This is a genomic window from Betaproteobacteria bacterium (genome assembly GCA_009693245.1).
Classification (GTDB): Bacteria; Pseudomonadota; Gammaproteobacteria; order Burkholderiales; family SHXO01; genus SHXO01.
Genome location: SHXO01000006.1, coordinates 1 through 55,823, shown reverse-complemented (window position 1 = coordinate 55,823; position 55,823 = coordinate 1). Strand labels below are relative to the sequence as shown.

The 55,823-nt window shown below is 60.3% G+C and carries 62 protein-coding genes and 2 pseudogenes (1 of these 64 running past the window's edge); 16 read left to right on the top strand and 48 right to left on the bottom strand.

From position 1 onward, the window contains the following. The 3 genes from EXR36_01950 to EXR36_01940 all read right to left on the bottom strand — a co-directional run. Nucleotides 1-320, bottom strand: the beginning of a protein-coding gene (locus EXR36_01950; protein ID MSQ58434.1) for a DUF4384 domain-containing protein. 1,225 nt of this gene lie to the left of the window's left edge; 320 of the gene's 1,545 nt are visible here — the first part of the coding sequence; its start codon is at nt 318-320; the stop codon falls past the left edge of the window. A gap of 23 nt (nt 321-343) precedes the next feature. Next, nucleotides 344-646, bottom strand: a complete 303-nt coding sequence (locus EXR36_01945; protein ID MSQ58433.1) for a hypothetical protein — start codon at nt 644-646, stop codon at nt 344-346. A 113-nt stretch (nt 647-759) separates the two neighbouring features. Next, nucleotides 760-1,188, bottom strand: coding sequence for a hypothetical protein (locus EXR36_01940; GenBank protein ID MSQ58432.1), 429 nt, complete (start codon nt 1,186-1,188; stop codon nt 760-762). A gap of 716 nt (nt 1,189-1,904) precedes the next feature. On the opposite strand from EXR36_01940, the gene EXR36_01935 reads away from it, so the two are divergent. Further along, nucleotides 1,905-2,279: an OmpA family protein gene (locus EXR36_01935; protein MSQ58431.1), complete on the top strand. Its 375-nt coding sequence runs from the start codon at nt 1,905-1,907 to the stop codon at nt 2,277-2,279. Nucleotides 2,280-2,287: 8 nt separating this feature from the next. Here the strand turns inward: EXR36_01935 and EXR36_01930 are convergent, their stop codons facing one another. Genes EXR36_01930 through EXR36_01920 form a run of 3 tightly spaced genes read right to left on the bottom strand, consistent with a single transcriptional unit; the run spans nt 2,288 to nt 3,417 of the window. Then, nucleotides 2,288-2,644, bottom strand: coding sequence for a hypothetical protein (locus tag EXR36_01930; protein ID MSQ58430.1), 357 nt, complete (start codon nt 2,642-2,644; stop codon nt 2,288-2,290). 3 nt (nt 2,645-2,647) lie between these two features. Next, a complete protein-coding gene (locus tag EXR36_01925; GenBank protein ID MSQ58429.1) occupies nt 2,648-2,983 on the bottom strand; it encodes a hypothetical protein in 336 nt (111 codons plus the stop codon). Beyond that, nucleotides 2,773-3,417, bottom strand: coding sequence for a hypothetical protein (locus EXR36_01920; protein ID MSQ58428.1), 645 nt, complete (start codon nt 3,415-3,417; stop codon nt 2,773-2,775). The genes EXR36_01925 and EXR36_01920 overlap by 211 nt, the downstream gene beginning before the upstream one ends. Nucleotides 3,418-3,521: 104 nt before the next feature. On the opposite strand from EXR36_01920, the gene map reads away from it, so the two are divergent. Together map and EXR36_01910 are read left to right on the top strand one after the other, a co-directional pair. Next, entirely contained in the window at nt 3,522-4,346 is an 825-nt protein-coding gene (map, locus tag EXR36_01915; protein MSQ58427.1) for a type I methionyl aminopeptidase, read from the top strand. Further along, on the top strand, nt 4,232-6,916 hold the full coding sequence (locus EXR36_01910) for a [protein-PII] uridylyltransferase (GenBank protein MSQ58426.1): 2,685 nt from the start codon (nt 4,232-4,234) through the stop codon (nt 6,914-6,916). Before map ends, EXR36_01910 begins: the two co-directional genes overlap by 115 nt. Here the strand turns inward: EXR36_01910 and EXR36_01905 are convergent. The 13 genes from EXR36_01905 to smc all read right to left on the bottom strand — a co-directional run bounded on the left by EXR36_01905 (nt 6,873) and on the right by smc (nt 19,990). Further along, nucleotides 6,873-7,196 (bottom strand): hypothetical protein, encoded by a 324-nt coding sequence (locus EXR36_01905; protein ID MSQ58425.1) that lies wholly within the window; start codon nt 7,194-7,196, stop codon nt 6,873-6,875. The two genes, EXR36_01910 and EXR36_01905, sit on opposite strands and share 44 nt — an antisense overlap. Beyond that, nucleotides 7,189-7,527, bottom strand: coding sequence for a flagellar hook-length control protein FliK (locus EXR36_01900; protein MSQ58424.1), 339 nt, complete (start codon nt 7,525-7,527; stop codon nt 7,189-7,191). Before EXR36_01900 ends, EXR36_01905 begins: the two co-directional genes overlap by 8 nt. A gap of 20 nt (nt 7,528-7,547) precedes the next feature. After that, on the bottom strand, nt 7,548-8,204 hold the full coding sequence (locus EXR36_01895) for a hypothetical protein (GenBank protein ID MSQ58423.1): 657 nt from the start codon (nt 8,202-8,204) through the stop codon (nt 7,548-7,550). A 73-nt stretch (nt 8,205-8,277) separates the two neighbouring features. Beyond that, nucleotides 8,278-9,018 carry a hypothetical protein gene (locus tag EXR36_01890; protein MSQ58422.1) on the bottom strand — a complete coding sequence of 247 codons (741 nt, stop codon included), beginning with the start codon at nt 9,016-9,018 and terminating at the stop codon, nt 8,278-8,280. A 75-nt stretch (nt 9,019-9,093) separates the two neighbouring features. Next, complete coding sequence (locus tag EXR36_01885; GenBank protein MSQ58421.1) at nt 9,094-9,411, bottom strand: hypothetical protein; 318 nt, start codon at nt 9,409-9,411, stop codon at nt 9,094-9,096. Next, nucleotides 9,393-10,472 carry a tetratricopeptide repeat protein gene (locus EXR36_01880; protein MSQ58420.1) on the bottom strand — a complete coding sequence of 360 codons (1,080 nt, stop codon included), beginning with the start codon at nt 10,470-10,472 and terminating at the stop codon, nt 9,393-9,395. The genes EXR36_01885 and EXR36_01880 overlap by 19 nt, the downstream gene beginning before the upstream one ends. Nucleotides 10,473-10,532: 60 nt before the next feature. Next, nucleotides 10,533-11,063 (bottom strand): peptide deformylase, encoded by a 531-nt coding sequence (locus EXR36_01875; protein ID MSQ58419.1) that lies wholly within the window; start codon nt 11,061-11,063, stop codon nt 10,533-10,535. After that, complete coding sequence (locus EXR36_01870) at nt 11,060-11,812, bottom strand: S-methyl-5'-thioinosine phosphorylase (GenBank protein MSQ58418.1); 753 nt, start codon at nt 11,810-11,812, stop codon at nt 11,060-11,062. The genes EXR36_01875 and EXR36_01870 overlap by 4 nt, the downstream gene beginning before the upstream one ends. Before the next feature lie 2 nt (nt 11,813-11,814). Continuing rightward, on the bottom strand, nt 11,815-12,408 hold the full coding sequence (locus EXR36_01865; protein ID MSQ58417.1) for a hypoxanthine-guanine phosphoribosyltransferase: 594 nt from the start codon (nt 12,406-12,408) through the stop codon (nt 11,815-11,817). Further along, nucleotides 12,371-13,240: a UTP--glucose-1-phosphate uridylyltransferase GalU gene (gene galU / locus EXR36_01860; protein MSQ58416.1), complete on the bottom strand. Its 870-nt coding sequence runs from the start codon at nt 13,238-13,240 to the stop codon at nt 12,371-12,373. Before galU ends, EXR36_01865 begins: the two co-directional genes overlap by 38 nt. Before the next feature lie 7 nt (nt 13,241-13,247). Beyond that, a complete protein-coding gene (ligA, locus tag EXR36_01855) occupies nt 13,248-15,266 on the bottom strand; it encodes an NAD-dependent DNA ligase LigA (protein MSQ58415.1) in 2,019 nt (672 codons plus the stop codon). 7 nt (nt 15,267-15,273) lie between these two features. Continuing rightward, on the bottom strand, nt 15,274-16,434 hold the full coding sequence (locus EXR36_01850) for a hypothetical protein (GenBank protein MSQ58414.1): 1,161 nt from the start codon (nt 16,432-16,434) through the stop codon (nt 15,274-15,276). Nucleotides 16,435-16,468: 34 nt separating this feature from the next. Then, nucleotides 16,469-19,990, bottom strand: a complete 3,522-nt coding sequence (gene smc / locus EXR36_01845; GenBank protein ID MSQ58413.1) for a chromosome segregation protein SMC — start codon at nt 19,988-19,990, stop codon at nt 16,469-16,471. A gap of 219 nt (nt 19,991-20,209) precedes the next feature. Between smc and queF the strand changes: the two genes are divergently transcribed. Beyond that, complete coding sequence (gene queF / locus EXR36_01840) at nt 20,210-20,635, top strand: NADPH-dependent 7-cyano-7-deazaguanine reductase QueF (GenBank protein MSQ58412.1); 426 nt, start codon at nt 20,210-20,212, stop codon at nt 20,633-20,635. On the opposite strand, the gene EXR36_01835 is transcribed toward queF, so the two are convergent. Further along, complete coding sequence (locus EXR36_01835) at nt 20,569-21,504, bottom strand: DMT family transporter (GenBank protein MSQ58411.1); 936 nt, start codon at nt 21,502-21,504, stop codon at nt 20,569-20,571. The genes queF and EXR36_01835 overlap by 67 nt on opposite strands. Nucleotides 21,505-21,575: 71 nt before the next feature. Here EXR36_01835 and EXR36_01830 point away from each other — a divergent pair, with 71 nt between their 5' ends. The 3 genes and pseudogenes from EXR36_01830 (at nt 21,576) to EXR36_01820 (ending at nt 24,806) form a co-directional block, all read left to right on the top strand. Then, complete coding sequence (locus EXR36_01830) at nt 21,576-22,775, top strand: succinyldiaminopimelate transaminase (protein ID MSQ58410.1); 1,200 nt, start codon at nt 21,576-21,578, stop codon at nt 22,773-22,775. Continuing rightward, nucleotides 22,772-23,593, top strand: coding sequence for a 2,3,4,5-tetrahydropyridine-2,6-dicarboxylate N-succinyltransferase (dapD, locus tag EXR36_01825; GenBank protein MSQ58409.1), 822 nt, complete (start codon nt 22,772-22,774; stop codon nt 23,591-23,593). The genes EXR36_01830 and dapD overlap by 4 nt, the downstream gene beginning before the upstream one ends. Nucleotides 23,594-23,653: 60 nt before the next feature. After that, nucleotides 23,654-24,806, top strand: a pseudogene (locus EXR36_01820) (PilT/PilU family type 4a pilus ATPase). 15 nt (nt 24,807-24,821) lie between these two features. On the opposite strand, the gene EXR36_01815 reads toward EXR36_01820, so the two are convergent. After that, on the bottom strand, nt 24,822-25,208 hold the full coding sequence (locus EXR36_01815) for a hypothetical protein (protein ID MSQ58408.1): 387 nt from the start codon (nt 25,206-25,208) through the stop codon (nt 24,822-24,824). A gap of 528 nt (nt 25,209-25,736) precedes the next feature. Between EXR36_01815 and EXR36_01810 the strand changes: the two genes are divergently transcribed. Together EXR36_01810 and EXR36_01805 are read left to right on the top strand one after the other, a co-directional pair. After that, on the top strand, nt 25,737-27,002 hold the full coding sequence (locus EXR36_01810) for a CinA family nicotinamide mononucleotide deamidase-related protein (protein MSQ58407.1): 1,266 nt from the start codon (nt 25,737-25,739) through the stop codon (nt 27,000-27,002). After that, entirely contained in the window at nt 26,974-27,822 is an 849-nt protein-coding gene (locus EXR36_01805; protein MSQ58406.1) for an enoyl-CoA hydratase, read from the top strand. The genes EXR36_01810 and EXR36_01805 overlap by 29 nt, the downstream gene beginning before the upstream one ends. A gap of 54 nt (nt 27,823-27,876) precedes the next feature. Here EXR36_01805 and EXR36_01800 read toward each other — a convergent pair whose 3' ends face one another. Next, nucleotides 27,877-29,781, bottom strand: coding sequence for a hypothetical protein (locus tag EXR36_01800; GenBank protein ID MSQ58405.1), 1,905 nt, complete (start codon nt 29,779-29,781; stop codon nt 27,877-27,879). Between the two features lie 222 nt (nt 29,782-30,003). On the opposite strand from EXR36_01800, the gene EXR36_01795 reads away from it, so the two are divergent. Then, nucleotides 30,004-30,993, top strand: a complete 990-nt coding sequence (locus EXR36_01795; protein MSQ58404.1) for a hypothetical protein — start codon at nt 30,004-30,006, stop codon at nt 30,991-30,993. A gap of 185 nt (nt 30,994-31,178) precedes the next feature. Then, nucleotides 31,179-31,685, top strand: coding sequence for a hypothetical protein (locus EXR36_01790; protein MSQ58403.1), 507 nt, complete (start codon nt 31,179-31,181; stop codon nt 31,683-31,685). A gap of 16 nt (nt 31,686-31,701) precedes the next feature. Here the strand turns inward: EXR36_01790 and EXR36_01785 are convergent, their stop codons facing one another. From EXR36_01785 to EXR36_01705, 17 genes are all read right to left on the bottom strand, one after another. Beyond that, nucleotides 31,702-32,634: an SDR family oxidoreductase gene (locus EXR36_01785; GenBank protein ID MSQ58402.1), complete on the bottom strand. Its 933-nt coding sequence runs from the start codon at nt 32,632-32,634 to the stop codon at nt 31,702-31,704. Further along, complete coding sequence (locus tag EXR36_01780) at nt 32,549-33,208, bottom strand: 3-hydroxyacyl-CoA dehydrogenase (GenBank protein MSQ58401.1); 660 nt, start codon at nt 33,206-33,208, stop codon at nt 32,549-32,551. The genes EXR36_01785 and EXR36_01780 overlap by 86 nt, the downstream gene beginning before the upstream one ends. Nucleotides 33,209-33,212: 4 nt before the next feature. After that, a complete protein-coding gene (locus EXR36_01775; protein ID MSQ58400.1) occupies nt 33,213-34,088 on the bottom strand; it encodes a 3-hydroxyacyl-CoA dehydrogenase family protein in 876 nt (291 codons plus the stop codon). Further along, complete coding sequence (locus EXR36_01770) at nt 34,085-35,254, bottom strand: acyl-CoA dehydrogenase (protein ID MSQ58399.1); 1,170 nt, start codon at nt 35,252-35,254, stop codon at nt 34,085-34,087. The genes EXR36_01775 and EXR36_01770 overlap by 4 nt, the downstream gene beginning before the upstream one ends. 3 nt (nt 35,255-35,257) lie before the next feature. Beyond that, a complete protein-coding gene (locus EXR36_01765; GenBank protein MSQ58398.1) occupies nt 35,258-36,010 on the bottom strand; it encodes an SDR family oxidoreductase in 753 nt (250 codons plus the stop codon). Further along, nucleotides 36,007-37,680 carry a cyclohexanecarboxylate-CoA ligase gene (locus EXR36_01760; GenBank protein MSQ58397.1) on the bottom strand — a complete coding sequence of 558 codons (1,674 nt, stop codon included), beginning with the start codon at nt 37,678-37,680 and terminating at the stop codon, nt 36,007-36,009. Before EXR36_01760 ends, EXR36_01765 begins: the two co-directional genes overlap by 4 nt. Before the next feature lies 1 nt (nt 37,681). After that, complete coding sequence (locus EXR36_01755; GenBank protein MSQ58396.1) at nt 37,682-38,461, bottom strand: crotonase; 780 nt, start codon at nt 38,459-38,461, stop codon at nt 37,682-37,684. 97 nt (nt 38,462-38,558) lie between these two features. Next, complete coding sequence (locus EXR36_01750) at nt 38,559-38,939, bottom strand: hypothetical protein (GenBank protein ID MSQ58395.1); 381 nt, start codon at nt 38,937-38,939, stop codon at nt 38,559-38,561. Nucleotides 38,940-39,239: 300 nt separating this feature from the next. Beyond that, entirely contained in the window at nt 39,240-40,181 is a 942-nt protein-coding gene (locus EXR36_01745; GenBank protein MSQ58394.1) for an LLM class flavin-dependent oxidoreductase, read from the bottom strand. Between the two features lie 91 nt (nt 40,182-40,272). Next, nucleotides 40,273-40,668, bottom strand: coding sequence for a VapC toxin family PIN domain ribonuclease (locus tag EXR36_01740; protein MSQ58393.1), 396 nt, complete (start codon nt 40,666-40,668; stop codon nt 40,273-40,275). Further along, nucleotides 40,665-40,916 carry an AbrB/MazE/SpoVT family DNA-binding domain-containing protein gene (locus EXR36_01735; protein MSQ58392.1) on the bottom strand — a complete coding sequence of 84 codons (252 nt, stop codon included), beginning with the start codon at nt 40,914-40,916 and terminating at the stop codon, nt 40,665-40,667. Before EXR36_01735 ends, EXR36_01740 begins: the two co-directional genes overlap by 4 nt. Before the next feature lie 148 nt (nt 40,917-41,064). Then, on the bottom strand, nt 41,065-41,460 hold the full coding sequence (locus EXR36_01730) for a hypothetical protein (protein MSQ58391.1): 396 nt from the start codon (nt 41,458-41,460) through the stop codon (nt 41,065-41,067). After that, on the bottom strand, nt 41,445-42,203 hold the full coding sequence (locus EXR36_01725; GenBank protein ID MSQ58390.1) for a nuclease: 759 nt from the start codon (nt 42,201-42,203) through the stop codon (nt 41,445-41,447). The genes EXR36_01730 and EXR36_01725 overlap by 16 nt, the downstream gene beginning before the upstream one ends. A gap of 110 nt (nt 42,204-42,313) precedes the next feature. Further along, nucleotides 42,314-42,679 (bottom strand): hypothetical protein, encoded by a 366-nt coding sequence (locus tag EXR36_01720; protein ID MSQ58389.1) that lies wholly within the window; start codon nt 42,677-42,679, stop codon nt 42,314-42,316. A 28-nt stretch (nt 42,680-42,707) separates the two neighbouring features. Beyond that, nucleotides 42,708-43,376 carry a hypothetical protein gene (locus EXR36_01715; GenBank protein MSQ58388.1) on the bottom strand — a complete coding sequence of 223 codons (669 nt, stop codon included), beginning with the start codon at nt 43,374-43,376 and terminating at the stop codon, nt 42,708-42,710. 2 nt (nt 43,377-43,378) lie between these two features. Then, nucleotides 43,379-43,558, bottom strand: a complete 180-nt coding sequence (locus tag EXR36_01710) for a hypothetical protein (protein MSQ58387.1) — start codon at nt 43,556-43,558, stop codon at nt 43,379-43,381. Next, nucleotides 43,539-44,483: an NAD-dependent epimerase/dehydratase family protein gene (locus EXR36_01705; GenBank protein MSQ58386.1), complete on the bottom strand. Its 945-nt coding sequence runs from the start codon at nt 44,481-44,483 to the stop codon at nt 43,539-43,541. Before EXR36_01705 ends, EXR36_01710 begins: the two co-directional genes overlap by 20 nt. Before the next feature lie 140 nt (nt 44,484-44,623). Here EXR36_01705 and EXR36_01700 point away from each other — a divergent pair, with 140 nt between their 5' ends. From EXR36_01700 to benE, 3 genes are all read left to right on the top strand, one after another. Beyond that, nucleotides 44,624-44,842: an SDR family NAD(P)-dependent oxidoreductase gene (locus EXR36_01700; protein ID MSQ58385.1), complete on the top strand. Its 219-nt coding sequence runs from the start codon at nt 44,624-44,626 to the stop codon at nt 44,840-44,842. 300 nt (nt 44,843-45,142) lie between these two features. Continuing rightward, complete coding sequence (locus tag EXR36_01695) at nt 45,143-45,502, top strand: DUF1499 domain-containing protein (GenBank protein MSQ58384.1); 360 nt, start codon at nt 45,143-45,145, stop codon at nt 45,500-45,502. Beyond that, complete coding sequence (gene benE / locus EXR36_01690; protein ID MSQ58383.1) at nt 45,499-46,659, top strand: benzoate transporter BenE; 1,161 nt, start codon at nt 45,499-45,501, stop codon at nt 46,657-46,659. The genes EXR36_01695 and benE overlap by 4 nt, the downstream gene beginning before the upstream one ends. Before the next feature lie 46 nt (nt 46,660-46,705). Here benE and pmbA read toward each other — a convergent pair whose 3' ends face one another. Beyond that, nucleotides 46,706-48,058, bottom strand: a complete 1,353-nt coding sequence (gene pmbA, locus EXR36_01685; GenBank protein ID MSQ58382.1) for a metalloprotease PmbA — start codon at nt 48,056-48,058, stop codon at nt 46,706-46,708. Between the two features lie 90 nt (nt 48,059-48,148). Between pmbA and EXR36_01680 the strand changes: the two genes are divergently transcribed. Beyond that, nucleotides 48,149-48,718, top strand: coding sequence for a DUF615 domain-containing protein (locus EXR36_01680; protein MSQ58381.1), 570 nt, complete (start codon nt 48,149-48,151; stop codon nt 48,716-48,718). Next, nucleotides 48,715-49,314 (top strand): molybdopterin adenylyltransferase, encoded by a 600-nt coding sequence (locus EXR36_01675; GenBank protein MSQ58380.1) that lies wholly within the window; start codon nt 48,715-48,717, stop codon nt 49,312-49,314. The genes EXR36_01680 and EXR36_01675 overlap by 4 nt, the downstream gene beginning before the upstream one ends. A gap of 179 nt (nt 49,315-49,493) precedes the next feature. On the opposite strand, the gene EXR36_01670 is transcribed toward EXR36_01675, so the two are convergent. The 8 genes and pseudogenes from EXR36_01670 to EXR36_01635 all read right to left on the bottom strand — a co-directional run bounded on the left by EXR36_01670 (nt 49,494) and on the right by EXR36_01635 (nt 55,579). Then, nucleotides 49,494-49,823, bottom strand: coding sequence for a hypothetical protein (locus tag EXR36_01670; protein ID MSQ58379.1), 330 nt, complete (start codon nt 49,821-49,823; stop codon nt 49,494-49,496). Nucleotides 49,824-50,140: 317 nt separating this feature from the next. Next, a complete protein-coding gene (locus EXR36_01665) occupies nt 50,141-50,956 on the bottom strand; it encodes a hypothetical protein (protein ID MSQ58378.1) in 816 nt (271 codons plus the stop codon). Between the two features lie 86 nt (nt 50,957-51,042). Continuing rightward, nucleotides 51,043-52,287 carry an MFS transporter gene (locus tag EXR36_01660; protein ID MSQ58377.1) on the bottom strand — a complete coding sequence of 415 codons (1,245 nt, stop codon included), beginning with the start codon at nt 52,285-52,287 and terminating at the stop codon, nt 51,043-51,045. 80 nt (nt 52,288-52,367) lie between these two features. Continuing rightward, nucleotides 52,368-53,522, bottom strand: coding sequence for a TRAP transporter large permease subunit (locus tag EXR36_01655; GenBank protein ID MSQ58376.1), 1,155 nt, complete (start codon nt 53,520-53,522; stop codon nt 52,368-52,370). Then, complete coding sequence (locus EXR36_01650) at nt 53,344-53,787, bottom strand: TRAP transporter large permease subunit (GenBank protein MSQ58375.1); 444 nt, start codon at nt 53,785-53,787, stop codon at nt 53,344-53,346. The genes EXR36_01655 and EXR36_01650 overlap by 179 nt, the downstream gene beginning before the upstream one ends. Further along, nucleotides 53,787-54,263, bottom strand: a complete 477-nt coding sequence (locus tag EXR36_01645) for a TRAP transporter small permease subunit (GenBank protein ID MSQ58374.1) — start codon at nt 54,261-54,263, stop codon at nt 53,787-53,789. The genes EXR36_01650 and EXR36_01645 overlap by 1 nt, the downstream gene beginning before the upstream one ends. Then, on the bottom strand, nt 54,134-54,841 hold the full coding sequence (locus EXR36_01640) for a hypothetical protein (protein ID MSQ58373.1): 708 nt from the start codon (nt 54,839-54,841) through the stop codon (nt 54,134-54,136). The genes EXR36_01645 and EXR36_01640 overlap by 130 nt, the downstream gene beginning before the upstream one ends. A gap of 348 nt (nt 54,842-55,189) precedes the next feature. Next, nucleotides 55,190-55,579: pseudogene (locus EXR36_01635) on the bottom strand (hypothetical protein). Between the last annotated feature and the right edge of the window lie 244 nt (nt 55,580-55,823).

Below are 55,823 nucleotides of genomic sequence, written 5' to 3'. Positions count from 1 at the left end.
CGCTTGGTCATATCGGACACCGCCGAGATGAGCATGTCCTTGGTGCCCGCATTGACCTTCTTGGTCTGGTCCGTGATGTCCTCCACGAGGACGGACACATCGCGCACGCCGTAGTCCATGAGCATTCTGTCCATGCACCCCAGGGCAGCGGAGAAATTGGTGATCGAACGCTGGGGTGCGGACTCCGGGCCTTTCCTGGCCGCCTCGGTCTTGGCTACCGCGTCCTTCTTCACATCCATGACGGTGCAACCGTCCAACAATCCGCCCAAGGCTAGAGGCAAGAGCGCATTGCGAGGAAACCGATTCCGAATATTTTTCATGACAATTCCTCTGGCACTAGGCGTTACTTGCAGTTCCTATTCGCCTGGATGACATCTCCTTGGACGAACACATTGATCTCGCGGGGTGCTCTACCAGGGCCACCGGTGGATACATTACCGATATCCAGGCTGCACGGATTATCCCCGCCGCCGCCGCCCTTGGATTTGCTGCCAAATGCGACGCTTTGTTTGGCGCGCTCCTTGGCCAGCTTGGCGCGGTCGCCGATACTCATTTCCGCCGCACCTGCACTTGGAGCGCTGTGGAAACAAAGCACCAGGCTCAACGCCGAGAATGCCGCCAAGATCGCTCTTCTGAATGCGTACATGTAAAACTCCTAGATTTGGGCCGCACGAGCTTGGATTCGCCGTGCAATGTGACGAAAAACCTGGATCGCCGCGTGCCAGGCAGGCGCAAGACGATCCAGGCAAGCTGACTGGCTTAGTTGGCGTTACCGATGTTCATGCGTTGGTCGTTATACTTTCCCGATTGGGATTGGGTCACGTTCTTGGCAACGACCTTGCTCTTCCCGGAACGTGCATTGCCGATGGTCATGAGTTGGTGGTTACGGGACCCGCTCTGGGTTTGCGTGATCTTGTCCACCTTCACATCGGTCTTGCCTTCTCCGCTGGCATTGCCGATGGCCATCTGTTGAATGTTATGGTCGCCCTTCTGGGACTGCTTGACATTCTTCGCATCGACTTTGCTCGCGCCCTTTCCAAACGCATTACCCAGGTCCAGATACTGGCGGTTGTAGGTTCCGGATTGAGTTTGGTCGAGCTTCTCGACTTTGACGTCGGTCGAGGCGGCAAACGCACCGGCACAGACAAAACCCAAGGCTACGATTCCAGCTTTCAGAACTGCATTCATGATTTATCTCCAAAGTAAGGTGATTGAGTTTGAGACCAGCGGATGCCGGCCTCTTGTTCGATGAGGGCCCATATGCTTCAAGCCCCATCTGGCCATTGAGTCGCAAGATCTTTCACAGCGGTTCAAGGAAATATTCACTACCGCGCCGCCGCCGGCGAAACCTAATCCCGGAAAGCTGCGACTCATCGTGCGTCATGTGCCCATGCACATTTAATCCAGGAGATCTCGATGAATCGCGCGAAGAAGATGAAGTGGATAGCCGTTTTAGCCTCGGCCCACCTACTAGCAGGCGTAGCGGGTGCGAACGCGAGGGAACCGATCGTGTTCCCAGCAGGACAAATCCCGGATCCGGTTCAGTTAGCCTCGATTTTTTCTCGTTCCCCAATCCACGACCCGGTGGTGAAGACCCGTGGGATACGGCTTTTGTCCGCCGCGGGAACCGTGGTTGCCAGTGGCGTGAAGGCGGCTTCTCAGCTTCAAGCAAATTTACCCGATTGCCAGGAGGCGTTTACTCAAGGAAACGAGGACAAGGCTGGGCCGGAAGACGAGCCATCTGCATCGCTCAAGATTCGTGGCGTCAGTCGTCCTTCTGGATATCCTCTCGATAAGCACCCTGCTGGTTCCCCCGCCGCACAAACAGTACAAGAGGATTGCCCCTCGCTCGGCGTCAGCGCCAGCAAAAGCCCCCCCCCACTGGAGTGCAAGAAGAATCCGAGATGGGTAACACGCCCGCTACCGAGACTGGGATTTCCGAATCTATCGCACTATTGGTACCGTTCCAATTCAACTCCGCGCAGATCATGCCCGATGCGGCACCTCAGCTTGACGCATTAGCCGAAGGAATAAAAATGGCGGGGCCCGGCCTCAAGCTCATTATCGAGGGTCACACGGACGCGCACGGGAGCGATCAATACAACCTGATCTTGTCCTTTCTTAGGGCGAGCGCGGTGAAAAACTACCTCGTGAAGGTGCATCAAATTGCTCCCGAGAATATTACGGTGGTGGGCATGGGCAAGCGCATGCCGTTGAATGCAGCGGAACCTAACGCTCCGGAAAACCGCCGCGTCGAATTCAGAATCAAGGAGACTTAGGTTTCGCCCTATTTCGTTACGGCGTACCGGCGGATCTTGTCCTCATCCAGATCCACACCAAAGCGTGGTTTTCGCGGCAAGGGCATGCAGCCATCGGCGGGATCGAGCTCGATGGGTTCCTTGAGGTACCACTGGAAAAGGTCGCTGGTCAATCCCGGAGGGTCGTGAAACACTTCGACAAAGGGGCAATTGGGAATGGCGGCGCACAAGAGCAGATGCGCCACAAATCCCATTCCGCCTCCGCCATGATGGGGCGCGCACAGCTTGTGATGCATCTCGGCATATGCGCAGGCCTTGCGCAACTGCGTCATGGTCTCCCCCACCATGGCTTCGGGTTGCAGCACGTCGTAACAGTTGCGGTCCACCAGCTAGCGGTACTCGTGCAGCCCCAGATTATTTTCTCCGCCCGCGATGAGAATATCCACGGCATCCGCGAGGCGCGTGAGGTTGTCAAAATCGTAGCGCCCCATGGGCTCCTCCAACCAATACACGCCTAAGCGCTCCAACTCGCGTGCGGTATGCAGAGCGCACTCGTAGCGCCACACAGCGCTTTCATCTGGTTGCTGAGTGCCGGGGAGTTGCGCCTGATTGGCATCGGCCAGAAGGGTGAAGTCGTCTCTCCCACGGCGCGGCGCACCGCTTCCACTTGCGCGACGTCGGCCTTGAGCGTCCAATCGTGGAGGCGCAACTTGGCGGCGCGCCAGCCTTGCGCCTTAACCGCCACGATATCCGCGGCACGCCGCTTCGGGGTGCGCACTTCGATACATGAGGCATAGGCCGGTACCCGGTCGCGATAAGCGCCCCAGAGTTTGTACACGGGTTGCCCGCAGGCCTTGCCGATTATGTCACAGAGCGCAATCTCCACTCCCCAAGCCTCTCCGGCTCCGCGAAATACGCGTGCGTGGCGTTCCACGGCGAAGGGGTCTTGCCCGATGAGTTGAGGTTTGATCCACGACTCGATCTTGGGCGACACCACGTAGCCGGGGGAACCCAGGCCAACGATTCCTTCATCAGTAAACACCTTGACGAGCGTGCCGCCATAACGCTCCCATTGGCTCCCTGCCGCCCAAGCGGGCTTCATGGGGAACGGTACCTTCGGCCCCGCCAGGCTCAGTACCTGAATGTCGGTGATCTTCATGCACCTCCTTCATGCCCGAGCACTCTAATGGCCGCGGCGTCCGCACGCAATGAGCTCGCCCGGTCCAGTAGAATCCCATGCCACGGAATCTCTCCCCTCCCCTTATGGCAGTCATCCTGAAAACTCCCGACGAGATCGCGAAGATGCGCATCGCCGGGCGCCTCGCATCGGAAGTATTGGATTTCATCGGTCCGCAAATCAAGACTGGCATGACCACCGATGAAGTCGATGCGCTATGCCACGAGTACATGGTGCGGGTGCAAGGGACGATCCCCGCGCCACTCAACTATGCTCCGCCTGGCTACCATCCCTTTCCGCGTTCCATCTGCACCTCCGTCAATCACGTGGTTTGCCACGGCGTGCCGGGACAGAAGAAGCTCAGGAACGGCGATATCGTCAACGTGGACATCACCGTCATCAAGGACGGTTTTCATGGCGACACCAGCCGCATGTTTTTCGTGGGCGAACCCTCCATCCAAGCCAGGCGGCTGTGCGAGGTGACGTACGAATGCATGTGGCTAGGCATTCGCGCCGTGCGGGCGGGCGCCCATCTGGGCGACATTGGCCATGCCATTCAGCGTTATGCCGAACAGCGCGGGTACAGTGTGGTGCGGGAATTCTGCGGGCACGGTATCGGCCGCAAGTTCCATGAAGAACCCCAGGTCTTGCACTATGGAAGGCCCAATACCGGAGTCAAGTTGCAACCCGGCATGACCTTCACGGTGGAACCCATGATCAACGCGGGCAAGGCAGGCATCAAGGTATTGGGCGACGGATGGACGGTGGTCACCAAGGACCATTCCTTATCCGCGCAATGGGAGCACACCGTGCTGGTCATCGAAGAGGGATTCGAGATCCTCACGCAGTCGGCCGCGACTCCTCCCCCGCCTGCCTTCCAGCAGGCGGCCGTTTCCAGCCCCGTGGCGTAGCACCAATTGCGTTGAATCAAGTTCCGGTAGCGCATTACCGGGAGGTGGTCTCCCGCGAGAGGGCTGCGCTCAAGATCCATTTTCTGAGCACCGGCCGCCCCGGGCCACTTCTGCGCAAGCACGCCGCCTTGGTGGATCGCGTGCTGCGAAGCGTGTGGCGCGGTGCCGAAGTGCTCGGGCCCCTCGCCTTGGTCGCGGTGGGCGGGTACGCCCGCCGTACACTTTTTCCGCATTCCGATGTGGATGTGTTGATTCTCGTCCCCGAGCAAGACCAATCACTGCGCGAGCAAGCCGGCGCGTTGATAGCGCCCATCTGGGACATAGGTCTGGAGACCGGCCATAGCATCCGCACCATTGGTGAGTGCTTGGACGAAGCCGCGCGCGACATCACCATCCAGACCACCTTGCTCGAAGCCCGCTGGGTGGCGGGAAGCCGCGCATTGTTCCGCGAATTTTCCGAGAGGGTGGCACAAAGCCTAGACCCGAAGCGTTTTCTCGAGGCTAAGCTGCTGGAACAGCAGCAGCGCCATAACCGCTTCAATGATACGGCATCCAACCTGGAACCTAACATCAAGGAAGGCCTCGGAGGTTTGCGGGACCTCAACACCATATTATGGGTAAGCCAAGCGGCCTCGCTGGGTGCGAGCTGGCATGCCCTGGCCCTGCACCAATTGCTCACGGCGAGCGAGGCCAAACGCATCAGCCAACACGAAGCGGTGCTGCAAACTCTGCGGATCCGGTTGCACTACCAGGCGGGAAGACGGGAGGATCGGTTGTTATTCGATCTGCAAGCACCCCTCGCCAAACAATTGTCCCTGGAAGATACGCCCCAGCGCCTAGGTAGCGAGCGCGTGATGCAGCGCTACTTTCGTACCGCGCGCGAGGTGACGGCCTTGAACGAAGTCTTGCTGCATAACCTGCGCACGCGCATCGATGCATCGGCCGGGGTTCCAACCACGCCCATCAACGAGCGCTTCGTGGCGGAACACGAATACTTGAAAGCCACCGACGAAAACGTGTTCGAGCGGCAACCCGGCGCCCTACTGGAGTGTTTTAGCCTCCTGCAACAACACCCCGAATTGAAGGGCTTGGCGGCGGGCACCTTGCGCGCCCTATGGCGGGGCACGCGGTTGATCGGCCATCGCTTTCGGCGCGACCCGGCCAACCAGCGCGTTTTTCTCGGGCTATTTCAGCATGGCAGCGGGCTCACGCACGCTTTGCGGCGCATGAACCGCTACGGCGTGCTCGGGCGCTACCTTCCCGCCTTCGGGCGCATCGTGGGCCAGATGCAGCACGATCTCTATCACGTGTATGCCGTCGACGAACACATTCTCATGGTGGTGCGCAATTTACGCCGTTTCGCCGTGCCGGAGATGGCTCACGAATATCCCCTGTGCAGCCGGCTGATGAGCGAATTCCCCAAGCCTGAACTGCTCTACCTCGCTGGCCTCTTACACGATATCGCCAAAGGCCGCGGGGGCGACCACTCCGCTTTGGGCAGCGCTGATGCCACGCGTTTTTGCCGTAGTCACGGGATGGACAAGACGGATACCGAATTGGTGGTGTGGCTGGTGGAGCAGCATCTGGTGATGTCCTCGACCGCGCAAAAAAAAGATCTCGCCGATCCCAAGGTCATCGCCGATTTCGCCATGCTGGTGCGCGACGAGCGGCGCTTGATCGCGCTCTATCTTCTTACGGTGGCGGATATTCGCGGCACCAGTCCCAAGGTGTGGAACGCCTGGAAGGGCAAATTGCTGGAAGATCTGTTCTGGTCCGCGCGGCGTTTTCTCGGAGGCGACCGCGATCCGAGCGGCGAGCGCCTGCAATCGCGGCAAAAACTCGCGCTCGAAAAATTAAGGCTCTACGCCGTGCCCGACGATGCCCACGAGAAGTTATGGGCGCAGTTCGATACCGCTTACTTTCTGCGCCACGATGCGCGCGAGATAGCGTGGCACACGCGCGTGCTCAACTACCGCGTCAATACGCCCGTACCCGTGGTGAAAGCGCGCGTAAGCCCCGCGGGCGAAGGTATCCAGGTATTGATCTACACACCCGACCGAAAGAATCTTTTCGCCCAGATATGCGCGTTCTTCGAGCGTGTACAGTTCTCCATCATAGAAGCGCGCATCCACACCACTTTGCACGGCTACGCCCTGGACACTTTCCAGGTGATGAGCCCCGAGCCCAATGCGGCCAATTACCGTGATCTCCTAAACTACATCGAACACGAGTTATGCGCGCAACTGGAACGCGACGCGCCCCTGCCTCCTCCGGTAAAGGGCCGCATTAGCCGCCGCCTGAAGAGCTTCCCCGTGTCTCCCGAAGTGTCCCTGCGCCCCGATGAGCGCGGCAACGCCTACTACCTGTCCATCACTGCCGGCGACCGCCCTGGGTTGCTGTCCAGCATCGCGCGAGTCCTGGTGCGCTACGAAGTGGATTTGCATAATGCCAAGATCAACACCATGGGCGAGCGCGCGGAAGATACCTTCGTGGTGGCAGGGGATGTATTGAAAAATACGATGGAGGTTATTCGCCTGGAGAGCGAGCTGCTGCAAGCGCTGCAGAACTAGGGCCTACTGGGGCGGGAACGTTCTCACCTGCCTCGATGCGATACAACCAGGCTAGCAATTCCGCGATGGCGCGGTAGAGTTGGGGCGGGATGTGCTGGTCCAGCTCCACCTGCATGAGCATGGAGACCAGCTCGGCGGATTCGTGGACGAATATATCCGCCTCCTTGGCGCGCGCAATGATCTCTTCCGCGATGAGGCCACGCCCTTTCGCCACCACCTTGGGGGCTTGATCGTCCTTCCGGTATGTCAGGGCAACCGCGTGGCGTCGCTCCTCACCCATCGCGATGGCTCACCGCCAAGGCAGACAGGCTAAGGCCCGCAGCCTTGAGGGCCTCCTGCCGCGCGGCCAATTCAGCCCTGGTTTGTCCAGATTCCGCGGTCAAGGCGAGGGCCAAACTGTCGCCGGCCAGGCGGATGCGCGCGGTCATTTGCCCCAAACGCGGGAAATTCAGTTGCAGTTGGGTAGTCCAAATGTCTTCTTCCCGCTCAGCCTGACCCTTCCGCGGTAACTCCCAATGCGCCTCCCGCGGCTCCCAACCCAGGATGGCCACCATGACCGGGCGGCCCTCGATCAAATCCAGTTGTGCCCGCAGAGGCACTTCCGCTGGCATACGGGGAAAAGAGCCCTCCTTCAGAGTGGCCGCGAGCTTTTCGCCGCTGGTAACACCCCCTCATCGGGGAGTGTCGGGCCGGGCGGGATTTCCGTGTACACCGGACTGGCGGTACCAACCGGCCGGTATGTCTTGGCTTGGGGCTCGCGCGCAAGCTCCGCCAAGGGATATTCCCCCGATATCCAGCGAGCTTGATGCTTCTCGTAGAACAACCCGCTGCGTTCCAGGGCTTGCTTCAGGCTATGTGCGATTTCCTCGGGGCGTGGCGCCGCACCTTGGGGCAGAGGCAATGGCTGCGTGAGCTGCAACGGCTTGGTCTGCCCAGGCTCCGCATTGCGTATGACTTCGGCGATCACCCGCGCCGCCGAACTCATGCTCACCTGGCTGCGTTGCGCCGCCGGGGCGTCTTCCGGCTCCAGCGCAAACACGAGTTTCGGGAATGGTTCCACCACGCGCAACGGCAAGCGCTCCCCTAGCTTCACCGGGACTGGTAGCCTGGCATCCACGACGTGTTGGCCGATTTGGAGCAGGGCCCGGTATGGTTCGATGACGGCGCGCACCTCGGCTTTCACCTGGGTGCCGGGCGTCCATTTCGGGTTTTCCGCCCCTTCGCGGGAATCCCTAAGAAGGGCGCCTTCGAGCAACAAGCGCGTAACGGCGGTGAAGGCATCCGCCATGGGCTAACCCTTAAGACCCTGGGCGCGGGCTATTCGACGCCGTTGGTCTTGGATTTTCGGTACAACGCGACGATCAGCTCGGCTTCGTAAAGGCACGCAGCGCGCTTTCGGCGATATCGTTATAACGCGCGAACCACAGTACGCTTCCAGGCACCTGCCGCAATATGCGCAGCCAGCACTCGAACATCTCCGGCCGCAATTTGTAGGGGTTGCCAAAGCACGCGAACACGATCCCCTCCTTTGGCAATCCCATGGATTCGCGGGCGGGAATCGCGTTCGTATCCAGATCGAAGCGCCGGGCCGGTTGGTAGCAAAGCGGCAAGCGCACGATACGCTCGTCGTAGCCGGCCTCGTGTAATGCGTGGACGAGGTAATCGTCGGCCAACAAATAATCCACCGCGCTCCACCCCATGGCTCCCGGAAATCCGAGATAACTCACTTGCACTGGCGCGGGACGCAAGGCGAGCACTTTGGAGCGGGAGTGTTGCGTGTAACCGGAGAGATCCACCAGCACGTCGATGTCATCTGAGGCGATGGTGTTGGCAAGCGCGTGCATGTCCAGGGTAGCCACGGGACGAGCTTCGCGGAATGAAGCCAGGAGTTCCCTTCGCGTTGCGCTGCCGTCATCGGGACTTGAGTCGTACGCGAAGAGCTCGCAGCGGCGCGGATCGATGCAAGGCAATACCTCCTTCAGTAACTCCACGACGGCATGCGAACGCAAATCTCCCGAGAGAAACCCTACCCAAACCAGCGAGGTCTTCTTAGGGTGCCCTACCTGGATGTTGTCGCGCGCAAGGGGCGCGATCGGAGGCATTTTCAGGCGGGCCCATTTGCGTGCGCACTGTTGTTGGGCTTTGCGTGAAGGCGAAATCGCCACAAACCAGAAGGGCTACAACGCCGGCATGGACTGGTCTTGCGCCATTTCGCTCACTCGCGCGATGCGGCTGGAGAGGCCATTCCAGTAGCAGGCCTTGAGTTGGGTATAAAGGCGGGCAAGTTCGGCCTCCGGATACTCAGGCTTCAACGCAAGGGCACGATTAAAATGATGCATCGCCACCTCGTGGGCACTTTGCGCCACCGCAAAACCATAATGAGCCTCCGCGCTTTGGGGCGCCAACTGCACGGCACGTCCAAAGGCCTCCTGGGCGCCGGCCTCATCGCCGAAGTCGCCGCGCAAGTTTCCCAGATTCAAATGCGTTTCGTACACAGGTTCGAGTCCATGATTAAGGCCCGCTCGTAGCACGCCAGGGCTTGTGTGGCGTCTTGCGAAGCACGGTGCAGCACGCCAAGGTTGCATTCGATACTCGCGGTGGTCGGCGCTAGGCTCTTGGCCCGCTCAAGGGCGCCACGCGCCTGGGCGAGATCGCCAAGATCGAGGTAACAACTGCCCAAACTATTCCATGCCATGGCGAAGTCCGGATCGAGCTGCGTCGCGCGCGCCAAAGCGGACAAGGCTTGCGCGTAATCGTGCACGCGCCTGAAGAGCAACCCGAGGTTATTCCAGGCCGCGGCATTGCGTGGATTATGTGCCACGACGCGTTGGTATTCTTCGATGGCGCCCGCCGCGTCGCCGCGCTCGGCCTTGGCCTCGGCGGACTCCAGCATCAACCTCAATGGTTGGGTAGTCACGGCGGAACTCTGCCTGTCGCATACGGCTTTGGCGATGAAGTGCAACTCGCGAAGCGCGATGCTTTGCACTGGAAGCACCGCCAATTCCCGCGCTATCGCCGGGGCAAGTTCGGGGTCGCAGGCCAAGCGTTTCAAATTCAGGAGTGCCGCGCGATGTTCGGGTGCCAGCTCAAGAACCTTCAGATAGGCACTCACCGCCTCCGGTAATCGATTCGACGCTTCCAACACGCTACCGAGATTGTTGTGGGCTTCCGGATAATTGGGCTGCAACCGGACCGATTGGCGCAATGCCTGCGCGGCCCCGGAAAAATCGCCTAGATGCTGGAGACAGACGCCAAGATTGTTGTTAAGGGTATGGTTATCAGAATCGCTCTTGAGAGCCGCGCGCAGATAACCGGCGGCGTCAGCATGGCGCCCCGCCTGCATGCAGCAAATTCCAGCGAGCTCTAACGCTTTGGCATGCCCCGGGTTATCACCGAGTAGCTGGCGGTAAATATCCAGTGCGGGCGCAAATTGCCCGGCACCATGATGGGCGATGGCGCGAGCTAGCAAATCCTCGGAGCGCTGGGAAACGCCTCTGGGAGTTCCATTCTTAAGGGAGGTAAAACGAACTGCCACGGTGCTGGCTGCATGCTTCATGGGTCTCGACAGCCAGGGTTACGACGAAATTACACAATACTTAACAGCGAATTTACAAAATCAGTCCTCAACCACCTCCCGGCCTGGAAAAAGCACGTCATTGTAGCCAAACATCCGCAAATCCTTGATTCTCATGGGATAGAGGATGCCGTTCAGGTGGTCGCATTCGTGTTGCACGACGCGCGCGTGAAATCCCGAAACCGTCCGGTCGATGGGCTGGCCCTGAAGATCATGGCCCTGATAGCGCAACTGGGTGTAACGCGGGACCACCCCACGCATGCCGGGAACGCTCAGACACCCCTCCCAGCCCTCCTCCATGACCTCGCTCACGGGAGTGATGACGGGATTGATCAGCACCGTGTAGGGCACCTGCTCCGCATCGGGATAGCGGGGATTCTCCTTGACCTCGAAAATCACCATGCGCAAGAGCACGCCGATCTGGGGCGCCGCGATCCCCGCGCCGCTCAGCGCACGCATCGTGTCATCCATATCCTGCAACAGCGCATGCAATTCTGGAGTATCGAAGGCTTCCACCGGCTTGCTCACTTCCAGCAACCGCGGGTCGCCCATGCGCAGCACTGTTCTAATCATTGAGTCACGAGTAACTGCTCGATCACGCCGCGGACTTGCCGGAGCGCATCTTTCAAGATCGCGTGAATGGCATCCAGATGAACGCCGCTTTCGCTGTCGGCGCGTCCGGCGGCATGGTTGGCCACCACCGCCACCGCGGCGTAGGGAAGCCCGATTTCGCGCGCGAGGGCAGCCTCCGGCATTCCTGTCATGCCAACCATGTCCGCACCGTCACGCTCAAGACGGTTGATTTCAGCCGCCGTCTCCAACCGCGGTCCCTGGGTCGTGGCGTAGACACCTCCGTCGATCACCGGTATCGAGATTGCCTTGGCCGCTTGCAATAGTTGGACGCGTAGAGCTTGGTCGTAGGGGTGAGTGAAATCGATGTGCACCACGGCACGTTCATCGCCCGAGCCTTCCCCTTCGAAGAAGGTGCCCTGCCGCCCGTGGGTGTAATCGATGATCTGGCGCGGAATAGCCAAGACGCCTGGTTTCATGTTCGCTCCAATCCCGCCCACGGACGCGACCGATACAACCTGCTTCGCCTTGTACTCCTTGAGCGCCCAGATATTCGCCCGGTAATTGACCCGGTGAGGCGGTATGGTGTGGCCGTAGCCATGGCGCGCCAAAAACATCACTTCCTTGCCTTGCATCAGGCCAAATGTGAGCGGTCCAGAGGGCTCCCCCCAGGGGGTACGCACGATCTGCCGGTGCGTGACTTCCAAATTGGCGAGTTGGGTCAAACCCGAACCGCCGATGATTGCCAGCATTGCTATTCCTTGTTCAAAGCATATACAGCGGGAAGATTACGCCAGGCGCCATGCACGTCCATGCCAAAGCCAAACACATAGCGGTCTGGAACGCGCACCCCCACGAAATCGGCGTGGATAGGCTTGGTCTCGGCGAGAATTTTATCGGCGAAGACGGCACTGTAGAAAGCGCTGGCACCCTGCCCTAGCATGCGCTCGCGAATGGCCAACAACGTGTGACCCTGGTCCAGGATGTCATCGAGTACCAAAACCACGCGCCCCTTGGCCTCAGCGCGGGGAAGCACCTTCCACTCGATCTGACCGCCGCTCGTGCCATCGCGGTATCGCGTCGCGTGCAGGTAATCGAATTCCAAGGGGAAACGTAGCAAAGGGAGCAATTGCCCCGTAAACACCACCCCACCGCCCATGACCGATATCACGAGAGGAGAGCGCTCTCCCAGCGCAGCGGTAATCTCTTGGGCAACACGTTCCACGGCGGCGCGCGCGGCGGCTTCGTCGCAGATCAAGTCCGCGCCTTGCAACACCTTCCAGGCCTCGGCGTGAGCTAACACGATGCCGTTACCTCGGCAATCTTTTGAGGAATGCCGCCAATTCATCCGCCACTTCGGTGTGACGCAACCCGTACATGATATTGGCTTGAAGGTAGCCCAGCTTCGTGCCGCAGTCGTAGCGTGTCCCTTCGAACTGGTAACCCAGGGCGCCCTCGCTGGCAAGGGCCGCGGCAATCCCATCGGTCAACTGAATTTCTCCGCCAGCCCCAGGCTTCACTTGCTCGAGGTGGCGAAACACTGAGGGCGACAGCACGTAACGCCCCACCACGCCCAAGGTGGAAGGCGCGTCGGCGGGCTTCGGTTTTTCCACGATCTTGGACATGCGGATGAGCCGGTCTCCCTCGGGATCCCCGGCGATGATGCCGTAACTGGAAGTCTCCTCGCGGGAGACGCTCTGCACGGCAATCACCGAGCAGCGCTTGCGCTCGTACACCTCCACCATTTGCCGGATTACTGGTATGGTGGAGTCGATCAAGTCATCGGCCAAGATCACCGCGAAGGGCTCGTCGCCCACCACGTGCTTGGCACACAGCACGGCATGGCCCAGGCCCAAGGCTTCGGTCTGCCGCACGTAGGTGCAATTGACGTGGCGCGGAACGATATTACGTACTTGGGCGAGCAGCTTGTCGCGCCCGCGCATCTCTAACTCCGTTTCCAGTTCGTAGGCCTTGTCAAAGTGATCCTCGATGGCGCGCTTGTTCCGGCCCGTGATAAAAATCATATGGGTAATGCCCGCCGCGACGGCCTCCTCGACGGCATGTTGAATGAGAGGCTTGTCCACGATGGGAAGCATCTCCTTGGGACTCGACTTGGTCACCGGGAGAAAGCGCGTACCCAATCCCGCCACTGGAAAGACTGCCTTGGTTACCGTTGTCATGAATGGCTCATTGGGTTGAAAGATTATCGAGCAGATGCAGGAATCGATCCTCGTCCAATATAGCCAGGCCCAACTCCTTGGCCTTGGCGTACTTGCTTCCAGGATCCATTCCAGCAACGACGTAGTCCGTCTTCTTCGATACGCTGGAAGCCACCTTTCCTCCCAGCGCCTGGATACGCATACTAGCCTCCTCCCGTGACAGATTGGGCAAGGTCCCGGTAAGCACAAAGGACTTGCCCGCAAGCCCAGCGTGCCGCTGGGCTTCTGGTTCAAACCTAATGTAGCCTGCAAGGGTGCTTACGACTTCCCTGTTGGAGGGGACGGCGAAGAACTCCAGGATGCTGCGCGCTACAACCGGCCCGACATCGGGCACGCGTAGCATGTCTTCTTCGTTTGCGTTCATGAGCGCATTGATATCGCCGAAATGGGTAGCCAAATCCCGCGCCGTGCTCTCGCCCACGTTGCGAATGCCCAAGGCATGGGCGAAGCGCGCCAAGGTCGTATGCGTGCTCTTTTCCAAGGCGGCCATCACATTGTTGGCGGACTTTGCCCCCATGCGGTCTAGGCCGGCAAGCTGCTCCGCGCTTAGTTGGTAAAGATCAGCCGGCGTGCGGATCCAATTTTTGTCCACCAACTGATCCACCAATTTTTCCCCCAAGCCTTCGACATCCATGGCCCGGCGCGAGGCAAAGTGCAAGATGGCTTGCTTGCGCTGCGCGGGACAAGTCAGTCCCGCGGTGCAGCGCGAAACCGCCTCGCCTTCGGCGCGCTCCACGCTTCCCCCGCACACGGGGCAGCGCGCGGGCATGACAAATTCGCGGGCATCGCCGGGCCGTTGTTCCAACAACACTCGCGCCACTTCGGGGATCACATCGCCGGCCCTCCTCACGACGACTCGGTCTCCAATCCGCACGTCCTTGCGCCGCACCTCATCTTCGTTGTGTAGCGTGGCATTGGTCAGCGTCACTCCGCCCACGAATACCGGTTCAAGGCGGGCCACTGGAGTCAGCGCGCCCGTGCGGCCAACTTGCACCGTGATGTCCAACACGCGCGTCACGGCCTCTTCCGCCGGATATTTATGCGCCACGGCGAACCGGGGGGCGCGCGACACGAAACCGAGCTGCTTCTGGCAGGCGAGGTCGTTCACCTTGTACACCACGCCGTCGATATCGTAAGGCAGCGCTGCGCGCTTGGCGCCAATTTCTCGGTAGTAATCCATCAACCCGCGCAGTCCGCGCACCACGGCGCGGCCCGGCGCCACGGGAATGGCGAATCGAGCCAAGTAGTCCATCTGACGGCTATGCAGATCCCGCGGCAGATCGTTCGCCTTCGCCACACCGATGGCGTAGGCAATAAAGCGTAAGGGCCGTTTGGCGGTAACGCTGGGGTCCAATTGGCGCAGGGCACCCGCGGCCGCGTTGCGCGGGTTGATGAACTCCTTTTCTCCATGCTCTTGCTGCTGCCGGTTCATGCGCAAGAAATCTTCCTTGAACATCAACACCTCGCCACGTACTTCGACGAGATCTGGTACTTCCCGCGCGGCTAATCGCAACGGAATGGTGCGCACGGTGCGCAAATTGGCCGTCACGTTCTCGCCCACAGTACCGTCTCCCCGGGTCGCCCCTTGCACGAACACGCCTTCTTTGTAGCGCAGGCTGATGGCGAGCCCGTCGAATTTGGGCTCCACGGCGTACTCCACATCCGCAAGCCCCAAGGCGTCACGCACGCGCCGGTCGAACCCTTCCACATCCGCTTCCTCGAAAGCATTGTTCAGGGACAACATGGGGATTTCGTGGCGCACCGCCTCGAAGGTATCCAACGGCGCCGCGCCTACCCGCTGAGTGGGGGAATCCGCGGTCCTTAGCTCCGGAAATTCCGATTCGATGGCCGCCAGTTCGCGAAATAGCTGGTCGTATTCGTGATCTCTGATGACGGGCTGGTCTTGCACGTAATACAAATAATTGTGGCGTTCAATGAGCGCACGCAACTCCTTCGCGCGCGCTCGCACCTCCCCTGTAGCCACCATTTGAGACTTAGCTGAACAACCTCAGAGCCACGCCACTTCCGGCCGGTATACCGCGCGCATCCATCTCTTGGTAGATTTGCTTGAGTTGTCCGCGAATTTGGTCCAGGCCGGACTCGTTAACCGCCATCTTGTTGTCGTCCACCAGCGCGCCGCCCATGGCATTGGCCAGTTGCCGGGCCAAGCTCACCAATTTATCGAAAGCCTGCACCCCGTTGGCCACCTTCGGAACATCGAGCATGAGCGTGACGCCGTTGGTCGTCAAGGTGCGGATGCGCTCGGGTACGAAGCCCGGGTTCTCATGACTTTCCATCGTGATGGATGCGTGGCCATGCTCGTCGTTGATTTGAAAGATGCCATCAGGGCGTAATTGAAAGCCCGAGACCTCCGCCCAGGCTCGTATCTTGGTGCCTGGGAAGGGTCCGCTCTTTTGCGCGATGACGCTCAAACCCACAATGACGTCCGATTCCTGGAAGAAGCGGTCCAAGTTGCGAGCCACCTCCACGAAAGGCTCGGTTTCCGCGGATTCAACCGTCGCCTCGGACTCCGCCGCGCAGCGCTCGAAAGCGCGCTTGAAAGTGAGCAAATCCTCCGCCGGCACGACGCCCGAGCGATTAACCAATTGCAGGGTGGCTCGCACCCGCGTGTACTTAGGCGCCGCGTGAAGATCGACAGAAGTCCAACTGTTATTGGCCGCACCCCAGAGTTGGATCCGGTTGGCAAGATCGCTCACTTGCTTGAGCGCCTTGTCCAGATTGCTAGGGGGAATGGGGCTGTGAGACACCAAGTCCACCTGGTAATCCAATTTGTCCGAACCGGTAGGCGCAACCGAAGGAGCCTGGTTGTCGCCTTGGCGCGGATCGATTCTTCGCGGTTCGTCCTGGTGCGCAGGCCCGGCCTCGCTCGTCCGCGAGATCTGCGTGCCGGGCGGCGCTCGCTCTTCATCGATGCTGGGCGCGCGCTCTTGAAACTGCGGCTCGATGCGCTCGCGCGTGCGTACCGCCGGGAGCACTGGCGGCTGGGCATTCTTCACCAGCACGTCCTCGTGCCGTTGCTGAAACGCCGATTCCGCGCGCTTCTTGTAGCGGTGTTCTTGCCACCGGTTAAAGATATAGATGGCCGCCACGATGAGGATGCCGAATGCGACCAACGCGATTTGTAATTTGCTCATCTATCTTCCTAATAAATTCTCGGCACCAAGGAACCTAAGCCGCCACTTCGGAACGCATCCGCACGGCCTCACCGACATCCACGGCGACGATCCTGGACACGCCTTGCTCGGGCATGGTGACGCCCACCAAATGGTGAGCCATCTCCATGGTGATTTTGTTGTGGCTGATATAGAGAAATTGCGTTTGTTCGGAAATACGCTGCACCAATTTGCAGAAGCGCTCCGTATTGGTGTCATCCAAGGGTGCATCCACCTCGTCCAACAAACAGAAGGGCGCGGGATTCAGTTGAAATAAAGAGAATACCAAGGCGATGGCTGTAAGCGCCTTCTCCCCTCCGGATAGCAGATGAATGGAAGCGTTGCGCTTGCCCGGCGGACGGGCGATCACTTGCAATCCGCAATCCAATATCTCCTCGCCGGTCATCAGGAGCTGGGCTTCGCCGCCGCCAAACAACTGGGGAAACATCTCGCCGAAATGCCGGTTCACCGCCTCGAAGGTGTTGCGCAGTCGTTCGCGGGTCTCGCGATCGATCTTGCGGATGGCATCCTCCAGCGTATCGATGGCCTCGGTCAAATCGCGGCTTTGCTCGTCCAAGTAATTCTTGCGCGTGCGTGAAGATTCCAGTTCTTCCAGGGCAGCCAAGTTGACGGCACCCAAGGCGGCGATCTCGCTGGTCAATTGCGCTATGCTCCCTTGTAGGGCGGAGGCTCTCACGCCCTTGACGAGACGCGGCGCCAGTTCCTCTTCGTTGGCGCCAGACTCCTCCAATTGGCTGGAGAAGTTCTCTTGCGCCAGACGAGCCTCCTGCTCCTTGAGTTTCAATTCTCCCGCGCGCTCTTGCAAGGGAGCTAGGCGTTGCTGGGTGCTCATGCGTTCGCGATCGAGCTCGCGCCGCACGCTCTCTTTTTCCTCGGCCTCCCGCCTCAGCCCGGAGAGTGCCGCCTCGCGCCGCGCCTTGAGTGCCAGCGCGCTTTGCAACTCCCGCATCAGCGCACTTTCATCCAGGGTTTGCATTTCCCCTTGAACACTCGCCAGCAAGGCAGTCAAGTTCTCCAATCCCGACGACACTTGTTCACGTGCCGCGCGCAAGTCCTGCAATTTTTGCTCGATCACCCGTTTGGAAAATTGGCGCTCCTGCAAAGCGCGCAAGGCGCTTGAATGCGCTTCCCTCGTTCGGCGCAGTTGTTCCGCGGCCTCGTCATATTCCTCGCGCGATTCCGCGAGCCTGGATTGGGCGGCGTCCTCTTGATTTTCCAGGCGTGCCACCGCGCCCAGCGCGTCCGCGCGCAAGCCTTGCTCTCGTGTCTGTTCGTCTTCCAACCGAGAGAGTTCCGCCTCGATCTGCCGGAAGCGCTGGTGAATTCGGTCCGCTTGTTCAGAGGCACGGACCCACTCCAATTCGGCCGCGTGCTGGGAACGCTGGGTCTCGTCGCGCCGGTCGCGCGCGGCTTGCTGGTTCCGCCGGGAAGTTTCCAGGGCCAGCAGTGCTTCTTCCTTACGATGCTTGCCCGCCTCAACGCTCCTGGCAATGGTTTCGCGGCGCGTCTGTAGCGCCTCGATCTCGTGCTGGCGCGCGAGTATGCCGTGTACTTCGGAATCCTCGGCGTGAAAACTCACGCTGCTGGATGTGAAAACATGCCCCTCGGGACACACCAGGCGCGCGCCCGCGGGTAAGTCCGCGCGGCGGCGAAATCCCTCCGAGGCGCTGTCCACCATGTACACCTGGCCGAGCCAGTCCGCCAACACGGCACCCAGCGCTTGATCGCGAATTTCCAAGCGGCTCAACAACGTGGCATGGCCTTGCCAGGGTTCATCCGGAGCAATGCGTTGCTGCCGCTCGAAGAAAGACACCTTCCCCGGCGGCGGGTGCTGCAACCAGTCTTGCGCCCGGCCGAGTTGTTCCAGGGCGATGCCATTCAGGCGCTCGCGCAGCACGGCCTCCAAGGCATCCTCCCAGCCTGGACGAATACTCAGTCCTTCCCATAAGCGGGACATACCGTCCAATTGCTGTTGGTCCAGCCAAGCGTGCATCTCCCCCGAGCGGCTGACTTGCCGTTGCAACAACTCCAAGGCTTGCCGGCGCGCATCTTGCGCACCGATTTCGCGTTCCTCGGTTTCCAGAGACTGGGCGGCGCTTTTCACCGCCTGGTCCAACATTGGCAATTGAGCGTCAATGGCGGCCAGCGCCTCGCGGTCGCGCCGCAACGCCTCGCCGCGGCTTTCGAGCTTGGCTTTCAATTCTTCCAAGACTCTCGGGTCGGGTTGCTGCAATCCCGCCCGTTCCTCGGATAGGCGCGTTCGTCGCTGCCGCACTTGCTCCATCACGCGTTCGGCATGAGTGAGGCGCGTGCGCTCTACCCCGAGTTCGCGCTGCGCCAAGGCCAGCTGTTCTTGCGCTTCGTCCAAGGCCTCTCGCTTGGAGGCGTGCTGTTGCTCGGCGGCGGGGAGTGCATTGCCTGCATGCTCCGCGCGTTCTTGCGCCTCGGCGGCTTCGCGCCCCGCGGACTCCAAAGCCAGTGACTGCTCGCCAAGGCCGGATTCGATGGTGGCCTTGCGTTCCTCCGCTTGCGCGCGTTCGGCTTGGGCACGGTCCAATTGCCCCTGTAAGCGGCGCCGGCTCTCGCGCAGATGTTCGAGGCCTTGCTCTAGCCTGGCAACCGCGGCATTGGCCTCGTAGAGCCCCCCTTGGGCTTGCTGCAAACGGTCGCTTCCGGCGATATATTCCTGGTGCGCGCTCTCCAGCATGCGTTCGAGTTCGCGAATGCGAGCCATCTCCGCTTCCAACTCGGTGGAAGTTTGATCCAGGTCGCGCAGATAACGCGCGCGCTGTTGCACGGCCTCCTGCTTGCGCGAATACCAGAGCAGGTGCTGGGTGGATTTAAGCTCCGCCTCCAAGGCGCGAAACTTCGCCGCCACTTCGGCCTGGGCCTCCAGATGTTCGAGATTGCGCGCGAGTTCTTGCACGATGTCGCTGACGCGCGCCAGGTTCTCGCGCGTGTCCGCGAGGCGGCTTTCGGTTTCCTTGCGCCGCTCCCGGTATTTGGAAACACCCGCCGCCTCCTCGAGAAAACTCCTCAGTTCCTCTGGCCTCGCCTCGATGATGCGAGAGATCATGCCCTGCTCGATGATGGCGTAGGCGCGCCCGCCCAGGCCGGTGCCCAGAAACATATCGGCAACGTCGCGCCGTCGCACGTGCTGGTTGTTAATGTAGTAATCGGACTCGCCGTTTCGCTCCAGCACGCGCTTGACCGAGATTTCCGCGTAGCGCGACCAAGGGCCGGAAGCCTTGCCCAGACTATTGTCGAAAATCAATTCCACGCTGGCGCGGCCCACCGCCTTGCGTCCGCTAGACCCATTGAAGATCACGTCCTGCATGGTCTCCCCGCGCAGATTCTTGGCGGAGGATTCGCCCAACACCCAGCGCACGGCGTCAATGACGTTGGATTTACCGCAGCCGTTGGGGCCCACCACGCCCACCAAGGAGCTGAGCACGGGGATATGCGTCGGATCGACGAAGGATTTGAATCCTGCGAGTTTGATGTGCGCGAGGCGCAATTGCTGGTCTCTTGTGGGCTCTTGGAGAATCACGTACCGGCTAAGCCGGCTTAGGATCCTGGTTCTTCTAATTGCCGGAAAGCAAGATAAATCAATCGCCTGGACTTTTCCTGGTCACCAGGCTCGGTTTGCCGCCACTGCTTGCCGCCACTATTACTCGATCGCGTATGCTATCGCCATGTATTCTTCGGACCGTATTCTAGCGAAAGACCTCTACCCATGCCCGCTGCCCAAGAGTTGCGTACCTTTTCCAATCCGTCGCCGGATAAGGACTACCACATTCACATGGAAATCCCCGAATTTACTTGCCTGTGTCCCATGACCTGGCAACCGGATTTCGCCACCTTGATTCTGGATTACATACCGGACCAAACTTGCGTTGAGCTGAAAAGCCTGAAGCTCTACATCTGGTCCTTCCGCAACGAGGGGGCGTTCCATGAAGCCGTGACCAACCGCATCTTGGAGGATTTGGCGAGCGCGACGAAGCCAAGATTCATACGGCTCACAGCGAAATTTTGGGTGAGAGGCGGCATTTTCACGACCGTGGTGGCCGAGCAGCGTAAGGCCGGCTGGAACCCTCAGCCTCGCGTGCAACTGGGCGAACTTGCGTCCGGCTCCAGCACTGGGGGCATGGGGACGGCCTGAGCGCCAAGCCGTCCCGACAGCAAACTGGCGGCGACGATCAAAGCCCCGCCCGCCCATTCCTGGAGCGTCATGGCTTCGCCGGCAAGGAAGTAGGAACCCAATGCGGCCACCACCAGCTCGAACAGTAAGATGACGATGGCCTGGGTGGCGGGAGTCTTACTGATTCCATATTGCACTGCCCAGTTAGTCGCCAGTATGACCAATGCGAGTACGACAACCAAGCCAAAGGATGCGATTCCCAGGGCGGGCGCTGGCCGCATGGGAGACGTCCACAAGCTCCAAAGCACCGCCAGCGCCGTCACCCCGGCGAACACCGCGAGGGATTTGAGGCCAATGCCTACCCAGTGAGCCTTGCGGATGAGAACATTGCTCAGCGCGAACGCCATGCCGGCGCTCAACCCTAGCCACTCCGCGCGATTGGTGGGAATGGGCAACCCTTGCGTGGGATTCCACAACATGGTCACGGCACCGGTGGCCGATATCAGTATAACCAGAAGGCCAATGCCCCCAGGCTTCTCGTACAACAGCCAGCGCGCGAACAACACCGTCCAGAGCGGGGCGAGATAGAACAGCAACATCACCCGCATGACTTCGCCCTCGATGATGGCGATGACGTAAGCCAAGTTGGTCCAGCCCGCGACTAGCCCAATCCACAGCAGGACCATCCCGTACCCTTGCGCGCGCGGCAACTCGCGCCAAGACAAGAGCAACGCCACGGCCAGAGCAACCCCATAAACGTAGGCGGTACTCACGCTTCCGAACAAACCCTGGTCTTCAAGGACCCGGAAGGGATACCAAATGAGCCCCCACACCACCGCGCCGGTCAATAATCCGGCGATCGCATGCGTCTTCGTCTTGTCCGCCTTCACAGTGCGCCTTTGCTCTCGTCTTATAATCCGCCGCCTCAATTCGCCTCGGATGATCGCGTGGCCGCGACCCCATGAATCCAAACCTCGCGCTTCTCCAACCCTACCCGTTCCAAAAGCTCAAGACCTTGTTCCAAGGTCTGACCCCTAACGCGAATTACCCGCAGGTGAGCCTATCCATTGGCGAGCCCAAGCACGCCACCCCGGCCCTGATCCAGCAGGCGATCGCCAGCAATCTATCTGGGTTGGCGCGCTACCCGGCCACGGCGGGTAGCGCGGAATTACGCCAAAGCATCGCGGGCTGGCTACGGCGGCGGTACCAATTGAACGCCCTTGACGCGGACACGCAAGTGGTGCCCGTCAATGGTAGCCGGGAGGCACTGTTCGCCTTTGCCCAAACGGTGGTGGATCACACCCAGCCCCAAGCGAGTGTGGCGATCCCGAATCCTTTCTACCAGATCTACGAAGGCGCGGCGCTGCTGGCGGGCGCGCAACCTAGATTCCTCAATCTGGGTCCGGAGAACGGATTTCACCCAGATCTCGCGCAACTTCCAGATGAAGTATGGCGGCGCACCCAGCTCATCTACGTTTGCTCGCCGGGGAACCCCACCGGCGCCGTGATGAATCTAGAGGATTGGCGCGCGCTGTTCGAACTCTCGGCGAAACACGGGTTCGTCATCGCCTCCGACGAATGCTACTCGGAAATTTATTTCGACGAGGCCCATCCGCCCTTGGGGAGCCTTCAGGCGGCGCAGCAATTGGGGCTCAAGAACTATGAGCGCTTGGTGGCCTTCGGCAGCTTGTCCAAGCGCTCCAATGTGCCTGGTATGCGCTCGGGTTTCGTGGCGGGCAATGCCGAGGTGCTAGAGCGCTTTCTGCTCTATCGTACCTATCACGGATGCGCCATGAACCCCGCCATCCAGGTAGCCAGCGAGGTGGCCTGGAATGACGAAGCTCACGTGGTCGAGAACCGGCGCCAGTACACGGCTAAATTCAACGCGGCCATCGAGGAATTGCGCGAGGTCACCGAGACCAACATGCCCGATGCCGCTTTCTATTTATGGATGCGCACGCCCATGGACGACCAGACTTTTGCCCAGCAACTCTACGCGCGCTACAACGTCATCGTGCTACCTGGCAGCTACCTGGCGCGCGAGGCCCGTGGCGTGAATCCCGGGAAGAATTTCGTGCGCATCGCATTGGTGGCGGAGTACGGGGAATGCATGGACGCCGTGCGGCGGCTCAAACTTTTTTTTCGGGAGATCCACGGATGAACGATTTACAACGAACCATAGACGATGCCTTCGAGAACCGGCAGAACATTTCGCCGGGCAACGCCGATCCCAAGATCCGGGAGGCAGTCAACAGCGCGCTGGCGCAGCTCGATGCCGGTACGCTCCGCGTCGCCGACAAGACCACCGGGAGTTGGGTCACCCACCAATGGGTCAAGAAAGCCGTGTTGCTCTCCTTCCGTTTGCAGGATAACGGCGTCATTCGCGACGGCTATACCAACTATTTCGACAAGGTTCCCGCGAAGTTCGCCAGCTACGGGGAAAAGGATTTCAGGGCGGGCGGTTTCCGCGTGGTGCCCTCCGCCGTCGTGCGCGCCGGGTCATTCATCGCCAAGAACGTGGTGCTCATGCCCTCCTTCGTCAACATTGGCGCCTACGTGGACGAGGGCACCATGGTGGATACCTGGGCCACCGTGGGTTCATGCGCGCAGATCGGCAAAAATGTGCACCTTTCCGGCGGCGTGGGCATTGGCGGCGTGCTCGAACCCGTGCAGGCCAATCCCACCATCATAGAGGACAACTGCTTCATCGGCGCGCGCTCCGAGATCGTCGAGGGCGTCATCGTCGAGGAAGGCTCGGTCATCTCCATGGGCGTTTATATCGGCGCCAGCACCAGGATCTACAACCGGGAAACCGGCGAAGTACTCCATGGGCGCATCCCCTCGGGCTCCGTCGTGGTGTCCGGCAACCTGCCTTCCGCCGACGGCAAGTACAGCTTATATTGCGCTGTCATAGTGAAGCGCGTGGACGCGAAAACCCGCGCCAAGACCAGCATCAACGAACTTCTGCGGGGCGTCTGAAGCTCGTGCAGGGATCTTGCTTAGGGGGCATTCGTACTGCGCGCCCCCTAACGAGACTCCATGTCAAAACTCCTCACGCCCGTTCTCAAGTTGATGGCCGAGAAGCAGGCCTCGGACCTCTTCATCTCGTCCGGAACCCCCATCTGCATCAAGATTCTTGGCGTCATCATGCCGGTCAACTCCGATGTGCTGGATGCGGAAAAGACACAGCGCATCGCCAAGGAACTCATGTCCGAGAAAGAGCAGCGCGAGTTCGAGGAAAAGTGGGAAATGAACCTCTCGCTGCAAGTACCGGACATCGGGCGCTTCCGGGTCAACATCTTCCGCCAGCGCGGAGACGTCGCGCTGGTCATCCGCTATTTGCGCTCGCAGACGGCAGGTCTCGACGCCTTGAAACTTCCCGCGATATTGAAGGAGCTCATCGTGGAGAAGCGCGGCCTGGTCCTACTCGTGGGGGCCACTGGCTCTGGCAAGTCAACGACCCTGGCCGCCATGATCTAGCACCGCAACGCCACCAAGGGCGGCCACATCCTCACCATTGAAGACCCCGTCGAATTCGTCTTCAAGCATGGCAAGTGCGTCATCAATCAACGCGAAGTGGGCATGGACACCAAGTCCTACAACAGTGCCTTGGTCAGCGCCATGCGCGAGGCACCCGACATTCTAATGATTGGCGAAGTGCGGGATAAGGAAACCCTTCAACAGGCGCCGCTCTACGCCCAGACCGGACACCTTTGCTTGACGACCTTGCACGCCAACAACAGCTATCACGCCTTGAACCGGGTCGTGAATTTCTTCCCCCACGATGCGCGCTCGGCCCTTCTTTCCGACTTGTCCGTGAGCCTGAAGGCCGTCATTTCACAGCGGCTCGTGAAAACCTTCGATGGATCCCTAGCGGCTGCGGTGGAGGTCATGATCAACAGCGTTCACATCGCGGAATTGATCGTCAAGGGCGAGTTCGATGAAATCAAGGAAGCCATGCAAAAGAGCCTGTCGCCGGGCTCGGTAACCTTCGAACAGTCCCTTTTCAAGCTCTACAACCAGGGCAAGATCACGAAGGAAGAGGCCTTGCGCAACTCCGATTCCGCGACCAAACCTGTCCTGTATCATGAACAACTCCGAGCAAGGCGGGATGGGCAAACTGGGCGATGCGGCCAAGATGGTCGCGGCGAAAGATGCCACGTCCTTCGACCACTTCAAGTTGAATACCTAATTCATCGCGCGCCGCTCACCCACATTCGAAATCGCTGAAGCTCCGCTCCAAGTCTCTGCGCTCTTGGTTCAATTTGTCCATGGCTTCGGCACCCCCTCCCTGGCGCTGCCGGTTGCGGTTCGACTGCAAGTTTCTACTCAGGCGGTCGCACATTTCTTTCTTTTCTCGGGACTGCTGCGCACTTTGCCAGGCGTTTTGAGATGACGCGCTTTGTTGCGCTGGCCGCGCCTCGCTCGTATTCGCGGGTGCCGCTTGTGCCGCAGGCACCACGCCGGCCTTCAACATCGCCTCGTGCAAGGCGATAAGCTTTGCCTTCTCCTCCAGTTCCGTCTTGCACTCGGCCTCGATTCGCGCGCGCACCTCTGGCGCACTCCCTCGCACACGGTACACATCGGCGATCAATTTTCTTCGGTTCGAGTTCGATTCGCCCGATATGGCGTCCGTTCCGTCACCCCACCTTCGCGGGCCCACACAATTCTTTGCGAGTTCTCGCCCCGCCTCGCGCACTCCGGGTTGGTTCTCTCGGCGCCGCCGGGCGTGGCAGCCTGCCTCTTAACCTCACCCACGCCTTTTAGCTGCTTACCCGTTTGATCGCCCTCGCAGGGATGATCCTGATAGGCATTTCCACACCGGTACAGTTGTCCCGCGACGGCTGGCACCGCCAAGGCACAGCCGATCACCGCGCTCAAGAGACTCCCTCTGAAGCCCATTGCCTTCATTGCCCGCTCCTTTCCCATGGCCATTCCGGTCCATACCCGTTAGATCTCGGCTGGCATTCAATGATTGGAGCGAAAAGGGTACCCGCCCCGCGTCTGCAATGAACGCCACCTTTTGCGTTAGATTGAGGCTTCGAAGACCACCGAGGGCACGGCGCGCTTGGGGGTGAACCGCACCAGGCATGACGACCCGCGCATCTGCTAGCCTCACATTATGAGAATAGAAATCCTCTGTACCGGCGACGAGGTGCTGACCGGTGCCACCGTGAACACCAATTTCAGTTACATGAGCCAGAAGCTGGGCGACGCGGGCCTTTCGGTCTTGTGGGGAACCACGGTCGGGGATGATCGCGCGACGCTGCTGGAAGCCTTTCGCTTGGCCGGGGCCCGTGCGGACGCCGTGATCGTGAACGGCGGCCTGGGCCCAACCGTGGACGATTTGTCCCAGGAAATCGCCGCCCGCGCCGCGGGCGTGGAACTGGTGTTCCACGAGGAGTGGTACACGCGCATGGAAGATTTTTTCCGGCGCCGCAGCCGCGTCATGCCACCTAGCAACCGCAAACAAGCGATGCTACCAGCGCGGGCGGAGTTCCTCGATAACCCCATCGGCACGGCATGCGGTTTCGCGGTGGATATTGGCAAAGCGAGATTTTTCTTTACACCTGGCGTGCCACGCGAACTGCACCGCATGCTCGACGAACAAATCATCCCGCGTTTACTGGCTAGGAGTGGCAGACAGACAGCCATTTACCTCAAACGTTTTCACTCCTACGGTATCGGTGAATCCCACGCGGATACCTTGCTGGCAGGTGTGGAAGCGCTGGTTCCGGACGGGGGTCTCAAGCTCGGCTTTCGCGCCCACTATCCGCAGCTTGAAACCAAGCTCACAGTGCGCGGGACGGACATCGAAGACATCCGCCGCAAGCTGGCGCCGGCCGTACAGGCTGTACGCCAGCGCTTGGGCAATTTCATTCTGGGCGAAGACGAGCAAAAACTGGAAACCGTCTTACTGGAAGAATTGACCCGGCACCAGGCGACGCTCGCTACGGTGGAAACTTTTACCGGCGGCACCATGGCCGCTCGCATCTCGCATATGGCGGGGGCGGAAAAATTATTTCGCCGTGGGATCGTAACGAGAGATCTTGCCCAGTTGTGCGCCATGGCGGGTTTGGATGCGAAGCATGCCGGCTTCACACTGGAATTCGCACAAGCCACGGCACGCGCGACCCGGCAGCATTCCGGCGCCACCCATGCCCTGGCAGTATTGATCCATTTGGATGAAGGCGCCGACCGCATCGAATTCGGTGGCAATATTTTTATCGCCATCGCCACGGAGCAGGAAACGGTCTCGAGGCATAGCCGCATGCTCGGCGGGCGTGAATGGGTGCGCTTGGGTGCGGTGGAGATGGCGCTCGATTGCTTGCGGCGCTATCTTCAAGGCTTGCCCGTGGATGAGCGTATCGATTTCGAGAAAACTTGAACGGCGCGAGAGGAGTCAGCCCTTGGATCTACCCGCTTACGAAACCCTTGAAACCACCTCGCCTGAACCGCACCTGCTAGTGGTGGCCCTGAGCCGGCCAGATGTGTTGAACGCGCTCAATACCCAGATGGGCCGCGACTTGACGGACTTGTGGACGAGGCTCACGGAAGATGCGCGGGGGATGCGCTGTGTGGTGCTCACGGGATCGGGCGATCGCGCTTTTTGCTCCGGCGCGGACTTGAAGGAACGCAAGGGCATGAGCAGCCAGAACTGGCGTTTGCAGCACGAGGTGTTAGAGCGCGCGTACTGGGCATTGGTGGATCTGCCCTTGCCCGTGATCGCCGCGGTGAACGGCCATGCCTACGCGGGCGGATTGGAGACCGCCCTGTGCTGCGATTTCATTTACGCCGTGAAAGGCGCGCGCATGGCCCTCACCGAAGTGACTTTGGGCATCATGCCGGGCGCTGGAGGAACGCAGAATCTGCCGCGCGCGCTGGGCGAGCGGCGCGCGAAGGAAATCCTCCTAACCGGCAAACCCTTCACCACCGAGCAAGCATATGAATGGGGACTGGTGAACCAGATCTGCGAACCGGGGCAAGCGCTCAACTTGGCGCTCGATACCGCTCGAACCATCGCCCATAACGCGCCGCTTTCCGTGCGCCAGATCAAGAAATCCGTGCGCTATGGCATGCAGATGGAACTGCGCACGGCCTACCGCTTCGAGGTCGAAGCCTACAATCATTTGGTGGACACGGAAGACCGGGTGGAAGGCATAACCGCCTTCAACGAGAAGCGCAAGGCAGTGTTCAAGGGACGGTAGACGAGCGAAAACAAAGTAGCGCCATGCCGGCCAACTACCGGCACGCCGCCTGCCTCACGCCGAAAAATCTCGAATCAACGTCCCAGGCGTACCGCAATCCGCCAGCGGGCCGCTCTCATTTACCACCCGCTGGCCATTGATCCAGACGCCTTTCAATCCTGCCGGCGGAATATCGACGCGGCTGGCACCCGCGGGCAGGTCCTGGACGCGGCGCTTCTCGCCCCGGCCGACGGTTTTTGGGTCGAACATGATGACGTCCGCGTGGGCACCGGGAGCCAGACGGCCACGGCCGGGGATGCGATAGGCATCCGCGAGGCGGCTCGTCACCATCTGCACGGCCCTCTCCAGGGTCAGATCACCGCGCTCGCGGACCCAATGACCTAACAGATGCAAGCCAAAGCCGGCGTCGCATAGGAAGGCCAGATGCGCACCGGCGTCGCCGAGGCCAAGGGCGGAGTACGGGTTGACCAACAATTCGCGCACTCGCTCTTCGTCAAAGTTGAACAGCTTGCAATCGAACATGGTCTGCTTGCCACCCTCCAGGGCGTGATCGAATACCCAATCGAAGGGATCCTTGCCGGCTTCGCGCGCCATATCCGCCACGATGCGTCCGACTAGCGGCTTGAACTTCGGATTGAGGACTTCTTGCACCCGCATCTGCTCGAAGGAGTGATAGGAAAGCCGCACGGGCACGCCCTTGGTGAGGGCTTCGGCCTTCACGGTTTCGCGAAAGGACCGGTCGGAGAACAATTCCCAATAACGCTCGGTGCCGATGGATTCCATGGCTGGGCGCCAAGACATCATGGCGTGGAACGGATACGGCAAGGTCATGGTGAATTCCATTCCCAGCGGATAGCAGCCCACCTGGCCCCACAGTTCGCGGCCGCGGCCACGAGCCGCGGCGATTTCACCGAATTCGCGCGTGACGCGCTCGGGGTCGTTGGGATCGGAGAGCATGGCGGCGATCATAACCGGGCGGCCATTGCGTTCTGCCAGGCTTTCCAGCCACGGCACCGTCGTGGTCATACCCTTGGTGAGCATGAATACACCCTTGCGCGCTTCGCCCAGCACGCCGGTGAGTTCCTCGATCTCGTCAGCGCCAGCGAAACGCGACGCCATCGGGATGCCACCCTCGCCGTTATGCTGCTCCAATGTGGACGTGGAAAATCCGATGGCGCCAGCCTCCACGGCTTCGCGGACGATTTTTTTCATCTGGCTGATTTCATCTTTCGTGGCCTTGCGCTTCATGGCGTCCTCGCCCATGACGTTCACGCGCACCGAGGAGTGCCCGCAGAAGGAGGCCACGTTGGGCACCATGCCCTTGCGTTGTAGCAAATCGAGATATTCGGGGTAGCTCTCGAAACCCCAATCGACGCCAGCGCGCAAGGCCTCGATGGGCATGCCTTCCACGTGCTCGAGATTGCGCATGGTCATGTCGCGGTGCTCCGGCTTGCACGGCGCGATGGTGAACCCGCAATTGCCGATGACGACCGTGGTGACGCCGTTGCTGGGCGAGGGAGTAGCAAAACTATCCCAAGTGAGTTGCGCATCGAAGTGCGTGTGCAGATCGACGATGCCGGGCGCCACCACAAGCCCGCCCGCGTCGACGCGCTTGCGGGCTGGCCCGAGATCCTTGCCCACGGCGGAAATGCGCCCGCCTTGGATCGCCACCCCCCCTTCGCGCGCGGGATTGCCTAGGCCATCGATGACTTTCGCGTTTTCAATCACTAGATCGTGCATTGTCTGCTCCTTAAATGCGCCATGGGTACGAACCATTATAGTGCTGGCGCAAGGCGCGCCAATCCTACGAGGATTCAAGCGATGAAATGAAGGCGCGCATCGGTGCGCCGCGGGCGGTTCAAAGCGCACGGACCGCGTAGTGGGCTGCTTCACCAGCCCGGAACATCGCAACCGATGGTGGGAGAACGCTCTCACCGGAGGGCTCTCCAGCCTGTCCATGTGGGGCGCATACCAACCCGGGGCAGCGTTCGGGTCCTAAAGCCCGGCAGCCACCGGGCCGATATAGGCCAGAGGACGAAATTGCAGGCCGGCCGGCCTGCCGAAGTCTCATCCTGGCTCATCCGGCAACGCTTGGCACTAACCGATACCGCCATGATCCTCGACCGGCCATCAATGCCCTAGCCTCATCCACATGCCATCTAAGATCAAACCCAAAATCGCATGCTGAACTGGTTAGCGAAGCCCTCCTCTGAGTCTAGTGAATTGCTGGATTCGTTGGGTTCTGACAAGGGCCTGAAGCAATTCTGGGCGGACCTCCATGTCTCCGATACAGTACGGACGCTCGATGCTATCGGCGAACCCCTTGAGAAGGCCGCGAGCCTGAACATTCGCCCGGACAGGCTGCGCCATGTGCTAAAGCACCTCGACGAACGCGCCCAGGAGTACATCGAAGCGACTTGGGCTCGTATTTTCGATTCCAAGGACGCGCGCGCGATGTCGGATTCCGCTTGGCTCGTATTGGCTCGCTATTACCGTAACGTCCATACTGGTTACCGCACCTGCCTGGATGCCATGCCGGCAGGCGGCCTATCAAGTGGCGAGCGCGAGGATGCTATCTTGCTCGCCTGCCGCGCCATGGCGGCGATGGGTAGGCACAAAGCGCTCTTGAGACTGCGCCACCGCGATCCGGGCCCCGATTATTGGGAGCAACACAACCGCCTGGCCGCATGGAATGCCCGGTTTGGCGAATCCCAGAAGCCACTCGAACTTTACAAGGGCAGCGGATTGCAAACCAGCACTAGCCGCGAGTATCTAACCGCGCTTGCGCTCGATGTTGCCCCGGTTGCAAACATGCTGCCGAACCAGATTGCGGCGCTCGATCTCATCCTGCGGCAATTCTCGGAGCACTATCGTTTCTCCGAGAGATTCCGGGCCGAGACGCCATTCGTAGTGGACACGACCGGCGCTCAAGCAGCTCGAGGGCCTCGCACAGCGTCCAGGGCAGCGGTTTTTCGGCATTGGGGCGGCGTATGCGGAACTGGCCAAGTTGCTCAACGAGGCCAGAACGTCCGCGCAGGTTCCCGGATGGCTCGCGTCGTCCCGTGTGGACACGGACAATTATCTGGCACTACTCGAATTATTGGCCACGCATTGGTCGGTGACCCCCCCCTCAGAGGCGCCTGCGCCGCAAATCCCACACGGGGGAATTGATGGTCACTCACGGCGTGGGCCCGGTGCGAAGGATGCTCGTGGCGAGTGAGTTTGCGAAAGCCGGTAGGCAATTGAACTACCAGGACCCTAAACTCGCTAGCCGGAAGAACCTAGAAACGTTCGACTTAGACTCTGAGGAAGCGCGCAATCTCGCACCGGCGGAAGCAAGCCGGTTGCTTAGCCAGATGGAGGTCTTGCAATGGCTTGAAGAAGATATGCGGCTAACCGAACGATGGGCCATCGCCGATATTAGCCAGAACGGCATATGGGTGGTTGCGCACGCCCATGGTGGTTGGGCACGGCCTGGAATGCTGGTGGGATACCGGCGCCCGGAGAGCCTGAACTGGCACATCAGTGTCGTTTCCAGGCTCGTGCGCTCCCCCAAGGGAAAACTCTCCTTAGGCATACAGTCGCTCACCGGCAAGGTCCAATCCGCGCGGGTCAAATTCGGCGAACGCAAACCCACGGATACCTGGATTGCTCCCGATGATGGCTCCAAGGAAACGCATGATGCAATTCTGTTACATACCGCGCAGATGCCTGTTCTCTTGCTTCCGCCGGACGTTTTTTCCGTCGCTGGCGAGTACATGCTGTCCTACGAGCGGCGCTGGCACAAGGTATGGCTCAAGCGTATTCTGAAACGCGGGTACGACTACGAAGAAATCGAAGTTGGCGTGCCCACCGGTAGCTGACGCCAAAACCGGGGTATTACTTCGGAGGTTTTCCCCCAGGCCACACCGGGTTTTGCGCAAGACCTGGCCACGCGATCGGAGCGCGGCACTTTTTTTCGGCTTCCAATGGCGCAAGTGAGGTATCCCAATGGGAGGCCACGTAGCGATTACCGTTGATGGCGTTCGCTGCGTCGGAACACAGCCACACTATGGGCGGGGCCATGACCGGTGGTTGCACCAAGGCTTTACGGTCGAATCCGGATTCCTCCGTCACCATCGGCGTATCGGCGGGCCCGCCTGGCACCACGACATTCACCGTGACACCGGTGCCTTCGAATTCTTGCGCATGAGCGGCCGCCATGGCCTCCAAGCCGGCCTTGCACGGCCCGTATGGCTGGAAGCCGCCGCGCAGCATGGTGAAGAAGCTAGTCGTGATGTCGATGATGCGGCCCCAGCGTTGTTCCAGCATCTTCGGCGCGCACGCGCGAGTCATGTTCCATGCACCCGTGAAATTCACCGCCACGAATTGCTGCCACATCCGCGGCGTGATCTCATGAATATGAACCGGATCACGCATATGATCCCGGCGAATGATTCCCATGCCCAGGGCGGCATTGTTGATGAGAATATGCACGCTCCCCAACTTGGATAGCACGGCTGACACCGAGTTTTCGCACGCGGAGTAATCGGAGATGTCCGCCACCGTGCAATGCAACCTCGCACGGTGAGCAGCGGGCAGGCCATCGCGCAATTGCTCAAGGCCGGTCTCGGTTAAATCGAGGGCGCATACCTGCGCGCCTTCTTTCAGGAATGCCGCGGTGAGCACCCGGCCAAATCCGCCCGCCGCGCCAGTGATGATGGCTACCTTATCCTGCAAGATTCCTTCATTCATTGGGCTTCCTCCCGCTTCGTGTCTTGGAAACTTGCGCGCGGCGAGCCGGCGCGTACGCCTCCTGGCCGAGGGCCTCATAAAGAGCCTGCGTCACATCGTGGTGATGCGCGAGCCCAGTGCGTTCCAGCAACGAGATGGGGCCTTCGGGATAGCCCAATCCAAGTTTCAACGTCATGTCGAGACCGTCCGCCGATGCCAGTTTCTCATCGAGCCTGCGCAACACGGCGTTGTAGTACGGGCGCACGAGACGGTCCACGATGCAGCCAGGAAAATCGTTGCATACCGCCACCACCAGCCCGCTCCCCTCCAGCGCCATCTTGGCGGCCTCCAGCGCGCGCTGGAAGGTTCGTGGTTGCTTCACCAACTCCACCAATTTCGTAGGCTCGGCATCCCCCAACCGAAAGCGCGCGAAACCCACGACGTTGAAGCCCTCCTCTCCCCTGCTCTCGCCAGTGTGCACACCCAGGCACTCGGTGCCGAGCTCGATGGCTATGAACTCGAACGCCGTGGTGTCAGGCAATTCGGCGAAGGCTTTTCCCGCACCGGCGCCCGTCAGGAAAATCCCCGCCCCCGCACCGGCGGCACCTTCCGTGAAGGCATGGGGCACTGGAAAAGACCGGCTCTCGCCTCGCCGCAAAATCTGGTAGCTCATGCCCTCATGCTCCAAACATCTTGGTGTCGCCGTAGCGGTGAAATCCGCGCCCGCTTTCCCTGCCAAGATGGCCGGCGGCGATCATGCGCTTCACCAGCGGCGGACAGGCTGCACGCGGCTCGTGAGTCAATCCGTGCATCGCCTCGCATAGTAGTAATTCCGTATCGAGGCCGATCAGATCGAGCAGTTCCAAGGGGCCCATGGGATAACCCAGCGCCGCCTTGATAGCCTTGTCGATCTCCGCGGGCTCCGCCACACCTTGCTCCACCAGACGAATGGCGTCGTTGTTGAAGGGAATGAGGAAGTAGTTGAGGATGAAGCCGGGAGAATCCTGCGTCTTCACCGGTCTTTGGCCGAGCGCTTCGCAGAAGGCCCACGCACTCTGGAAGGAGACGTCGCTCGTGTTGAGTCCAGGGGACATCTCCACCAATTTCATGAGCTGAGCCGGCAAACAAAAGTGCATGCCAACGAAACGATCGTCCCGCCCAGACCCGCCGGCGATTTCGGTGATGGAAATGGTGGAGGTATTGGAAGCGAACAAGGTATGCCCAGGGCACACCCGGTGCAGGCGCGCGAAGAGATCGTGCTTGACTTTCAGGTCTTCGTGCACGGCCTCGATGACGATATCGCATTGCGCGAGCCCGCCGATTTCCGTGGTGCTTGTCCATTGGCCGAGGATGTCCTGCAATTTCTCTGGGGCAAGTTTGCCGCGCTCCACGGACTTCTTCAGGAAATCTTCTGTCTGGCCGCGCGCTTGCGCCAATGCTTCGGAACGCGTGTCGTAGACGACGGTCTTGAACCCCGCCCGCGCGCACACGATGGCGATTCCCGCGCCCATCGTTCCGCAGCCGGCAATGCCTACTGTTTGAATGACTGTCATGGTTTTCTCAAGAAACTCTTCCCAATCAATTGCCGGTGAATCTGATTCGTGCCTTCCCAAATTTGGGTGATTTTGGCGTCGCGCATGAGCCGCTCGGCCCGGTAGTCCTTGCAGTAACCGTAGCCGCCAAGGAGTTGGACCGCATCGGTGGCGGCGCGCATGGCGAGGTCACTCGCGCGCAACTTCAAGATGGACGCTTCGATCGCGATGCCAGCCTCGCCTTCATCCACCCAGTCCGCCAAGCGCCATAGCATCGATTCGCACAGCGCCAATTCCGCGGCGAGTTCCGCGATCATGAACTGAATGCCCTGAAACTCCAAGATCCGGCGTCCCGATTGGCGGCGCTCGTTGATGTAGTCCACGGCGTCCTCGAAGGCCGCGCGCGCAATCCCCAAGGCGTGCGCGGCAATACTCGGGCGCGACTTGTTGAGCGAAGCGAACAAAATGCGCAGCCAGTCGCCAGGGTTACCGATGAGGTTGGCGCGCGGTACGCGGCAGTTTTCGAAGGACAAGGCCGCCGTACCCGATGCGAGAGTGCCCAGCTTATCTTCCGTGCGCAACACGGAAAATCCCGGAGTCCCCTTCTCCAACACCAGAACGCAGATGGACGCCTTGGCATCCTCGATCTCGCTCCACTTGCCAAAGAGCAGGAGACGATCCGCCACGTCGCCGTTGCTGATGAAGAGCTTGGCTCCGTCGATGACGATATTGTCACCCTCCGGCCGGAAACGCGTTTTCATTCCCGTTGCATCGGAACCCGCCGTGGCTTCGGTAATTGCCAGGGCACCGATGCCCCCTTGTGCAATGCTTGGTAGGAATCTGCTCTTTTGCTCTTCGTTGCCAAAGGCCACCACTGGCCCCATCGCATGGAAATTCGTGGCCCATATCACCCCGGTGGAGGCGCAGGCTTTGGAGATCCCGCGCACGCAAGCGAGATAGCATTTGTAGGAAAGCGGCGCGCCGCCATGGGCCTCGGGGATGAACATGGCGTTCAGTCCCAAGGCGTTGATATCCGCGACGTTATCCCACGGAAAGCTGCTGTCGCGATCATGCCCTGCCCCGCGCGGCGCGATTTTCTCGCGCGCCAGCGCGCGCACATTGTCCAGCAGCAGAGTTTCTTCTTGTGAAAGGCCCAGCTTTGCGTCGAGTCGTTCCAGGACGTTCATGAATCAGTGGGCGATCCCTTGTGCACCGTCGAAGTAGAGGGTCTCCCCCGTCAGAAACGGGCTTGGCATCTTGAAAAGCCCCGCGACCAACTCGCCCACTTCCATGGCGGTTCCAGGCCGGCCCGCGGGAATGCGTTTCTCCAGGTAGGCTCGCAGCGGCCCGGCGCTCATGGCCACTTTGTTGAGATCCGTCTGTATATAGCCTGGTGCGACGTTGAGGACTCGTATGTGCTTGGAGGCCCACTCCACGGCGAGGCATCGCGTCATGGCGCCCACGGCCGCCTTCGAAGCACAGTAGGCCAAATTGCGCTTGACGCCCAGCTTGTCGAAGAAAGAACCGATGTTCACGATCAACCCGCCGTGATTGGCTTCGAGATAGGGATAGATGGCTTGCGAACCCAGCAAGACCGAGGTGGCGTTGGTGTTCATGACTTCGTTGAATTGCGCCAGGGAAAATTCCTTCGAGGGCCCTTCCATGTGCACGCCCGCATTGTTGACCAACCCCATGGGGGTCACGCCATGCCCTGCCACCTGCGCAATCGCCTGTTTCAACGAAGCGGAATCCGTCACATCGCAACGCGCCATGATCCAATGGTGGGATACGCTGGCGTCTACCCCATCGCCCTTGGGCGCCGCGCCGGAGCGCGATAGGCAACCCACGCGGTAACCATCGCGCGCCAGCGCAAAGGCAATGGCGGCACCAATGCCACGGCTGGCGCCGGTGACGATGATGCATGGGTTGGGCGCGCTACTCATGACTTGGCCCTTTCGCGTTCCCGCCATCGCACGGGCAGCGGTTGAACTTGTCCGCTGCGAATCCACTGCGCCAATTCGCGCTTGAGGATCTTGCCGCTGGCCGTGAGCGTGAATGCCGTCATGCAAAGAAAGAATTCCGGCATGTCGTACTTGGACAATCCGGCCGCGTGCAAGTGATCCAGAAGCTCTTCGCCGCTGGGTTGCGCGCCCGCGACGGGAATGATGGAGAGGCACACCCTCTCACCCAAGCGCTCATCGGGCACCGGTACCACGGCGGCTTTCGCCACGCCCGCATGGCGATGGGCGAGATCCTCGATACGCGCCGGATAAATATTATGGCCCCCGCGGATGATGAGGTCTTTTTTTCGCCCCACGATTTGCAAGCAGCCCTTCTCATCGAAGCGCCCCAGGTCTCCGCTCATGAACCAACCGCGTGCATTGAAGGAATTCTCCGTGACCTCCTGGGCGGCGAAATAACCGAGGGTCAAGACACCGCCCCGGCCGCCTATCTCGCCGATTTCACTGGGCACCGCTTCGGCGTCGGGATTGTCCTGCTTCCATAATTTGACTTCGTAGCCATGGCACGCGCGCCCGCAGGTAGCCGTGATGGTCTGCGCATCGTCCGCCGGCAGTGTGTACTGGTGGGAGCCGTTTTCCGTCATGCCGTAGATATTCTGCGGCACGATACCGGTATCCAAAAAGCGCTGGGCAATTTCCTTCGGTATGGGTGCGCCCGCCATGTAGAACACGGTCACACGCCCAAGCTTTTTCTGGTTGCGGGCACGCATGGTGGCTTGAATATCGATGGCGTGGGTAGGCACGCCCATCACGTAGGTGGCGCCCGATTCCTCGATCCAATCGATGGCCGGTTTTCCCACGGCTGGATCGTTCAACACCAGTTCGAAACCCCCGACCAACGCTTGTTCCAGAGCGACCGTGGCGATATGGTGGCTGGAAGGGCTCAAGGACAACAGCACCGTGCCCTTGTCGTGATGCCAATCGCGAACCATCGCACGGCCATTGGCCAGTAAGGTGTTGTCGCTATGCATCACGCCCTTGGGTATGCCCGTCGTGCCAGAGGTGAAGGCCAGATAGACCACTTTGTCTGGATCCAGATCGGGCGCGCGGCCAGCCGCCACGGCATTCGCCGCCGGATACGGATACGTATATGGCGCCTCGCCCCGCGCCTCGCCCGGTAACGCATAGACGCGTTTGAGTGCCGCCACTTCCTTTACCAGCTCAAACACGCTGTGTTGCTTCCCATCGGCGCCATAACCTACTTGCGCGAATAGCGCGCGCGCCTGAATGCGGGAGAGCAATGTAACGATCTCACCCACGGTGTAGTTCTGGTGCAAGGAAGGATTGCACATGTACCCGTTACGCGAGCAGGCCAGCAATACTATCATCCACTCCACCCGGCTGGGCAGCCACACGGATACACGCTCTCCTGGCCGGACCCCGGCTTGGTCCAAATCATGAGCCACGGCATCCACCCAAGCCAGAAGCCGCGCCCAACTCAAGCGGTGCGCCGCATCTCGCAAGGCGTACGCGGCGCCACGTTCGCGCGCATGCTTTTGCAGCAGGCTATATAGCGTCTCTGATTGCCATACTCCCGTGCGGTAGTACTCTCGCGCCGCACTGGGGGTGTGCAGGGTGAGGACGTGCTGCACTTTAGTGCCCGAACTTATCCGGATCGGGTTTTCGTTTCTCGGCGAAAGAGGCAGCCAACTCGTGGGATTCGTCGGTTTCCAAGTACCCGCGAAGCAACAGATCATGGGCCATGCGCGCGAGTCCGTTCACCCCGCCGTGGCGGGCATTGAAAGCCGCCTTGATACTCGCCAAGGCAAAAGCGCCGCGATCGGCGACCTCCAATGCATAGGCGCGGGTCGCCGTTTTCAACTCAGCATCGGGAACCACCTTGTTGATGAGACCCATGTCCAGCGCTTCCTTGAACGAGATGCGCGGATTGCGGTACCAAATATCCTTCGCGCGCTTCTTTCCGACCAAATCTTCCAGATACCAAGTGCCGTAGCCCGCGTCGAAACTCCCCATCATGGTGCCCACCTGGCGGAACACGGCGCTTTCCTTGGCGATGGTGAGGTCGCACATCATCTGCAGCACGTTGCCCCCGCCCACGGCGAAGCCGTTCACCGAGGCGATGACGGGCTTTTGCAAACGGTCGATGCTCTCGTACATGTCCATGGCGGGCAGCACACCGGCGTAGAGCAGCGTGCCCTCCATGCCTTGCTTGCGCCCGCCGATGCAAAAGAACTTCTCTCCCGCGCCGGTCAGGACAATGACGCGGGTGCGCGTCTCGCGCCGAATAGCGTTGATGCAATCGCGAACTTCGTGACACATCTTGGCGGTGAACATGTTGCCGTCGCCGGGTCGGTTGAGCGTGATGGTCCCGATGGGGCCGTCTTCTTCGTAGAGAATTTCTTCGTATGTCATGGTGTGAAGTCCTGGTGTTTTGGAGCCAGAGTTTAGCCGCTTGCCCGGGCCTTTAGGCAATCACACGAGGTAGGAAGCCCACGCTCGGGCACTTCGCCTAGAACCAGCCGGCGGCAACAACGAACAATCCCAGAACGCAACCCAATCCGAGGCTATAAACCAGCGTACGCAGCGCGCCCAGGTCCGCGAGATAACAAGCGCCGTAGAGCAGACGAAAGGCAATGAAGATCCCCGCCAGCAGATCGATCATCCCCTGCACGCCCTCCGCCTGCTGCGCCACGAGGACGGCGGCGGCGAAAGGCGCGAAGGATTCGATGGAATTCAAATGCGCCCAATGGGCACGCTGGCGCCAACCCGTCAGAGCTTCCTCGTAGGCCCGCGGTTGGCGGTTGTTGTAGCTAGGCTGGGCTTTACTCAACATGCTCCAACCAATGGGTAGCAGCACTGCCAGGGCGATACACCAATTCGCAAAAGTCATCGCTTCTCCTTCGTTGTTTTAGTCTGTTCGCACTTGCTGGCCGCGCTCGCCGAACGGCTTGGTGGCGCCCACTACGGCGCATTATGTACCTGGAGATAGAAATCCCGGCAAGCATCCGGTCCAAGCGCCCCGAACGCCATGACCGCCAGATCAAAGTCGGCGCCAAGGCTGAGGTTGGCGACTTTGTCCAGCGTGTATTCCTGGCCGGGTAGCTGAGACACGCTAGCGGTAGATGCCGCGATTCAGCCTGTCATTCTTGCCAGTTACCTGGCTGTGCGCGGCGTGCCACGGGCGGGTTGCCTATGCCAGCTTTCCCACCCAGGACAGCGCTTGGCTCATGGCCTTTTGCCGGTCCGCGCCCACGAACATGATGGACAGAATGATTTCGTCGCAACCGGACGTTTGCATGAAGGACTCCAACTTCCTCCGGCACTGGTCTTCATTGCCGTGCAGTACCACGGCGTCCACCATGGCTTGGGACCAGGTGCCCTGGCGCGCTTCGGGATAACCGGCGGCGGCGAACATCTCCTGGTAGGCGGTCAACCGCGGATAGTGGGGCAGGAATTCACTCACGCCTTGCTGAACCTCGGCTAGGTCCGTGGTAAGAGCCAAGAAAGCGTGCGCAACGAGCGAAGGCCGTTTACGCCCCGCGATTTCGGCGCCGCGTTTCAGGGCCGGCATAGCGGCATCGTGCAGATAAGGCGCCGGACACAACCAGCTTATGGCGCCTTCGGAGATCTCGCCCGCCAACTCGAAGGATTTCGCTCGCAGCGCGGAGATCATTACAGGAACCTGCGCGCCGTAGTTCAATTTGGCGTGCACCTTGAAGTGCTGGCCTTCGTAATCCGTCTGCTGCCCCGTCAGAAGCGCCTTCACCACGGCGGCGAACTCGCGCAAATGGCCCAAGGGTTTCTCGTAGGCAATTCCGTAACGGCCTTGCATGACCGCCGCGTGGCTGGGCCCCAACCCGAGCACGAACCGCCCCGGCGCCATCTGCGCGATGTCCGCCGTTTGCTGCGCCACCACCAACGGATGCCGGGGAAAGGTCGGCACGATGGCCGTGCCCATACGCACGCGCTGCGTAGTCGCGGCGGCGGCCGCGAACACCGTCAACCCATCGGGGCCCGCGCCGGTGGTCAGCCATACGGTGGGCACGTTGGCGGCCTCGGCCTCCTGCAAGCTCTTAAGCATAGCCGTGGTGGTGGGTTTGTGGATTGCGATGCCTACAGAATTCAAAGCCATGGGCACTCCTTTCTTGGTCTAAACGCCAATTCATACACCATACACCCTCCAACTCTTGAATCTCGCGAAACATGAGCACTTGATTGCGACATCACAAAAGACGCGCGGATTGGCCTTGTGCCTTGAGAAGCACAACTGCCCGCTTGTCGAAGGACACGAACGTTTCGCCATCTAACCAGTTCCCCTCGTAGGCAATCGCGCCATCGGCGAAATCTCCACCGGCCTCAAGCACGGACAAACCCGCCTCAACGGCTGGCCTATTCATTTCCACGTTTGCGCTGGCGAGCAGCGCGCGGATCGCCGTGACCGCATCGGCGGGCGGGAAGCCGTAAACCCTGCGCAGCACCCACACAAACTCACACAGGCACGGCAACGCGATGGCGATCAATTCGGCACCGGTCAACACTTTGGACGCAACACGCGCTTGCGCCGGATCGTCTCGCACGGCCGCGCGCACCAGCACGTTGGTATCGACGGCAACCTTCATTTTTTGCCGGCACACCCTTGAGCCGTGGCCTCGTTGATTTCCTCGATCGTGGCGGCTTTCTTGGTCCGGCCGGCCAGCAAACCCACGAAGCCCTTGATCGTTCCCGCGGGCCGTGCCGCCTTGAGCAGCCCCCGGCCGTCTGGCAGTAGGTCGAGCTCGATCTTGTCGCCCGGTCTGATGCCCAGGTGTTGCAGCACTTCTTTTCTGAATGTCACTTGTCCCTTGGCAGTAACGGTCAATTTCGTCATGGCATCGTGCTCTTGGTCACATCACACTGGAAATTGTAATGGTCAGCCTCCTTACTGGCAATTTTGCCGTTTCTGCCGCGGAAACGGGTGCGATTCAAACTGATGTGTTGTTGGGACGTTGACTATGGGCTTGCTTCAAGTCCTGCGCTCAATACTCATTCCACTTGTGGTTTGCGCGATTGATCCGCAAGGCCAACATATGGTCGGCGTTGGCGGCTTTCCACCAAGCGCCTGGGCATTTTAGGCGTTGTTGTACTATGTAGCGGTGCGCGCTTTCGATTTCTCCCGATCCAATCGGTAAATCACGCTCTAGCGCGCCCTGGTAGCCGAGTTGTTCGCGCCGGTGGATGAGATAGCGCTGGCACTGTCTCACAGGGGCATTGCTGTCATCGATCTCTGGTGCTTCTATGTACGGCCCTAGGGTTTGCAGGACCTGCTCAGCACGCTGTGTTTTGAGCTGGTTTTTTTGCTCCTCCATCCACGCTTTTTGCGCCTTTGCCTCAGTAATGATGACCTTGGCCGCCGCGCTCAGATGGTCCCACACATGGAAAAAATCAAGCTACCGCCCGGCGTTCTTCCAGCATTCGCACTGTTCCCGCATCGTCCTGCGCGATCAGACGCGAAGACGAGGTATTTCGCCGTAGGCTCGCACACCGACCAGCGAATCTTGCGGGCGAGGATAGGTCCTATCCCTTCCACATTCGCCAGCTCCTCAGGCATTGCCGAGACTACGGACTCGATCGTTTCAAATCTGTCGATCAATCGTCTTGCGCGCACGGGGCCTATGCTTGGCAGGCTTTGCAGGATATGCAGTTGAAGTCCTCGCTTCGACTTTGGACGGAATCCCGGGCGCGGCAACGCGCCAGCAATCCCCTCCTGAGTCTGTCGTGCCGCGAACAGCATCAACATCGCGGATTCTTCAGGATCCCGCGAACGCAGCAATGGAATACCGAACACAATGGCGGCCGAAACCAGCGCGCCATGGATTGCCTCTCTGGTCATCCCGCAACCTGCTATGTCGCGCGCAGTGCCTTCAAGAAGAATGACGGGTCTTAGGGGATTGGCTGAGAGCCTGCGCGCTTGATTGAGAAACCGGCCGTCGATAATGGATTCGACCAAGTCACGTAATGTCTTTCGCTCGAACAGCAGGCGGCCGCTCACCTGATAATCCCCCAGCCGCATGCGCGCGATCCGCACGCTGCACTGCGGATGACGCTTCAAGGCATCTATCACCCCGCTGTTCGCTTCCCGGTCATCGGCTACGATGTGCAGAATTTCGCTGGTCATTGGCGGCACCAATTCACAGGAACGAACCGCTCGAATCCATCTATTCCGAGGTCGAAGGGCACCGCCTGAATCGTGGTTTTGGATGCTTTACGGCGCACTCTGGCCCTCTGTCAGCACATCACACAAGTCTTCTTGCAGGTGTAAACACTATCCTTTTCCGGCTTCCATCCCACCGGGGCTTCCGGGTAGACGCAAATGGCGGAATGGACTGGCGGCTTACCGTGGTTCGCATAAGATGGAATCCGATCGCTCACGCCGTGATGGAATGTGACTACCGGGATGCTGGCACGCGCGCAGGATTTGGTGCTGGCCGCGCTGTCCACGCAATATTGCATGTTGAGCACGTCGCTGCAGATATTGGTGAACGTGGCATCACCGTTGGCAATCACCTCGAACTTGAGGCATTCCTTCGGCTCCAGAGCGAGGGCAACCGTATTCATTGCCAGCAGGCCCCAGAACAACGCAGAGGTTTTCACCGGCGTTCGTTCGCGACCGGAACCGAGGTCACAGCGGCTTGGTGGGGTCGATCATCGTACGCCACATGTGAGCCGTCGGGCTGCCGTCATTGCCCAAGCCTTCCTTGGGTTGGCGGAAGTGGCGCCCGATGATGTCCATGAAGGGCTCGATGGTGAAAGGCACGCCGGGATCGAAGCTGTAGTCGTCGTACACGGTTATATGGCGCGCCGCCATGTATAGCTTGTGATTGCGCGCGAATTTGTAGGCCGCTTCGATGTACTCGGGAGGCTTGTAGTTTTCGCCGAACATGGTGACATACATCTGCGGGTATTGGTAACCGGCCGCTTCGTCGGGATAGAAGCGCAGCGCCTGGTGATAGCGCACGCCCCAGGATATCTTTTCGGATACGTAGGGCTCGATCAACTGTGCGCCCCACCAGCCATGATCGGAGCGGTTGAGCCCCATGGAGATATCGTGCAGCAGACAGGCAATTACGGTTTCCTCATCCACGCCCGCCTTCAATGCAAGCGCGGCGCATTGAGCGCCGTGGTGGGCGGCGGCGAAAGGCAAGCCGAAGCGCGGTTTGTGCAGGCGCTTAGTGAGAATGTCCGCCAGCGTGGGCCGCGCGGGCATCGCCGGTTCGTCTGCCATGGTTCGTGCGCTTTTTCGGGTGCTGGCACCGATCTCTCGCATATGTGCCGCGTGGTCTGCTTCCATGTCTATTCCTTTCGTTGCTTGGGTTCATGATCGGGCGGAGACGTCACCACGATAAAGGGCAAATCCGTCATCCCCGTGTTGTAAATGGAGTAGGCACCGCCGTAATGCTCGGGCGGCTCCTCCCACATCACCGCGGCCGCGGGCCGGACGACAGCCTTTGCGCTAGCTTCCTTCTTGGGCACTTATTCTCCTCAATGCGCCGATGTACGCCGCGAGCCCCGAGCGAATATCGTATTGGGGCCGCCAGCCAAACTCCGCTTCAGCGCGCGACACATCCAAAGCCCCCTTGCGAACCATTTCCACTTGATCGCCGTGACGTGCCGGCCCAGGCCCTATGGTCAGTTCCGCCCCGGGAATCGACTCGCGAACGATGGCGGCGATTTCGCCCAGGGTCACGCTACGCCCGCTGGCGATATTGTAGGCATCGAAGCGATGGCCCGGATGGTCCAGGATGGCCACTGTACTGCTCACCGTATCGCCGATATAGGTATGGTCGATGGCCGTTTCCGCGCCACTGGGAACATGCAGCTTACGCCCGGCCAGGGCCGCTTCAACGATGTTCTTCGGTATGCGCGCGCGCGGCAACCCCACGCCGTAGACGGAGCAGGTGCTAACGTTGAGCACTTCGATTCCATGAACCTCGCCGTAGGTGCGTCCCAAATGTTCCACGGTAAGCTTGGAAATGCCGTAGGGGTATACGGGATTTTGCGGATGGTTCTCATCGATCTTGTCCGCCTGGAAGGCGCCGTAGGTTTCCTCGGAGCTGATATGCACGCAGCGCTTCACGCCAGCCAGGCGCATGGCCTCGAAGACGTTGAGGGACCCTTCGATGTTCACTCGCACGACGTTCAGCGGGCTGCCGATAGATGTGAGCACACCCACGACGGCCGCGGCATGGATCACCGCATCAATCTTGTGCCGCACCATGGCTTGGGCCACGGCCGCCATGTCCGTGATGTCGACAGGCACGCGGAGGAGTTCTTCGCTCGCGGCCGAGTGCCGCGAGAAATGGGTGTCGAAAGCGATGACGTTGTCGCCACGAGCAAGCAACGCTCGCACGATCGCGCCGCCTACAAAGCCACCGCCACCGGTTACGAGAATTTTCATGTTGCGATTCTGGATTGTCTTTCAATGCGGGGACGTTAGCTTACTCCCGCCATCCGAAAACCAGAACTAAAGATTACCCGGTACACTGCCTCCCTCGCATTTTCTGGAGCATCTTCAATGCCGGGCAAGCACTCCAAACCATGACCTCCAATACGAGATTACTCGCTGGCGATACGGCTCTGGTAACCGGTGCTGCCTCCGGTATCGGCAGGGCCATCGCCATGACCCTGGCCCAAGAGGGTGCCCGAGTCCTCTTGAGCGACTCCGATGTTCGCCGTGGTGAGGAAATCACGGGGCTCCTTCTGAAAGAGGGACGCGACGTCCAATTCCTATGCGCGAACCTTGGTTCACCAGGCTAAGCGTTGGAGTTGATCGAGCGAATGCGAGCTTCTGGTAGTGCGCCTTCGGTGTTTGTCCACAGCGCCAGCCCGCGCCGCAAGGAGATCGATCATATTCTCGCCGTGGAAGACGCCACATGGCAAGAGATGCTGGAGGTCAATCTCCACGCGGGCTTCACCCTGTAGCGCGAGATCGCCGGCATGGCGCTGGCCCTTCTGGCCGATCGTTTTTCATCCTACGTGACGGGCACCACCGTGGTGGTGGACGGCGGGATCGCGCTGCATAATTGGATCGAGCCAGCGAATGTTGGCTGACCTCGCATGAAATCTCCGCGTCCGTGCCCGCCCTCACCCAATTGCGTTTGTACCAGCGCGGCGAAGGAATCCCATCGCATGGCGCCCATTCCCTTTACAGGAGAGCTCGCCCAGTCGCAGAGGCGCTTGGAAACCATTTTGCGCGGGCTTCCTCGCATCACCATCGTCCAGCGCGAAACCGGGTACCTGCGCGTTGAATTTCGCTCCCTGGTCTTTCGCTTCACCGACGATGCGGAGTTCTCCTTCGATGACGCTGCCCGGCTGATCCATTTTCGCAGCGGCGCACGCACGGGATACTCGGACTTCGGCGTGAACCGTGCGCGCATGGGAAAAATCGCCGCCGCCTTCCGGTCCAGTTCGGCGTGAGGATCATCTCCCCGGCCAGTATTGCCGCCGGATTCATCACGGTCTTGGTAGGCTTCTCGAGTTCCGCCGCGCTGGTGTATCAGGCTGCCGCGGCGGCGGGAGCTAACGTGCAGCAAGTGAGTTCCTGGATCGGCTCCTTGGGTCTTGGGATGGGGCTCACTTGCATTGGCTTATCCCTACGCTACCGAAAACCCGTGGTGACGGCTTGGTCCACGCCCGGCGCGGCCTTGCTCGCGACCAGCCTCGTGGGAATTCCCATGTCCGAGGCCATTGGTGCCTTCATGTTTTGCGGCTTGCTCATCACCCTTAGCGGCATGACAGGATGGTTCGAGCGCATCATGGACCGCATTCCCCTGTCCATCGCGTCGGCGTTGCTCGCCGGGGTGCTCGTGCGCTTCGGCATGGAAGTGTTCGTGGCCATGAAGTCGCAGCTGGTCTTGGTGCTCGCGATGTTCGCGTCTTATCTGGTCTGCAAGCGTTGGTGGCCGAGATACGCCGTATTGATGGTGCTGTTGCTAGGTGCGTTGCTCGCCAGTGTACAAGGCTTGCTACGATTCGAAAAACTGCAATTGGTATTGGCAACACCGGTTTTCACCGCTCCGGCCTTTTCCTGGCGGGCGATGATTGGAGTTGGGATTCCTTTGTTCGTAGTGACGATGGCTTCTCAGAACGTCACCGGCTACGCCGTGATACGGGCCGCTGGGTACGACACCCCCGTGTCGCCATTGATCACGTGGACGGGCATTACGACCTTGGTGCTGGCACCCTTTGGCTGCTTCGCGTTGAACTTGGCCGCCATCACCGCCGCCCTCTGCATGGGTAAGGAGGCGCACGAAGACCCCAAACAGCGTTACACCGCCGCGGTGGCCGCCGGAGTGTTCTATCTCGTGGTGGGCGCGCTTGGGGCGGCAGTAGCTTCTGTTTTCGCCGCCTTTCCCAAGGAATTAATCGCGGCCATCGCGGGGCTCGCACTGATCGGCACCATCGCCAGCGGGCTTGCCACCGCCATGAAGGAGGACAAGCAGCGCGAACCGGCGCTCATCACCTTCCTGGTGACGGCTTCGGGTGCCTCGCTCCTTGGAATCAGTTCGGCGTTTTGGGGATTGCTGGCGGGTGCCCTGGCGCTCGGCGTGGCAAGCTGGCGCGGGAGGGTGTAGAGAAAATAGTTGGGCTTCGCATTGCCCAGCCCAACCTACGCCCAAGCTACTGGCCGCCCACGGTCATGCGATCGATGAGAATGGACCCGCATTGGCGCGCACCGCGAACCAGTACGTCGTTGCCGATGGCAACGATCCCCTTGAAGATCTCCTGCAAGGTGCTGGCGATGGTGATTTCTTCCACGGGATAGGCGATCTCGCCGCCTTCCACCCAAAACCCGGCGGCACCGCGCGAGTAGTCCCCGGTGAGTTGGTTCACGCCCATGCCCAGGAGCTCGGTAACCAGCAACCCACGGCCCAGTTTCTTCAGCAACGTGGCGAAATCCTCGCCCGTGCTATCCATGATCAAATTATGGCTGCCACCGGCATTGCCGGTGGTTTTCATGCCGAGCTTGCACGCGGAGTAGCTGCCCAGGAAGTAACCTTCCAGCACGCCGTTCTTCACGATATGCCGGCGCTGGGTCCGCACCCCTTCATCGTCGAACGCGCTGCTGCCAAAGCCTCTTTTGAGATCCGGCACGTCGTGCACTTGCACGTTGCGCGCGAATATTTCGCGCCCCAGGCAATCCAGTAAGAAAGAAGATTTTCTGTAAAGGCTGCCGCCGCTGGCCGCACCCGCGAAATGGCCCAAAAGAGACGAAGCGATAGGGGCTTCTAACACCACCGGGACTTCCGTCGTGCCCATCTGCCTACCGCCCAAGCGCCGCACGCAACGCGTTCCCGCGCGCCGGCCCACCTCCTCGGGTTTCTCGATGTCGGCTTGGCTGCGCGCCATGCTGTACCAGTCGTCGCGCTGCATCTGCCCGTTTTCGCTGGCGATGACGGAGCACGAAACCGATTGCCGCGAAGACGGGTAGCCTCCTAGAAAATCGTTGGAGTTGGCGTAAATGAAATGGGATTGCTGCGTGGACACCGAGGCACCCTCCGAATTCTTCACTCGCGGATCCACCACCAAGGCGGCCGCTTCGCACACCTTGGCCATTTCGATGGCGTCTTCCACGGACAGCGCCCAAGGGTGAAAAAGATCCAGATCGGGAAACTCCGTCGCCAAGCCCTCGCGGTCGGCCAATCCGGCGCAATCGTCGATGGCGGTAAAGCGAGCGATGGATAAAGCCTTGTCCACGGTTTCGCGCAGGGCACGCGGAGAAAAATCCGAGGTGCTGGAGCTACCGCGTTGCTGGCCCAAATAGACCGTCACGCCCACGCCCTTATCCTTGTTATATTCAATGTTCTCGACTTCGCCCTGGCGAACCGCGACGGTCTGGCCAAAGCCTTCGCTGACTTCCACTTCGCAGGCGCTGCCGCCCGCGCTCCTGGCGTGCGCTAGGACATCCCGGGCAATTTGCGAGAGCGTATCGCGGGAAAAACTGAAGGAAGAACGGCGTGCAAGATCATCCATTGATATCGGGCAAGAGAATGGAGAGGAAACGATTCGGAAATTACTAGTAGGAATCCAGCGGCAACAAGATGGGAGCATCGAGGCCAAGCTATGATACACGCGCAACAACACGTACCGGATCCCGCGGACACGGGCGTTACACCACCAAGCAAGACCCGGCGCAAAAAAAACATGCTGGATCTTCAAGCCATGGGGGAGGAACTGGTGAGTCTTTCCCGGGAACAACTGGGAAAAATCGCGCTGCCGGAGATCTTGCTGGATGCCGTGCTGCAAGCCAAGCGCATCACCAAGCATGAGGCGCGGCGGCGCCAAGGACAATACATCGGGCGCTTGATGCGAGACGTGGACGCCGGGGAAATTCGCGCTTACCTCGACCAGATCCGGGGAAAATCCACCGCGCTGACCGCCTATCATCACCGCCTCGAGCGCTGGCGCGACACGCTCATCGCGGACGATGCGGCATTGGAGGAGTTCGTGGCCGAACACCCCGGGTGCGATATTCAGCACCTGCGGCAATTGCTTCGCAACGCGCGCAAGGAGCGCGATGAAGCCAAGGCACCGCGGGCGTTTCGGCGGTTATTCCAGGTGTTGAAGGAATACGTTTCCGCGCCCGCCCTGTCACCGGATATATCGCCCGGCAATTCAGGCGAGTCATCATGAACGATCTACTAAAAATCGGATTGGTATCCGTAAGCGATCGCGCCTCCCAAGGCGTGTACAAGGACGAAGGCATTCCTTCCCTGGAGGCATGGTTTCGCGCGGCCTTGAGTTCCCCCTGGACGCTCGCGTCGCGATTGATTCCCGATGAACAACCGTTGATTGAAGCCGCCCTCAAGGAATTGGTGGATGTGGAAGGTTGCCATCTCGTGCTAACCACCGGTGGAACCGGGCCTGCCCCCAGGGATGTCACGCCCGAGGCTACGCTGTCCGTGGCGGATCGCGTGATGCCAGGTTTCGGCGAACAGATGCGCCAGATTAGCTTGCAGTTCGTGGCCACCGCGATTCTTTCGCGCCAGGTGGGCGTCATTCGCGGCAAGGCCCTCATCATCAATTTACCGGGCCAGCCTAAATCCATTCGGGAGACGCTGGAGGGCCTCAAGAACGCGGAAGGGAAACCTATCGTCCAGGGTATTTTCGCGGCGGTGCCCTACTGCATCGACTTGTTGGGCGGGCCTTACATCGAAACCCAGGAGGCCGTGGTCAAGGCGTTCCGGCCGAAATCAGCGATCCGGCCCAAGAACCCAAAGCCGGCCTAGCCGGAACCAAAACGCATGCACTCGCCTCGGCAACAATCATGTTACGAACAAGGGGAGAACCCCCTTGTTTATCCCCCAAGAGGAACAAGGGGCGATCCCCTTGTTAATCCCCCATAACCAGGGCACCGTTGCGCAACTTCTTCTCCAATTCCGCCAACATTTAACCCGAAGGAGACTAATTAACGCTCCGCGACGCGAAAGCGAACCATTTCGAAATCGCGCCCCGCTTCCACCGCCTGCTTGGGCATGAGCGGATAGGTTTTTTGATGGAACTCCATGCGCACCGGCCGGTGAGAAAAGAAACTGCCAGGCCGCAATAACAAATCGAGTTCACTGCGCCCGGCGGAGTCTTCCCCGTTGCTGGGCAGCAGTAGCGCCACTTCGCCGGGGTTCTCGGTTTCCTCCGAGGCATCCGCGGCGAAGAGCCTCACGGGCGTGGTGCTCAGGCTCATCATCTGTATCCCGACATAGCGCTGGCGGTTGGGGTTCATGGTGATCCTGCGGATCACGCCCACTCCCCAACTGCCCCCCTTCCGGACGCGCCGCTATGAGGATCCCCACCCGCAGCCAATCTTGCGGGGTTTCGGGCAATACGGCTCCCAGGCCGTGCACGCTGGAATTTTGCACGGTCCATGTTTCCATGCTGGCTTCGATTTGAGGGTTTCGCCCCATGGCGAGGACGGCCCTGAGAACGGTGTCGAAGTCGTGCACGATGCGCAGCCGCTGTGAGGACTCCTCCCGCTCCTCGCCGCGGGCCGGCGGGATGGAGGCCCATTGCCGCGCGAGGTGGCGCAATGCTTCGGCCACCACGGCAGGCTCATAGTCCTTACCGATTCCCAGGTCTACCGGAACCTCGTTGCGCGATTCGACGAGCTCTATGAGTTTCTCTGTCTGCGCACCGGCTTGCCCTGGCCCGTAATAACGCGGATTGGGTGCTGGGGACAGCAGGCGGTCCACCAGGCGGGCGGGCGGCGCTCAGATCCACGTAGTAGTGGCAGCCTTTACCAGGCTGAGTCTGCATGAGGAAAGCGTGCACAAAACTCGCGCTTAGCCGGTGCACCAATTCGATTTCTTGCGGCGTCAACGTATCCACGGCATCCATGGAAAACATCAGAACGCGCAAGTACTCGTCGTGAATACTGGATTCCTCATCGCTTTGCGCGAAAATCAAGCATGGTTCCCGCGAGCATTTCATTTGCTCGGCGATCACATAAAGCGCGCCCATCCGTCCCCATAGGGTGGGATCCGCGGGGCCGTAAGCCATCTTGGTCCATTTGAGTTCGGCACCCATGGCACGAATGGCACGGCTGACAATCACCGGAATGGCCTCCTTCAACCCGTCCGAATCGCCCTCCCCTGACTGGAACTGCCAAAAACAGTCCTCATAGGCCGCCCCCAGATGGCGCCAGAATTCGGCCACCGCATTCCATATGCGGCGCTCATGGGCACGTTGAAGACGCCCTCCTTCGCGCGCATATTCCAAAGTGATGGCCTCGATGCAGGGCTGGGCTTTGGCTTCCAGATCCCCGATGGACCGATACAGTACCGTTGGCTTGATCCCCGCCTGTGTGCGCGCGGCGTCGAGCATATATATGACTTCTTCCACGGAGCGAAAGGGATCGTTGGTATTCGCGCGCGCCATGGGCTTAACGGGACATCCTTCGTACGGTGATGATGAGGGCCTCGATATAACAGCGGTTCATGTCGATATGCAGCGTTGGGAATGCGTTAGGTGGCAACGGCTCTTCGCAAGGTTCGTTCCGCGCGCCGGGCCGCGATCCGGCCGCGCTTGATATCGATCCTTGCCAGTACCAAGAGCCCGAGAACAAAGAATATGCCAGTGGCCAACATGGCCATCCGGTGATGGTTGTTCGTCAGCCAGGTGACGAGCCCATAGGTCAGCGGCCCCATGACGGAGGCTAGCTTAACGGCCAAACCCCAGTACCCAAAGAACTCGGCACGCCGGCTGTGGGGACTCATGTACCCCACCAGTGCGCGTCCGGCCGCCTGGCTGGAACCCAAGCACAGCCCCGCCACGTTCGCCGCCACCCAAAACAAGCCTGGGGCGGTGGCGAACCATGCCAAAGCGACCATGGCGCACCAACCCGCCAGCGTGATCGCCAAGGTACGCTTGTGACCGATGCGGTCTTGCAGGTAGCCGCAGGCAAAAGCTCCGATGCTAGCGGTGACGTTCACCACGAGTACGAGAAGCAGTGTGTCCTGGGTATCGAATTTCATCGCTTGCTGCGCATAGATGGCGGCCAGCGCGATGACCGCCTGCACTCCCGCTTGGTAGAGCACGATGCACAGCAGGAATCGCGACAGGTCGGGAAATCGCGAGGCGTCCTTGGTCCATTGGCCCAACCCCTGTGCGCCGCGCGCCACTGGGCCCGATTCCGACGGGCGCTCGCGCAGGAACACAAAGGCCGGGAGACTGGCCACGCAGAACAATATCGCCGTGATGACCATCGTCGCGGGGACGAACTGAGCCGCATTGTGGCCTTGCCCCCGTGCCCAGGTGATGTACGCAAGGCTGGCACCCAAGCTCACCAACCCGCCCACGTATCCCAGTGACCAACCCCAGGCCGAAATTCGCCCGAAGGCTTTGCCTTTGGCCAGCTCCGGCAAAAATCCCGCGATGACGTTTTCTCCCAGGCCAAAAAATGTATTGGACAGCACGATCAAACCTACACCGAGGGCGACTTCCCCAGGCCCAACCAATCCCAACAAGGCCGTTGAAAAGATGCAACCCCCGGTGCTTAACATGAGCACTTTTTTCTTCGCGTTGTGGCGGTCGCAATAGGAGCCAATAGCCGGTCCCAGCAAAATGATGAGCACGTAGGATACGGAGAGCGAAGCAGTCCATGCGAGGGTCGCCCACGCCGCATTACCCGCGACACTGGCCACGAAATAGGCATTGAACACCGCCGTGATCACCACCGTGGTGTATCCAGAATTGGCGAAGTCGTACATGGCCCACGCCCACACCTCGATGGGGCGAACATCGCGCGCCAGGACGCTGCGCTTATTTTGAATCATGCTGGAAACACTCCCTAGAACGCACCGCGAGAAAGTGCCGAGATCCACGGCACATAAGTGATCGCCAGAACGCCTAGGGCAAGTACAACCACGTACGGGAACGATGCCCAGGCCACTTCCCCCAGCGGGCGCCCGAAGCGAGAGGAAGCGAAGTACAGATTCATCCCTACCGGCGGGGTCAAGTAGCCGAGTTCCATGTTGGCGAGGAAGATGATACAGAGGTGGATGGGGTCAACATTGAACGCGGCGCCCAGGGGCACGATCAGGGGAACGACCACGACGATGGCCGAGAAGATATCCATGAAACAGCCCACGGCCAATAAGAATACATTGAGTACCAGCAGGAAAACCCATTTGGATTCCAGATTGTCGCGTACCCAATCCACCAGTAATTCTGGCACCTGAGCATCCGCCAGGAAATTCGTGAGCCCTAGCGCCACCCCAAGGATGAGGAGTATGCCGCCCACCAACAGGCCACACTCGGCGGCTATGCGTGGGACACCGGTCCGTAGGCTAAGCCCCCGGTAGACGTACACCTCCACCACGAATGCGTAGAACGCGGTCACGGCCGCCTCTTCCACTGGTGTGGCCCAACCACCGAAAAGAGCGGCGAAGGCCACGACAGGCAGGAGCAATTCCCAGCACGCCGCTTTGAGTGCGGGACCCAAGGGTTCCCTAACGTTCGCGGCGGCGGGCGGCACTGCGCCTTGAGCCCAGCGCGCCCAAAGAAACGCCAAACTCAATAGCAGCAAGGCCGGAGCGATGGCCGATAGAAACAAATCCCGCAGAGGCACCTTCGCCACCACGGCATAAAGAATGAGCGGCAAACTTGGAGGCAGCAACACGCCCAGGGAGCCAGCACTTGTGACCAGCCCCAAAGCCGAACGTTGGGATTGGCCAGAGGCCACCAACAAGGGCAGCAGCAACCCGCCTAGGGCCAAAATGGCGGCGCCAGAAGCCCCTGTGAAAAGCGGTAAAAAAAGCGCAGGCTCAGACAGTGACCGCCGCGGCTCCGCCCGGGCGGTCGCCAAAGGCAGCACGGAAAACCCGGACGAGCCGGGCGGGCGCTCCCCCTTCAGCCAGAAAATACCCGGCCAAGGTAAAGAGCGGTATGGCGGGCAACGCGGGATTCGCCACGAGGCGGTAGTGATCCACGGCCAGGGAAGCAATGGGTAGCTCGCTACCCCAGAAGAGCAGGACCGCTACTCCGCCCAATAGCGCGAACACCGCGGCCCCCAGCATCGCGCCCAATCCCAGCATGCACAAACCCAGGACCACCATGGCTTGCCTGGGGAATAGATCCAAGGCGAACACCGCGAGCCCAATAGCGCAAATAAAAGCGAGCGCAACGCGATGGCGGCAAAGCCCGCGGGCATGACCCATTGGACGATCCAGGCCGGTACGGTACCGAACCACTGTTTGCCTGCTTCCCATTAGCTATTAATAAAAATCCAGGCGCAGTAGGCAAGCACGATCCCCATGGCCGCCGTCACCGAACTCGCGAACCAGCGCGCAAGATTTTTAGGGTGGCCCGTGAGAATAGGCTGGATGTTGGACAACACGAGCAAGCGTCCTTCGCGAGCCGCGACAGTCGCGCCCAACATGGTCACCACCAAAGAGAGGTGCTGCAATATGGCCGGGCTTCCGGGGATATCCGCTCGCAAGCCAGCGCGGGAAAGTATTTCCGCGAGGGGCAACAACACCATGGCGCCCAGAGCCGTGGCGAGGAATACATTCTCCACCCGCCGCAAAACCTGCATGGCGCGCGGGGGAGAAAGGTCTAGAAGCGGGCGGCGGACTTTGCCCGCCCGCGATATTCTCGAACGAGTTGGCGAACCTGGTCGAACAATTCGGCGGGCACCATGGAACCTCGAATTCTGGGATAGGCTTCTTCGGCGAGCCGCCGCCATTCGGCCTCCACTTCCGGCGTGGCCGCCACGATGCTCAAGCCGCGCTTGCGCATGGCGTCGATGGCCTCGGAATCCTCCACGCGGGCGCGATCGCGAATCTTGACTCCCGCGTCCACGGCCGCGGTGCGCAATTGCTCGCGAGCGTACGGGGTCATCAGATCCCAGGCGCGGCGCGTGACCACGGCCGCCCCCACGATGGGTATCCATTTCACGTCGATCATATGGCGCACCACCGTATTGAATTGGCCCGACAGCGCGTAATACGCGCCGGAGGGAACGACGTTGATCAAGCCGGCCTGCAAGCCTGGAAGAATATCCGAGGTCTCCAGGGGCACGGGCTGGTAGCCCATCGCCTTCATGATGTCCACGGTGTTGCTATCTCCGTTCCAAGCGAAGATGCGCATGCGCTTGAAATCCGTGGGGTGAACGATGGGTTCCTTGGTGAAGTAACGCACCCACCCGGCGTCCCCCCAAAACAACACGACGAATCCGCGATCGAACAACCGGCGTTCGAGTTGCTCGCGCAGATGATCGCGCACGTAATCCACCTCGCCCCACTCGCGAAATACCATGGGCATGTATTGCAGGGCGCTGACGGAACGGTCGATTTACATGAGCCCCACCACGGACACGAGGGCCGCGTTGAGCTGGCCCACGCGCATGCGTCGCACCATGTCGGCCTCGCCCCCCCTGGGTGCCATCGGTGTAGATCACGAAGCTCGCCGCGGAGCCTTGCGCCTGGCGCCACTTGTCCCCCATCTCCTGCAATGCCCGGTGATAGGCCGATCCCTTGGGTGCGAGAGTGCCCAAGCGTATCTTGACCATTTCATCGGCGAAGCCCCGCGGAATGCACAGCCCCGCAGTGATGGCGGTAATCGCTAACAACACATGGCGGATAGCCCGCTCTAGTCGCATGGGTAAGTTCGCTATTCCGTGAAGAGTTGTTCTTTGCGCGTGAGCAGCCATCGTGCCCGTTGCTGCCAGAGCAAATTCGCCAAGCGCCATTGAGGGGCGGCATTCGGATCGATCTTGATGGCCGTGCCCAAGAGCTTCTCGAATTCCGCGCGATTCTGTTCTCGCACGGCGACGCTTTCGGCGAGGATCACAAAACTCGCGGCGTGCTTGCCTTGGGATAATTGCACCGCGCGAAAAAAGTGATCGCGCGCAAGCTGCGCGGGGTCACCCTTGCGATGGCGGCGGTTGAGTTCATAACCGGCGAGAAATTGGTGGATCGCGCCCGCCTCGTAGGATTCGTCCAACTCCAACGCCCGGCCCATCAGCCCTTCCATGATGGGTACTTCGGCGATTAAGGGCACCTCTAATAATCACTTTTCTACGACGGATCTCTTACCGCGTTAGCGAAATGAGTTTCATTCTCGGCCAGGTGACCTTCAGCCGGGTTATTTCTCGACTTTCAAGGCGTTTTGCGAGCCTCTTCACTGGCTTTGTATCCAACTTACCCAACCGCACACGGATTGACCCCTTGCGGGGCTAATGCGCTTTTTGCGGCACGCTTGATCAACTGCATCAGGCGCACCATGTTGTAGACCAGGTTCATCA

Excerpts from the sequence above, each read along its gene's own strand:
- EXR36_01945 (MSQ58433.1), bottom strand. The coding sequence starts at position 646 with ATGTACGCATTCAGAAGAGCGATCTTGGCGGCATTCTCGGCGTTGAGC.
- EXR36_01940 (MSQ58432.1), bottom strand. The coding sequence starts at position 1,188 with ATGAATGCAGTTCTGAAAGCTGGAATCGTAGCCTTGGGTTTTGTCTGT.
- EXR36_01935 (MSQ58431.1), top strand. The coding sequence starts at position 1,905 with ATGGGTAACACGCCCGCTACCGAGACTGGGATTTCCGAATCTATCGCA.
- EXR36_01920 (MSQ58428.1), bottom strand. The coding sequence starts at position 3,417 with ATGAAGATCACCGACATTCAGGTACTGAGCCTGGCGGGGCCGAAGGTA.
- map (MSQ58427.1), top strand. The coding sequence starts at position 3,522 with ATGGCAGTCATCCTGAAAACTCCCGACGAGATCGCGAAGATGCGCATC.
- EXR36_01910 (MSQ58426.1), top strand. The coding sequence starts at position 4,232 with ATGGGAGCACACCGTGCTGGTCATCGAAGAGGGATTCGAGATCCTCAC.
- EXR36_01905 (MSQ58425.1), bottom strand. The coding sequence starts at position 7,196 with ATGGGTGAGGAGCGACGCCACGCGGTTGCCCTGACATACCGGAAGGAC.
- EXR36_01900 (MSQ58424.1), bottom strand. The coding sequence starts at position 7,527 with ATGCCAGCGGAAGTGCCTCTGCGGGCACAACTGGATTTGATCGAGGGC.
- EXR36_01895 (MSQ58423.1), bottom strand. The coding sequence starts at position 8,204 with ATGGCGGATGCCTTCACCGCCGTTACGCGCTTGTTGCTCGAAGGCGCC.
- EXR36_01890 (MSQ58422.1), bottom strand. The coding sequence starts at position 9,018 with ATGCCTCCGATCGCGCCCCTTGCGCGCGACAACATCCAGGTAGGGCAC.
- EXR36_01880 (MSQ58420.1), bottom strand. The coding sequence starts at position 10,472 with ATGAAGCATGCAGCCAGCACCGTGGCAGTTCGTTTTACCTCCCTTAAG.
- EXR36_01875 (MSQ58419.1), bottom strand. The coding sequence starts at position 11,063 with ATGATTAGAACAGTGCTGCGCATGGGCGACCCGCGGTTGCTGGAAGTG.
- EXR36_01870 (MSQ58418.1), bottom strand. The coding sequence starts at position 11,812 with ATGCTGGCAATCATCGGCGGTTCGGGTTTGACCCAACTCGCCAATTTG.
- EXR36_01865 (MSQ58417.1), bottom strand. The coding sequence starts at position 12,408 with ATGAATTGGCGGCATTCCTCAAAAGATTGCCGAGGTAACGGCATCGTG.
- galU (MSQ58416.1), bottom strand. The coding sequence starts at position 13,240 with ATGACAACGGTAACCAAGGCAGTCTTTCCAGTGGCGGGATTGGGTACG.
- ligA (MSQ58415.1), bottom strand. The coding sequence starts at position 15,266 with ATGGTGGCTACAGGGGAGGTGCGAGCGCGCGCGAAGGAGTTGCGTGCG.
- EXR36_01850 (MSQ58414.1), bottom strand. The coding sequence starts at position 16,434 with ATGAGCAAATTACAAATCGCGTTGGTCGCATTCGGCATCCTCATCGTG.
- queF (MSQ58412.1), top strand. The coding sequence starts at position 20,210 with ATGCCCGCTGCCCAAGAGTTGCGTACCTTTTCCAATCCGTCGCCGGAT.
- EXR36_01830 (MSQ58410.1), top strand. The coding sequence starts at position 21,576 with ATGAATCCAAACCTCGCGCTTCTCCAACCCTACCCGTTCCAAAAGCTC.
- dapD (MSQ58409.1), top strand. The coding sequence starts at position 22,772 with ATGAACGATTTACAACGAACCATAGACGATGCCTTCGAGAACCGGCAG.
- EXR36_01810 (MSQ58407.1), top strand. The coding sequence starts at position 25,737 with ATGAGAATAGAAATCCTCTGTACCGGCGACGAGGTGCTGACCGGTGCC.
- EXR36_01805 (MSQ58406.1), top strand. The coding sequence starts at position 26,974 with ATGAGCGTATCGATTTCGAGAAAACTTGAACGGCGCGAGAGGAGTCAG.
- EXR36_01800 (MSQ58405.1), bottom strand. The coding sequence starts at position 29,781 with ATGGACAGGCTGGAGAGCCCTCCGGTGAGAGCGTTCTCCCACCATCGG.
- EXR36_01795 (MSQ58404.1), top strand. The coding sequence starts at position 30,004 with ATGCTGAACTGGTTAGCGAAGCCCTCCTCTGAGTCTAGTGAATTGCTG.
- EXR36_01790 (MSQ58403.1), top strand. The coding sequence starts at position 31,179 with ATGGAGGTCTTGCAATGGCTTGAAGAAGATATGCGGCTAACCGAACGA.
- EXR36_01785 (MSQ58402.1), bottom strand. The coding sequence starts at position 32,634 with ATGAGGCCCTCGGCCAGGAGGCGTACGCGCCGGCTCGCCGCGCGCAAG.
- EXR36_01780 (MSQ58401.1), bottom strand. The coding sequence starts at position 33,208 with ATGAGCTACCAGATTTTGCGGCGAGGCGAGAGCCGGTCTTTTCCAGTG.
- EXR36_01775 (MSQ58400.1), bottom strand. The coding sequence starts at position 34,088 with ATGACAGTCATTCAAACAGTAGGCATTGCCGGCTGCGGAACGATGGGC.
- EXR36_01770 (MSQ58399.1), bottom strand. The coding sequence starts at position 35,254 with ATGAACGTCCTGGAACGACTCGACGCAAAGCTGGGCCTTTCACAAGAA.
- EXR36_01765 (MSQ58398.1), bottom strand. The coding sequence starts at position 36,010 with ATGAGTAGCGCGCCCAACCCATGCATCATCGTCACCGGCGCCAGCCGT.
- EXR36_01755 (MSQ58396.1), bottom strand. The coding sequence starts at position 38,461 with ATGACATACGAAGAAATTCTCTACGAAGAAGACGGCCCCATCGGGACC.
- EXR36_01750 (MSQ58395.1), bottom strand. The coding sequence starts at position 38,939 with ATGACTTTTGCGAATTGGTGTATCGCCCTGGCAGTGCTGCTACCCATT.
- EXR36_01745 (MSQ58394.1), bottom strand. The coding sequence starts at position 40,181 with ATGGCTTTGAATTCTGTAGGCATCGCAATCCACAAACCCACCACCACG.
- EXR36_01740 (MSQ58393.1), bottom strand. The coding sequence starts at position 40,668 with ATGAAGGTTGCCGTCGATACCAACGTGCTGGTGCGCGCGGCCGTGCGA.
- EXR36_01735 (MSQ58392.1), bottom strand. The coding sequence starts at position 40,916 with ATGACGAAATTGACCGTTACTGCCAAGGGACAAGTGACATTCAGAAAA.
- EXR36_01725 (MSQ58390.1), bottom strand. The coding sequence starts at position 42,203 with ATGACCAGCGAAATTCTGCACATCGTAGCCGATGACCGGGAAGCGAAC.
- EXR36_01715 (MSQ58388.1), bottom strand. The coding sequence starts at position 43,376 with ATGGAAGCAGACCACGCGGCACATATGCGAGAGATCGGTGCCAGCACC.
- EXR36_01705 (MSQ58386.1), bottom strand. The coding sequence starts at position 44,483 with ATGAAAATTCTCGTAACCGGTGGCGGTGGCTTTGTAGGCGGCGCGATC.
- EXR36_01700 (MSQ58385.1), top strand. The coding sequence starts at position 44,624 with ATGACCTCCAATACGAGATTACTCGCTGGCGATACGGCTCTGGTAACC.
- EXR36_01695 (MSQ58384.1), top strand. The coding sequence starts at position 45,143 with ATGAAATCTCCGCGTCCGTGCCCGCCCTCACCCAATTGCGTTTGTACC.
- pmbA (MSQ58382.1), bottom strand. The coding sequence starts at position 48,058 with ATGGATGATCTTGCACGCCGTTCTTCCTTCAGTTTTTCCCGCGATACG.
- EXR36_01680 (MSQ58381.1), top strand. The coding sequence starts at position 48,149 with ATGATACACGCGCAACAACACGTACCGGATCCCGCGGACACGGGCGTT.
- EXR36_01675 (MSQ58380.1), top strand. The coding sequence starts at position 48,715 with ATGAACGATCTACTAAAAATCGGATTGGTATCCGTAAGCGATCGCGCC.
- EXR36_01665 (MSQ58378.1), bottom strand. The coding sequence starts at position 50,956 with ATGGCGCGCGCGAATACCAACGATCCCTTTCGCTCCGTGGAAGAAGTC.
- EXR36_01660 (MSQ58377.1), bottom strand. The coding sequence starts at position 52,287 with ATGTACGACTTCGCCAATTCTGGATACACCACGGTGGTGATCACGGCG.
- EXR36_01650 (MSQ58375.1), bottom strand. The coding sequence starts at position 53,787 with ATGGGAAGCAGGCAAACAGTGGTTCGGTACCGTACCGGCCTGGATCGT.
- EXR36_01645 (MSQ58374.1), bottom strand. The coding sequence starts at position 54,263 with ATGGCGGCGGCTCGCCGAAGAAGCCTATCCCAGAATTCGAGGTTCCAT.
- EXR36_01640 (MSQ58373.1), bottom strand. The coding sequence starts at position 54,841 with ATGCCCATGGTATTTCGCGAGTGGGGCGAGGTGGATTACGTGCGCGAT.